The organism is Dictyoglomus sp. SSW (assembly GCF_055181335.1).
On the sequence record NZ_CM143705.1, the window covers coordinates 1499269 to 1556939 of the forward strand.

Here is a 57671-nt window from a genome sequence, read left to right on the forward strand (position 1 = left end):
CTTATACTTACTGTGTCTTGCTTCTGCATTTTTTCTCCAATAATCTGGGTTTTCTGTATTCACACTCATAAGAATATCTTGCTTTGCAAGTTTAGAAAATCCATCTAATCCCTTAAGGACAGAATCTTTATCCATTATAAATCCTCTCCTTTCAATTAATATTTTTTACCAAAAGGAAAGTTGTTCTCTTTCTCCCTTTTTGTTTTGCTCTTCCTTTTGCTGTATAACATCATCATATAATTTTTTAAGTTCAATAAAATCTTTTTTAATTCCATCAAGAAGCTTCCCATGATATAAAGCCGCAGCTGGATGATACGTTACAAATACCAACCTCCCATCAACTTGATAGTATTTACCATGAGATGTGTTCATATTCACTGTATGCCCTAATAATACATAGGCAGCGTGCCTTCCTAAAGCACATAATATTTGTGGACTAATTATTTCTATCTGTTTTTTTAAAAAAGGATAACAAGCATTGATCTCTTCTGGAAGAGGATCCCTATTATTAGGAGGTCTACATTTTAAAACATTGGCTATATATACATCTTCCCTTTTCAACCCCAAGGATTCAATAAGTTCTGTTAAAAGCTTTCCTGCAGCCCCAACAAAAGGCCTACCTTGTTGATCTTCATGAAAACCAGGTGCTTCACCAACAAACATAATAACAGCATTAGGATTTCCTTCACCAAAAACTAAATTAGTTCTTTCATTCCATAATAGACAATTTCTACACCTTTCTGCTTCTCGTAACAACTCATCTAAACTTCTTATTTTATTTAATCTTTCCATCCAAACTCTCCTTTCAGCTGGACAAATCTAACATACCCAAGATTCTCCTTCAACATTTTGCCATTTTTTTTAATAATCTTACATAAATTTTGAAAATCTCTCCCTCCTATGGGAATAACCATAATTCCTCCCTCTTCTAACTGCTCCCATAGAGGAAAAGGAACATCGTAAGATGCAGCTGTCACAATAATTCTGTCAAAAGGCGCTTTTTCTTCCCAACCCAAAGTACCATCTCCTACCTTGAAATATATATTAGTATAACCTAAAAATTTTAAAATTTTTTGGGCTCTCTCTGATAGTTCTCTGATCCGCTCAATCGTATATACTTCCTTTGAGAGTTCAGCCAATATTGCTGTCTGATAACCAGAACCTGTACCTATCTCTAAGACTTTTTCCTTTTTAGTAAGTCCTAAAGCTTCTGTCATTAGGGCTACCACATAAGGCTGGGATATGGTCTGCCCAAAACCTATTGGTAATGCTTCATTTACATAAGCTAAATCTATATACTCTTGGGGTACAAAAAGATGTCTTGGAACTTTACTAATAGCATTAAGAACGTCAGGAGATTTTATTCCTTCATTCCTTAATATCTCTACTAAATTTTCTCTTTTTTGTTTGAATAAATCAGTATCTTTAAAATCCAAAGTCAATTCAACTTCTTAAATACTTAGGAATATAAAATAAAGATAAATGAGTGTCTCCATCATAAAATTTTAATTCACCGTGAATTCTTTCCTTTATCCGCTTATCAATTTCATCTTTTTGTAAGAATGGTGAGACACTTTTATCCTTAAAACCAATCAAAAATCCCCAATTACTATCAAAAGAAGGAATAAAAGTCTGGTATGAATATGAATTAGAAAATACTTTCTTTAAATTATCCCTTATCCAAAAATGTCTATATTCTTGCCCTAATTGTGTTGTATCTCCCTGTGTAACCAATATTCCATTATCGTCTAATATGTTCCAAACCAGAAAATAAAACTCTGGCAAATATAATCGGTAAGCAGGAGTATCAGGGTACGGTTCAGGTAGATCTAAAACTACAATATCAAATTTATCCGTTGTATTCTTAACAAATTCCCAGCCATCTTGAAATATTAATTTAACTTTCTCACTTTTAAAAGAACCTTGATGCCATTCCCATAAATACTTTTCAGAAAACTCAACTACTTCAGGATCAATTTCAATTGCAACAATTTCCACATAGTTATATTTTAAAAGCTCTCTGAGGGTAGCTCCTTCTCCTGCACCAACAACTAATATCTTATAAGGATTAGGGTGCAATATCATAGAAGGATGAATAAGAGCTTCATGATATATGAATTCATCCTTTTCTGCGGACTGAATTTTTCCATCTATTATCAAACATTTTCCATAGGTTGGACTTTTAATAATTTGAATCTTTTGATAATAGGAAACAATGTCAACCAAAACTTCCTCTACCATATAGCAATGTAGCTGATCTTCAGCAACTGTGTCTACATACCATCTATAATTTTTCATAGTCCCTTTCATCTTATCTCAAAATCAGTAAAGTTATTTATATTTTCATCGCTCCAAACCACATCAACCTTTTCTACTATTGCTCCTAAGGGACCTTCTTTTAATTTTTCCAAAAAAAGTTTTAATGCTTCTTCTTCTCCTATAGCTTCTACTTCCACTCTTCCATCATTTAGATTTCTCACATAACCTAAAATACCAAGACGCTTTGCCCACTTATAGGCAAAATATCTAAAACCAACTCCCTGAACTACTCCTGAAATATAGACATGAAAATACTTCCTCATAAACAACTAAATTGGTCGGGGCGACTGGACTTGAACCAGCGACCTCCTACTCCCGAAGCAGGCGCGCTAGCCAACTGCGCTACGCCCCGCATAATAAGATGGTCGGGGCGACTGGACTCGAACCAGCGACCTTCCGCACCCCAAACGGACGCGCTTCCCCTGCGCTACGCCCCGACTCGCGTTATTTATTATACCATAAAATACTTACTTTTTCACATTTAGAAGATGTGAAATTTCCTCGACAAATCGAGATGGTTCTTGATACCTATTATATCTTTTTGAAGCGTAAGACATATATAATTTCTCCTTGGCTCTTGTTATACCCACGTAACACAATCTTCTCTCTTCTTCTATTTCTTCTCTTGTAGTTGCATTATAATGAGGTAGTATCCCTTCTTCAAGACCTACAAGAAATACAATATCAAACTCCAATCCTTTTACACTGTGTAGAGTAATAAGAGAAATCTTATCACTCTCAAGAGAATTTTCTATCTTACTACTACTTAACGTAAGATGAGACAGGAATTCTCCCAAATCATTTTTTTCTGAAAACCCCTTACTAAACTCAATTAATTCTAAGAGATTTTCTTTTTTTACCTCTAAAGTATCTCTATCATACTTCTCTATTTCTTTCATATAGCCAGTTTTATCAATAACAGTCTCTATAAGGCCTTCAATATTAATCTTATCTTTTATTTCTAATAAATAATTCCAAATATCTAAAAAACTTTTTACCTCTTTCTTCGTCTTTGAGACTTCCTTAACCGCTTCCAGTAAAGAATAACCCTTGTTATAATATTCCTTTATAAAATTAAAAGTAGCCTCACCAATACCCCTCTTAGGTACATTAATTATTCTCTTTAAGCTTATAATATCATTGGGATCATGTAGGATATTTAGATATGCTACTATATCTTTAACTTCTTTTCTATCAAAAAAACTTATTCCCCCTATTACTTTATATGGAAGATTAGACCTAATAAAGGCTTCTTCGAACACTCTTGATTGCCTATTTGTTCTGTATAAAACTGCAATTTCAGAAGGATTTTTACCCTTTAAAAGTTCTATTTTTATTTGTCTTACCACAAAGCTTGCCTCATCTTCTTCATTTACAGCCCTAAAAAGTATAGGATAATTTCCATTCTTTTTATCACTCCATAACTTTTTAGGATATCTTTTATCATTATTTACTATTAAGGCGTTTGCTATATCCAGAATTTGTTGTGTAGATCTATAATTTTTAGTTAAAAATATTACTTTCAAATTTTTGAAATCTTTCTCCAATCTAAAAATATTTTGATAATCAGCCCCCCTCCAGCTATATATACTTTGATCGTCATCTCCAACTACAGAAAATCTTTTTTTCTCTTCCACAAGAATTTTAAAAAGCTCGTATTGGGCCTTATTAGTATCCTGATATTCATCGACTAAAACATATTCTAATTTATCTTGAACATATCCTCTTAAAGCAGGATTTTCTTGTAATAATTTAATAGAATAAATGAGAAGGTCTGCAAAATCAACAGCATTATTTTTCCTTAAATAATTTTCATATTTCTTATAGATTCCTAATATTATATCATCAAAATTATTAGAAACCATATACTGAAAATCTTCAGGAGTAATTAGCTTATCTTTTAGGCGAGAGATTTTATCTTTAATATCTTTAGAGTTATAATCGTTTTCTCTTGCAAAATCCTTAAGTATCTCTTTTACAACTTCTTCTTGTGCATCTTCATCATATATCACAAAATTGCTTGGAAACCCAAACCTTTTTCCATAGGTTTTTAAAAGATATAACCCAAATCCATGAAAAGTTCCAGCCCAAACTTTTTCACCATCTTCTGACGATATCAGTTTTGTTATCCTACTTTTCATCTCAAAAGCTGCTTTATTCGTAAAAGTTAAAGCCACAATGTTTTCAGGCTTTGCATACTTTTCAGATATGAGATAAGCTATTTTGTAAGTTATTACCCTTGTTTTACCACTTCCAGCTCCTGCAAGTACTAGTAAAGGATTATCCACATCTAAAACTGCGGATAACTGTTCGTCACTTAAGTCTTTAAGAAAATCCATAATTCTTACCTCTTCCAAAAATCTATTCTTTTAATGGTATATCAATTCTTAAAATAGATTTGTTATCCTCCTGAGATAATTCAATTCTCATATTATCAGGTTCAAAAGTGAGATATTTAGAGACTGCCTTAATTAAATCTTCTTTTAAACTTTCTATCATTTTAGGTTCAATCTTTGCCCTATCATAAACAAGGATAACTTGAAGTCTCTCTTTTGCAATTTCTTTAGAAGATATCTTTTTACTCCATATGTTAGTTATGATCATCTTAACCTCCCCTTTTTACCCCTTAAATATTTTAAAAATCTTTTCTAAGAAGCTCTCGGATTTTTCAAGCTCATCCCATGATACATCTTCTCCTAAAAGCCTCTTCACTATTAAATTAAAAGCTAAAGCGGATTTATACTTATTTCCTGAATAAATAATAGGTTCTCCTTTATTTATACTTATTATTAAATTTTCATCTTCTGGTATAATTCCTAAAAGTTCTATAGACAGAATATCCAACAAATCATCAACACCAAGCATTTCACCATTTTTTACCATATCAAACCTTACTCTGTTAACAATAAGTCTTGGATCTCTAAGTCCATAAGCTTCTAAAAGTCCAATAACCCTATCTGCATCTCTTACCGCTGAAACTTCAGGAGTAGTAATAACTATAGCCTCATCAGCACCCGATATAGCACTCTTAAATCCATGCTCTATACCAGCTGGAGAGTCTATTAATACATAATCAAACTCTATCTTAAGATCATTTATTACCCCTTTCATCTGTTCAATAGAAACAGCTTCCTTTTCTTTTGTTTGGGCAGCAGGTAAAAGATATAGATTATTTAATCTTTTATCCTTAACTAATGCTTGTTTAAGACTACATTTTCCTTCCACCACATCCACTATGTTGTAAACTATTCTATTTTCTAAACCCAGAAGAAGATCTAAATTTCTAAGTCCTATATCTGTATCTACAAGAGCAACTTTAAGACCACTCATAGCAAGACCAGTTCCAATATTAGCCACAGCAGTAGTCTTACCAACACCACCCTTCCCTGAAGTTACCACTATAGATTTACCCATCTTTTTTACCCCCTAAATTAATATGTATCAATCTTAAATTTACCATCCTCTATATATAAAAAATAACCTGCCTTTTTATACCTTGCTTTGGGCATATCTAAAATATAAGAGGCGATTTGAATCTTTTCAGGCTCAAGTCCCAAAGCAAATATAATAGCTTTGTCATTATTTTCATATCCTGCCCATATAGAACCTCTGATCTTTCCTAAAACAAAAACACTCTTATTACAAATTATTTCTGCCCCTGAATTTACATCTCCTAAAATTAAAAGATTTTCTTTTGAACTAACAAGTTTACCACTTCTTATAGGACCGATAATAATCTTTGCAATATTGGAGTAAGGAACTCTTATCTTAGGTAAGTCCCTGTTTAGCATTATACCATAATTTTTATAAATTTGTTTCTGGAGTTCCTCCCAATCTGAATTATCTATCTCTCTTCCTTGGAAGTCTATATAAATATTTACACCTTTAAAAAATTTTTCCTTATTCTTGATCTCATCAATTATAAGATTTTTAATTTCATCCCAAGATAAAGATGGATTAACTACCATCTTTATACCTTCTTTTAAATCTCCTTTTATAGATATATTACTCAATATTTTTACCCCCCTTTATCATATATTCAATTATCTTTCTTGCTATTAGAGCTGCTCTACCTCCTCCGCTTTTTCCATGCTCAACAAAAACAGTCACCACATAAGGAACATCGTTAACTCTAAAGAAAGAGGAAAACCAAGCATGGCTTTCTCCATGCGGGTTCTCAGCTGTTCCTGTTTTTCCAAATATTTCTACTCCTGAAAATTTTACAGCTATTCCTGTTCCTTCCTCCACCACTTTTTTCATTCCCTCCTTTAATATTTCCCATATTGATTTATTTATCTTTACTTCTTTAATAATCTCAGGCCTAACCTCTTCTATACCATTTTCAGTTACTATACCCTTTAAAACGTGCGGTTTAACCAATATTCCTTCTGTAGCAAGCATACTCATCATAGCATGTATTTCTAAAGGAGTAACCAGTACAAAACCTTGACCGATGGAAAGATTTACTGTATCTCCAGGATACCAAGGCTCTTTAAAGGTTTTTACTTTCCATTCCTTAGATGGAATAAATCCTTTTACCTCTCCTGGCAAATCTATACCCACTTTAGAATCTAACATAAAATCTTTTGCATATTTAAAAATCTGATCTTCTCCTACCCTCAATCCTACATTGTAAAAAACCACATTACAAGATTGAGCTATTCCATCCACAAAATTAATTCTTCTATGTCCACCCTTTTTCCAGCATTTATAAGAATATCCTCCTAAGTAAAATTCTCCTGGACAATAAAAAGTATCATTTGGTGAGATCTTTTTATTTTCTAAGGCAGAAAGAGCAACTATCAATTTAAAAATAGAACCTGGAGGGTATAAGGCTGAAATCGCCTTATTGTTTAATGGCTTGTTGATATCATTAATAAGATTATTCCATTCTTCTTTTGTAAAACCTGTTATAAATTTATTAGGGTCAAAGGCAGGATGACTTGCCATAGATAAAACTTCTCCTGTATCTGCCCGAGATACAATGACACAGCCCCTTTCCTCTCCTAAGGCATCTTCAGCAACCTTTTGAATATTCAGATCTAAACTTAATATTAATGATTCACCAGGTACAGGATCCTTCTGGCCAACTGTGATATTTTCAGTATTTGAAGCATGCAATAATATTCCTCTAAATCCTTTCTTACCCCTTAAATATTTTTCATAAAATGCCTCTACTCCGTATTTCCCAGATTTTTCCCCCAAAGAATAATCACTTTCCTCATCTTCAAGTTCTTCTTTACTTACCTCACCCATGTATCCAATAACATGAGAAGCTAATGATCCAAAAGGATAATATCTCTCAAATTCAATATTTATAGAAAATGGTGGTAAATCCTCTCTATTCTCTTCTAAAAGTAATATTTCCTTTATATCTAAATTATTTTTTAAAAGTACCGCAGGATAGAACGGTGAAATTTTATTATAAATCTTTTCGATATCTTTATCCTTCATTTTTATAACATTGCTTAATCTCTTTACTTTTTCTCTCTCATATTTGTAAGGAGGAATTAAATATAATGAATATTTTATCTTATTTTCAGCTAAAATAACTCCATTTCTATCATATATGATACCTCGAGGGGCAGGAAGGATTACTGATTTCATATAGTTTCTTTGGGCAAGATCTTGATAAAAATCACCTTTATATATTTGAAGATAGAAAAGTCTTAATATAATCAGCAAAATAGCTACTTCTATTATTCTTTTAAAGAAAATTTCATGATTCTTCATTCTTTTTCAGTAGAATAAATCTCAGGAATAAAAAAATAAAAAGGGATAAAAAATACAAGATTAGATGATATATATCTCAAGAGGTCTATTACATAATTCAAACTAAAATTATAGCCAAAGTTCCAAAATAAAAAGGAAAAGGTACTAAGACCAATTATTAAAAAGAAGGCACTACTTTTATGAATAGAGATAAAACTCTTTTTCCACATTTTTATTATAACTTCAATAATAACCCAATAAATCAGAAATAAATAGAAAGGAATAGTAGAAAAAATTTTTAAAGAAAAAGATAGAATAATAGATATTCCTTGAAAATATAAACTTTTAAAAAGAAGAAAAACAAAAAAAACTAAAACCAAATCAGGATGAAATCCTAAAAAGAAAACTTTTGTCTGCAAAAAAGCTAAAATTAAAGAACTTAAAAAGATTAAAATTTCAGACAAACTGCAACCCCCTCCATATTTGATAAATCAACCATTGGATATACTTTTATTCTGGTAAAAGCTAAAACATTCTTCTCTTCTAAATGAGAAATATATCCTACCTTTAAACCATAAGGTATATATTCATCAATTCCAGAAGTTATTACATTATGATTAGTTTTAATACCATGATCTGAAAATATGTAAGCCATTTCTATATGATCAAAGGCTCCTTTAACTATTCCATAATCTTTTGTTTCCCATATCATTACTCCTACTACTGTACTAGGGTCATAGATTGTCTTTACAATTGAAAAATTTTTCTCTGTTTTATAAATTTTTCCAATTATCTGATCCTTATAAATTACTGCCATCCCTTTTTTGACACCATCTTTTTCTCCCTTATCTATTTTAAATTCAAGATTCCACTTTACAGGATCTCTTCCAATAATGTTAGCATAAACAAACGAAAAATTTTTCTTTTCCAATTCCTTTAACCATATTGCTGTCTCTTCTTTCCGTCTTAGATTTTCTAAAATCATTTTAAGCCTTAAATTTTCCTTATATAAATCAAAGTTTTCGTTCCTTAATATCTCTATTTCCTTTTGCAAACTTTCAGTTAAAGTAAAAATAGCTTTCAATTCATTAATAAAAATCTTTAAGTCATTAATTATATTAGAAAATGCTTTTTGAATATTAGTGGTCCAAATTTCTACGTATCCACTACCCCAAAGAAGAATAGAGAGTAGCAGTACTAAAAATACCAACCGCCATTTAATTCCTTGTTTATCCATTTATAAATACTTCTTAATAGCTCTCTTTAACTGAAGCAAGTACCTGTTTATATTTATCAAATTCTTCAATAATCTTTCCTGTTCCTTTTACTACACAAAGTAAAGGCTCTTCTGCAACTATAGTTACAACCCCTATTTGTTCTGATATATATGAATCAAGACCTCTCAGGAGAGCACCTCCACCAGCTAAAACTATACCTTTATCCATAATATCTGCTGCAAGTTCTGGAGGTGTTTTTTCTAAGGTATCTCTAATTGCTTCTACAATCATATCAATGGTATCCTTTAAAGCTTCTCTAACTTCTGCCGAACTAATCTCTATATTACGAGGCACCCCAGTAAGTAAATCTCTTCCTTTAACTTCCATATAAGTTTTATTCTCTTCTCCAAAAGCAGCATTTCCAAGGTTAACCTTTATCTCTTCTGCAGTTCTCTCTCCTATAAATAGGTTGTATTTTTTCCTTATATAATGAACAATAGCTTCATCCATCTCATCCCCAGCCACCTTTATTGAGGTGCTAACCACTATTCCTCCTAATGAAATAACAGCTATTTCAGTAGTCCCTCCACCAATATCTACAATAATATTACCAGAAGGTTCCCATATTGGGAGATCAGCACCTAATGCACTAGCAATAGGCTCTGTGACAAGCAAAACATCTCTTGCACCAGCAGAATATGCAGTATCTAAAACAGCTCTACGCTCTACAGGTGTTGTTCCCGACGGTATACCTATAACCATTCGAGGACTTACTAAAAAATCTCTCTTATTGTGAACCTTCTCTATAAAGTATCTAATCATCTTTTCCGCAGCATCAAAATCTGCTATGACTCCATCCTTTAATGGCCTTATAGTGACAATCTCTTCAGGAGTTCTTCCAAGCATTTTCTTTGCTTCTTCACCAACAGCAACAACCTTCTTATCACTTCTTCTTATTGCCACCATAGATGGTTCAAAGATAACTACTCCCTTACCTCTAACATATACAACCGTATTTGCAGTTCCCAAATCAATACCTAAATCCTTAGAAAAAATTCCTGCCAAAAAATTCAAAGCCATAAGTCCTCCTTCTTTCTTTTATAATATTTTATAAAAGATTATATCCAAATTTATCAAGAAGATAATTCAATCTTACTAATGGTAATCCCACTATATTATAGTAATCACCTTCTATTTTTTCAATTAATAATGCTCCTTTACCTTGAATTCCATAAGCACCAGCTTTATCCATAGGTTCACCTGTTGCAACGTATCTTTCTATTTCCTCATCCGAATAATCCCTCATTTTTACCTTACTTCTAACAGAAGAAATATAATGTATGTTTTCAGGAGTCGCCCATACAACTATACCCGTAAAAACATAATGATATTTACCTCTTAGCCTCTTAAGAATTCTTATAGCATCCTTTTCATTTTTTGGTTTACCAACAATTTCTCCATCTAATACTACAATAGTATCAGCTGAAATAATTAAAGAATATTCACTTTGGCATAGTTCTGCTGCTTTTTGAGCTTTCTTTAAAGCATTTTTCTTCACCAAATCTACTGGCGAGATATTTCTTTTCCCTTCTATTTCTTCCACATCTACTGGTAAAACTTTAAAATCAATACCTAAACTCTTAAGAAGTTCCTTTCTTCTAGGAGAATTAGATGCAAGAATTATTTCTCTTTTCATTGTTTGAAAGATTTAAATCCCTCCCCTAATACTTCATGAGCCGGTGTTATTACAACAAAAGCTTTTGGATCATTTTTATGAATTATTTCTTTTAATCTACCAACCTCTGATTGACTTACTACACAGTATAAAATTTCCCTCTCTCTCCCAGTGTATAATCCCATACCATAAAAAACTGTAACTCCTCTGCCTAATTCTTTGAGAATTTTTTCTCCAATATCCCTTGGCCTATCTGAGAAAATAAGAGCAGCTTTAGTATACGATAATCCTTGTTGTACTAAATCTATGGAATATCCTTGAATAAAAATAACAAGAAGAGCATATAAAGCCAAAACAAAATCAAAAATAAAACCTGCGGAAATAACTATAATTCCATCTATTATTAACAATGATTGTCCTATATTTAACCCGGTAAAATGAGAAAATACTTGAGCTAAAATATCTGTTCCACCAGTAGATCCTCCGTATTTAAATACTATACCAAGCCCTAATCCCCCCAATATACCACCATAAACCGTCGCAATTATTGGGTCTTTTATAACAGGTAATTTGAAAAGATTAAGCAGATCTACAAATAAAGATAGTATAAAAGTTCCGTACAGAGTTTTAAAGCCAAAAGAAGAACCAAGCATCTTAATACCCAATACAAATATGGGTATATTTAAAAGAAGCATAGTAATACCAACAGGAGATCTAAAAATATAGTATAGAATGATAGCTATTCCACTAACTCCACCACCCACAAGCTTGTTAGGAGCTAAAAATACATCTATACTTACAGCTATAAAAAAAGCCCCCAAAGTTATTCCCAATAAATCAATAATTTTTTTCATATATTCTACCCCTTTGTATATATACGCAAAAACCTCAGAAGTCTTGGAAACCTTACAAAAATTCTTTTAGGCTCTTGTAAAATTCTGTAAAACCATTCTAACCCAAGTTTTCTAAAAATCCAAGGAACTCTTCTTTTTACACCAGAAAGAACATCAAAACTACCTCCAACCCCCATAGCAACTCTTACCTTCAAATCCCTTTTATATTTGCTAATAAAAAATTCTTGTTTAGGAGCACCTAAAGCCACGAATAAAATCTTTGCTCCAGATTCATTAATCATCTTAATTATTTTTTCCTCTTCTTCATCAGAAAAATAACCATTTCTAAATCCTGCTACTAATAAATCTGGATATTTTAACTTTAGATTTTCAACTAATTTCCTAACAACTTCCTCTTTTGCTCCAAGGAAAAATATTGGAAATCCATATATTTCCGCCCAAGAAAGAATTTTTTCCATAGCCTCAATACCCGGGAACTTTCTAATAAAATATCCCTTTCTTTTAGCGAGAAGAGTTATACCAATACCATCTGGAATATTTAAATCAGACTCATATAACACCTTTTTAAACTCAGGATTTTCATTAGCTATTACCAACATTTCTGCATTTGGAGTGAATATAGTATTACATTTATTACTCTCCATAAAGGAGAGTATTAATTTTTTAAATTCATCATCTTCTAAAGATGTAAATTTAATCCCTAAAATATCCACATTTAACATATTTCTTTCTTAAAATTGTCTAAGTCCTCCTTTATTTTCTCTTTTTGCATAATTTTTACTTTCTTTAAGTATTCCTTATATTGATCATAATTTTTCAAAATTTCGGCAACATAATCTTTTATTTTATCAGATGAAAGTTCATCAACTACGAATTTCCAGCCAATATCTTCACAAAAACCTTTAACCTTCTCATCATAAGAAATTGCAATGAAAGGAATTTCAAAAAGTACAGATAGGATATGACTATGAAGTCTCATGCCAATAAAAATTATATTCATAGGAAAAAACTCTTCAATATTATCATCCGTTAGCTCTACAAATTTAATTTTTGATTTTATATGGTTGCCTAATTCGTCAAAAAGATGTTTGTCTTCAGTATGTAAAGCATAAAATACCATCTCTTTTTCCATTAATCCTTCTAAATTAGTAAGTAGGGAGTATATATCATTTAAACTATAATCTTTCCATCTTCTCAAATTAACTCCTATATATTTTCTCTCTAACTTTTTATAATTAAAGTCTAATAAAAAGACTAAATCTGTTGATAATTTAATCTTTTCTTCCAGGACATTTATCTTTTTCAAATAATTATAAGAAAAAGAATCTCTTACATATACTTTGTTACACTGAGTTAATATATAACCTAATAGCTTTTCTTCAATTCTATTTCTTAAAGGAGAAAAGCTTTGACCCAAAAGATATATCTTTTTATTAAAAAGTAAAGCAAAGAAAATTATAGATAAATAATAAAAAAAAGATTTTAAGCTTGTTTTGTCTTGAAAAAGACCTCCCCCTCCTGCAACAACAACTTCTGCCCATTTTAAAGCTTTGTATACTTGAAAAGGTAAAAATTTATTAAAAACCTTATAATTTGAATTTTTGTCTTTTTTCTTTGATAAAACACCTACTTCAAAATTCGTACTCAAAGAGAATAATAAGCTCTTTAAAAGAAGCTCATCACCAAGATTCCCCTCCCCATAGTATCCAAAAAGAAGCACTCTTTTCATTTATCTTTTTTCCTTTGCCATTCACTAAATAAATATGCTTCTATGAAAGGATCTAAATCACCATCAATAACCGCTTGTACATTACCCACTTCTAAACCTGTTCTATGATCCTTTACTAATGTATATGGATGAAATACATAAGATCTGATTTGATTCCCCCAACTTATCTCTTGTACTTCTCCTTTTAAAGATGCTATTTGTTCTCTTCTTTTCCTTTCTTCCAATTCCTCAAGACGAGCTCTCAAAACCCTTAAAGCCATCTCTTTATTAGCATGCTGTGACCTCTCGTTTTGACATTGAACTACTATACCAGTTGGAATATGGGTTATTCTAACAGCTGATTCAACTTTATTTACATGTTGTCCCCCTGCTCCTCCTGCCCTAAAAGTTTCTATTCTTAAATCTTCAGGTCTTATAACAATATTACTTTCAGGAATTTCAGGAATAACCTCTACTAAAGCAAATGATGTATGTCTTCTATGATTAGCATCAAAAGGGGAAATCCTTACAAGTCTATGAACCCCTTTCTCCCCCTTAAGATATCCATAAGCTCTCTCACCTTCTATTAACAAAGTAGCACTTTTTATTCCAGCTTCTTCTCCTGGAGATATATCTAATATTTTTACGTTAAAGCCTTTTCTTTCTGCCCATCTTATATACATTCTTAAAAGAATTTCAGTCCAATCTTGAGCATCAGTACCTCCTGTCCCTGCATGTAAAGAAAGAATAGCATTAGCATTATCATGTGGTTCTTTTAGGATTAAATTAATCTCAAAGTTTTTAAGTTTTTCTCCAATTTCCTTTAATTTCCTTTCAAACTCCTCTCTAAATTCATCTCCCTCTTCAATAAGATCTTTCCATTCTTTCAATTCAATAATTTCTTTCTCTATTGAAAGCCAATCATTTAACTCCTTTTGCAAGTTGTTATATTCACTTAAAAGGGCTTTATTTTTCTCCGGATCATCCCAGCTACTCTTGGCAATTTTATTTTCTAAATCCTTTAATCTTGACTTTATCCTATCTAAGTCAAAGATAACCACCCAATTTATTGAAAGTCTCTAATATTTCTTCATATGATATTAACAAATCCGCTACAGAAACTCCCAAATCAACTCCTCCTTCCACGATTTGCTGTTTTTGTTTCTTCAGTAACACGGATATTAAATAAGTATCTTATACTTTCCCAATCAAAAGTATTTACCATATCTTGGAACATTTGATAAGCCTCTTTTTTATATTCTACTAAAGGATCATGATGAGCAATAGCTCTCAAACCAATACCTTCCCTCAAAACTTCCATATCATTAAGATGCTCTATCCAGAGTTTATCAATTACATATAAAAGTACTATTCTCTCAATTTCTTTCCAGGTATCTTCTCCAAATTTCATCTTTCTCTCTTCATATTTTTCTTTAATTACCTTCTCTAATTTCTCTTTAATAGTCTCAAAATTATCTTCAGCTATAATCTCTTCCCAATTTGATGGTAAAAATCCGAATACCTCAAGAAACATATTTTTCCAGCTTTCCTTTTCCTGAGAAGACATCTGATTAAAGAATCTTTCTAATACTCTATCTAAAATCTTCTGTACTATTTCTTCCAAATTATCCATCGTTAATATTTTTCTTCTTTCAGAGTAAACTACTTCTCTTTGTTTATTAAGCACATCATCATACTCTAAAAGTTGTTTTCTTATTTCAAAATTTAACTTTTCCACCTTAGCTTGGCTATTTTCTATTAATCTCGTAAGTAAAGGAGACTCAATAGGTTGCCCTTTTTCCATTCCCAATCTATCCATTAAAGCTTTTATCTGATCTCCTCCAAAAAGTCTTAAAAGATCATCTTCCAATGAAACGTAAAACCTCGAAGAACCGGGATCTCCTTGTCTACCTGCACGTCCTCTTAACTGATTATCAATTCTTCTACTTTCATGTCTTTCTGTTCCTATAACATGAAGACCTCCAAGCTCAGCCACTCCTTCCCCTAAAACAATATCTGTCCCTCTTCCTGCCATATTTGTAGCAATAGTTACAGCATATTTCTGGCCTGCTTTAGCAATAATTTCAGCTTCCTTTTCGTGGTATTTTGCGTTTAATACATTGTGGGGAATCCCCTTCTTTTTAAGCATTTTACTTAATCTTTCTGACTTCTCTATAGATGTCGTACCTACAAGCACAGGCCTTCCAATTTTGTATAACTCTTCAATTTCCTTTACCACAGCCTCAAATTTTTCTTCTTCTGTTTTAAAAACAAGATCAGGATAATTGGTTCTCCTTAAAGGTTTATTCGGAGGTATAACAACTACCTCTAATCCGTAAATCTTAACAAATTCTTCTTCCTCAGTAGCTGCAGTTCCCGTCATACCAGCTATCTTCTTATACATTCTAAAATAATTTTGTATAGAGATAGTTGCTAAAGTAACATTTTCTTCCCTTATTCTTACACCTTCTTTTGCCTCAATAGCTTGATGCAATCCATCACTATATCTTCTTCCAAACATTAATCTTCCTGTAAATTCGTCAACAATTATCACTTCTCCGTCTTTAACTATATAATCCCTATCTCTATGATAAAAATTAAGAGCCTTTAAACACTGAAGAAGAGCATGAGCTAAATCCATATTTTGAAAATCATATAGGTCCTTTACACCTAAAAATTTTTCTGCCTTTCTCAAACCTTCTTCTGTTAAAGATACTGTTCTTGTTTTCTCATCAGTAGTATAATCTTCATCCTTCTTCAAATATCTTGCAGTTCTAATCGCAAGCTTATATATCCGACTATCTCCCTTAGCTGGACCTGAAATAATAAGAGGAGTTCTTGCCTCATCTATTAGAATACTATCTACTTCATCAATAATCGCATAGTTTAATTCTCTTTGAACTAAATGATCAGCTGATAATGCTATATTATCCCTTAAATAATCAAATCCAAACTCATTATTAGTACCATATGTAATATCTGCCAAATAAGCTTTTTTCCTTTCTAAAATTGGAGTATCATTTTGTAAAAGACCAACTTCCAAACCTAAAAACTCATAAATTGGTCCCATCCAATATCTATCCCTTTTAGCCAAATAATCATTAACTGTTACTATATGTACTCCTTTTCCCTCTAAGGCATTCAAATAGGCAGGAAGAGTTGCTACCAGAGTTTTACCCTCTCCCGTTTGCATTTCAGCTATTTTTCCTTGATGTAGAACAATACCACCCATTAGTTGTACATCAAAGTGTCTCATCCCAAGAGTTCTTTTTGCTACCTCTCTTACTACTGCAAAGGATTCTACTAATAAATCATCAAGGGTAGCACCCCTTTCTAATCTCTGTTTAAACTCTGATGTTTTTCTTTTTAGTTCATCGTCAGATAATTTACTTATCTCAGGTTCTAAAGCGTTAATTTTCTTTACGTATTCTTCTAATCTTTTTAAAGTTCTTGAATTGGAATCAAATAATTTAGATAGTAATCCCATATTATTTACTTATTCTCCTTCGTCCGTAATAATTAATCCATAATTTCCATCTTTTCTTCTATATAAAATAGAAGTTTTATAAGTATCTGCATCTATGAAAACAAAGAAATCATGCCCTAAAAGTTCCATTTGCAATATGGCTTCTTCTATATCCATAGGTTTCAATGAAAATCTTTTAACTTTAACAACCTTTTTCTCTCCTTCATCTTCCTCTTTTGTAAACATTTCAGTCAAAGAAGGAGCCCTCTTTTCTCTGTCTATCATTTTTTCTTTATATTTTTTAAGTTGTTTTTCCAATTTATCAATTACCAAATCTATACTACTTCTAAAATCTTGATTGGCCTCTGATGCTCTTATTATCTTTCCATTTGCCCTAATAGTAACTTCTACTCTATGAGCTCGACTACCATCTTTCCAATCTTCTTCCGAAAAGATAACCTCTATATTTTCAATATTATCAAAAAAGCGAGATAGTTTTGAAAGTTTTTTCTCAGCATATTCTTGCAAATTAGGAGAAATAGACACATTTTTACTTGAAAAGTTAATCTGCATAATCCAACCTCCTTGAAAATTTTATAAAAGAGCTCTTACAGCTACAAATACATAAATCTTATCCAAAATTTTTATATTGTTTTTTAAGGTATAAGCACACTCCTTTATTGTAGATCCAGTAGTATAGACGTCATCTATAATCAAAATATTTCTATAATGCAAATATTTTACCTCTTCTACTAAACCAAATGCTCCTTTAACATTTTCCTTCCTTTCCTTTAAACTAAGTGTTTTTTGTGGTTTTACCTCCTTATTTAATGACAAAAGAGAACCATATGGTTTTTTAAGACTTTTACTTAAAAAATACGCTAAATATTCTGATTGGTTATAACCCCTCTCCACAAGTCTTTTATTACTCAATGGTACATAGGTGAGAAAATCAATGTCCCATTTCTTACTTAATATTTTATCCTTAGCAAGATCTGCTATAAATTTAGCCACATTAGGTTTATTTCTAAATTTGAGGTTCTTAATTACTGTTTCCCACATATCATCATAATATCCTAAAAATTCAAATCCGCTCCATATAGGGCTCTCTTTAGTACAATTATAACAGATTTCTGAAATACCTGTAAGAGGTCTTCCGCAAAATCTACAATATTTATTAGGAATTTTGAATTTACTAAAACATTCTGGACAAACATAACCTAATCCATATCTACCACAAAAAATACATCTTGAGGGAAATATTATATCTAAAATAAAGTCTAAATAATGTCTCATGAATGGTATGGATTAAATTCTTCTGGAAGAGAGGAGCTAAATCCGAAATAATAAAGAAGAATATCTCTTATTCTTTCACTTGCCTTTCCGTCACCATAAGGATTTAGAGCTCTTGCCATTTTATTATACTCGTCTTCATCAATTAATAATTTACTTACCTCTTCCACTATTCTTTTTCTCTCAGTTCCTATTATCTTCACTGTACCTGCCTCAACTGCCTCAGGTCTCTCAGTAACCTCCCTTAAAACTAATACAGGTTTTCCTAAGGATGGAGCCTCCTCTTGAAGACCCCCCGAATCTGTAAGAACTAAGTTGCAATTTGCTATTAGATATACCATTGTTACATAATCAACAGGAGATATAAGAATAGCTCTCCTCTCATTACCTAATATGGAATTTACAGTTTCTCTTATAATAGGATTTGGGTGTACAGGATAAACTATGTAAAGATCTTCAAATTCACTCAAGATTTCTTTTAATGCTAAGGCAACGTTTTCCAAAGGTTTTCCCCAGTTTTCTCTTCTATGAGAAGTAACTAAAATATATTTCCCTTTGGGAACTTCTTCAGGAAGTTTAACCTCAAATTTTTCAAGGTTGTTATATACAAATAAAAGAGCATCAATCACTGTATTACCAGTTACAAAAATATTGTTAGATGGTACATTTTCTTTTAATAAATTTTCTTTTGCTTTCTTTGTTGGAGCAAAATGTAGATCAGAAAGTACACCTGTAAGATGTCTATTCATCTCCTCAGGATACGGTTGATATTTATCATAAGTTCTTAAACCAGCTTCTACATGTCCAATGGATATCTTCTTATAAAAAGCAGCTAAACTGGCTGCAAAGGTTGTAGTCGTATCTCCATGTACCAATACCATATCAGGAGAATCTTTTTGCCATATTACATCTAATCCCTCAAGTACCTTTACGGTTATTTGAGTAAGGGTTTGTTTTTCCTGCATTATATTTAAATCGTAATCAGAATTTAATTTAAAGATTTCCATAACTTGATCTAATAGCTCTCTGTGTTGTGCAGTAAGGATAATCTGAAGTTCAAAAAACTCAACATTCCTTAAGGCATATGCTACAGGAGCCATTTTTATAGCTTCTGGTCTTGTACCAAATACTAATGCAATACGCTTTTTATCCATTAGTTTTCTCCATGTTGTATTTTTTATAATATCCTATTATTTTATAAATAAGTCTCGCTGCTATATAATCTGCATAGTTAAGCCCAGGAATAGGAGAAAATTCTACGAAATCTACTCCTATTACTTTTTTATTTTTAAATATTTCCCTTAAAATACTCAGCACTTCATACCAAGATAATCCACCAGGCTCAGGTGTACCTGTAGCTGGCATTTCAGAAGGATTAAACACATCAAAATCAAAGGTAATATAAACATTTTCATTTTCAATGCTCGTTAATATATCTTCAATCACCATATTAAAATCCTTTGTATGAATTTCAAAATCCCAAAAAACCTTAATATTTGCTTTCTTTTTAATATATTCTCTTTCTCCTTCACTTAAACTTCTTATACCTACCTGAACAATATTAAGCCTCTCTGAAGCTTCTCTCAGTGCACACGCATGACTATCTTCAGTACCTTCATACTCTTCCCTAAGATCTGAATGTGCGTCGAAATGAAGAACAGAAAAATTATAACCCATACTTAGATAAGCTCTTAAAATTCCTTTTGTTATCGTATGTTCACCACCTAAAAATATGGGAAATTTATTCTTTTCAAGAATATCTTTTACTATTATCTCAATATTTAACAAACTCTTCTTTAAGTCTCCTAAAGGAAGAAAAAAATCAGGAAAAGTAAAGATACCTATTTTAGCAGGTATATCGTCAATCTCTTCATCATATAATTCAATATTGTAGGAAGCTAACAAAATGGACAGGGGACCCTCACGGGTCCCCTTTTTATATGTGGTTGTAACTTCCAAAGGAAAAGGAACAATAACAACTCTTGAATTTTCGATAGTAAAAGACGAAAGTCCACCAAAGGAAGGAAGGGGTCTATACTGATCCATTTTTTCCTCTTTTTAAGAGATTGACCGGAAAATCTCTGCCTCTTACCAATATTTCCCAATCAGATCTTTCAGGTAAAAGTTTTTCTTCAAGTATTTCTTTAGCCTTATCAATATTGAAGGTTTTGCACGAAAAGATATCAACACTCGCATAGTTTAAATCTGGCCATGTATGTATTGCAATGTGGCTTTCTGCAATAAGCACCACTCCTGAGATACCCCAATCTAAAGGATCATCCTCGGGTACATATCTCATTACATATGGTGGCATAATCTTTTGCATGCCTATCATATCAGGCAGTTCATCTAAAAGATCATAGATATATTGTACATCTTCCAACTTTTCCTTAGGACACCCATATAAGTCTAAAACTAAATGCGGTCCTAACATCTCTTCTTCCTTTTACCCCTTTCCTCAAAATTTTGTTCAACGCTAAATATAATACAATCAACCCCCTATGTCAATAATTTTTGAAAATTTTTTTGTGAAAATCACATATCTTCTACTTCTAAGGCAATATCTTTCCTATAATACATATTCTCAAAAAAGATATTTTGGATATTTTTATAAACCTTCTCCCTCGCCTCCTTAAAGGATTTACCTAAACCTACCACATTTAATACTCTTCCACCAGAAGTAACCAATTTACCATTCCTAAAGGAAGTTCCTGCATGAAAAATTATTGTCTCTTTTGTCTCCTTTACACTAATTTCTTTACCGACTTCATACTTTTCTGGATATCCTTTAGATGCAAGTACAACACATACAGCTTTTTTTTCGGAATATTCATACTCATTATATGTTTTGATATTTTTACCATCTTTAAGATCCAATAAAGAAAAACCAATAATAGGAAGAATAACTTGAGCCTCTGGGTCTCCAAGTCTAACATTAAATTCTAAAACATATGGTTCGTTATTAACCAAAATCAATCCTCCATAAAGAAAACCCTCATATTTTAAATTATTCTTTTCAAGTTCAGATAATAATGGCTTAAATATCAATTTTAAAGATTTCTCTATTAAACTACTATCAATCCATGGTACAGGAGCAAAAGAGCCCATACCTCCAGTATTAGGACCAGTGTTTCCTTCTCCCACTCTTTTATAGTCTTGAGCTGGTGGAAGTACATAGATTTCCCCGTCTTTAATAGCTACAATGAGAGAAAATTCTTTACCTTCAAGGAATTTTTCAATCACTACTCTCCTTCCAGCTTCTCCTAAAATACCTTCCTTTAATAACTTACCCAAGACTTCTACAGCCTCATTTTGAGAGTTAACAATAAAAACACCTTTACCAGCAGCCAAACCATCAGCCTTAATTACTAAAGGATAATGCTCCTTTTCCACGAAACTTTTAGCAGATTCAAAATCATCAAATATCTTAAAATCTGCAGTAGGTATTTTGGCTTTCTCCATAATTTTCTTAGCAAAAGCCTTGCTTGCCTCTAGTATTGCTAGATTTTTAATTGGTCCCCATATACTTAAACCCTCCTCTAAAAATCTATCTACAATACCCATAGAAAGAGGCATTTCAGGTCCTACAATAGTCCAATCAATTCTATTTTCTTTAGCAAAACTTACAATTTCATTTATATTTTCAGATTTTATAGGTACGCATTCCGCAAAACTACTGATACCAGCATTCCCAGGAAGAGCATAAATTTTTTCAACCCTTTTATCTTGGGATAATTTCCAACATATAGCATGCTCTCTCCCACCACTTCCAATAACCATCACTTTCATATATTCTCAGCCCCCTTCTTCTTAAATACTACTCTTCTTCCTATTATCTTGTATTCTTCGGTTAGAATTTTTTTGACAGATTCTACTATTAACTTATGTTCTTCCTGCAATATTCTTTCAGCCAAAGTCTCTGGAGTATCATCATCATAGACAGGTACTGCTCTCTGACCTATTATTGGACCTGAATCTATACCCTCATCCACAAAATGAACAGTACATCCGCTTATTTTCACTCCATATTCCCATGCCTTTTTTTGAGCTTCCAATCCTGGAAAGGAGGGAAGAAGAGATGGATGGATATTAATAATTTTCCATGGAAAAGCATCAAGAAGGGTTTTACCTATAATCTTCATATATCCCGCCAATACTACTAAATCTACTTTATATTCAAGAAGAATTTCTCTTATTTTTTCCTCATATTCCCTTTTGGATCTGTAATCTTCTCTTTTTACAACATAAACGGGAATATTCTCCTTTTTTGCCCTCTCAATAGCATAAGCTTCTCTTTTATTACTAATAACAACTACTACCTTCGCTGGATAATCATCTTTTTTTGAAGCATCAATAAGAGCTTGTAAGTTTGAACCCCTACCTGAGACTAGAACTCCAAGTCTTTTCTTTTCCATTCAATTTTTACGCCACCTTTCCCAGATTTTAATGATCCTATAATATAGCTCTTTTCTCCCATAGAATCTAAATCTTCCAATATCTTTTCTTCATTATCAGAAACCACAAGAATTAAGCCAATCCCCATATTGAAAACTCTAAAAGCCTCCTTTATACTTAAATTCCCTTTCTTTATAAAAAATTTAAATATCCATGGAATTTCCCAAGAAGATTCAACAATAGCGGTTAAATTATCTGGAATAATTCTTGGTAGATTACCCACAATTCCCCCACCCGTTATATGAGCAATGCCAAGAATATTTTCTCGATATCTCTCTAAGAGAGGCAAAATTTTAGGGGAATATATTTTCGTCGGTCTTAATAACTCCTCTAACAGATTATGTCCGTCTATATCTTTCTTCAAAGATATTTTCTTCTTTCTCAAAATATACCTTATTAAAGAATAACCATTACTATGAAATCCGGAAGATGTGACCCCAATTAAAATATTACCATCCTTCATTTTATCTTTTTTAGGAAGCAAATTATCTTTTTCTACAATTCCAAGTACAAAACCCACCAAATCAATCTCCTTACCCCTATATATACCCGGCATTTCAGCAGTTTCTCCACCAACCAAACTACAATTTGCTTCCTTGCAAGCTAAAGAAATACTCTTCAAAATTTCTTTATAGACATCTGGATCAATTTTTGATCCACCAAAATAATCTAAAAAGGCTAAAGGCTTACCGCCAGAGGTTAGAATATCATTAACATTCATAGCTACTAAATCAAAACCTATACCTGAAAACTTACGATATTTAACTGCAAGACTCAACTTAGTTCCCACTCCGTCAGTACTAAGTAAGAATAAAGGATTCTTAAATAGCTTAAAATCCAATTCTAAAATACTGGAAAAACCGTTCCAATAAGGTAATACATATGCCTGATGGGTAGATTCAATATCCTTTCTAACCTCTTGTAATGCTCTTTCTACCTTAGAAATATTAACACCACTCAGACTATAAGTAATTTTTTTTCTTTTTTTACTATTTTTCTTCCAAAACATTCTCCACAATAACCCCTTTCTGGAAGTATACTAACTAAACCCTCCATACTTAAAAAAGCAACAGAATCAAAACCTAAAAGTCTGGCAATCTCCTCAGGAGAGTAATGATAACTTATTAATTCTTTTGTATTAGGTATATCTACTCCATAATGGCAAGGAGAAATAAGGGGAGGTGAAGAAAGTCTAAGGTGTACTTCTTTAGCACCTTCTTCCCTAAATTTCTCAGCAAGGATTTTAGCAGTAGTACCTCTCACCAAAGAATCATCTACCAATACTATTTTTTTTCCTTTAATTAAATCGCTAACAAATAAAAATTTCATTCTTACTGACAATTCTCTTTCCTTTTGCCTTGGCTGTATAAATGTTCTGCCTACATAATGACTTCTCATGAGAAGCATCTGTAGAGGTATACCTGACTCCTCACTATACCCAATAGCAGCAGGAATACCTGAATCAGGAACAGGAACAACCCAATCTGCAGATACAGGAACTTCTTTTGCTAATATTCTTCCCATTTGTTTTCTATAATAATAAACCGTCCTATCATCATAAAGACTATCTGGCCTCGAAAAATATATAAATTCAAACAAGCAAAATCTGGAGGGTCTATCTTGAAATGATCTATAATTAAAAACATTTCCATCTTTACTGAAAAAAACCCATTCACCAGGATTCAATTCTTTAATTTCTATTATAGGTAAATCTTTTAAAGCTGATGTCTCAGATGCAAAAATAACTCCTCCATCTTGGAGCCTTCCCATAAAAAGTGGTCTAAATCCTGATGGATCTCTGATTGCATAAACACCTTCGTGGGTTCCAACTATTAGAGAGTAACTTCCTTCAACTTGATTAAGAGCCTCTTCAAGCCTTTCTTGTAAACTTTGCTTTTTTGATTTAGCTGTTAAATGTAATATAACTTCAGTATCTGAATCACTTTGAAATATTATCCCTTCTTTTTCCAAGTTTCTTCTTAAAGAATTAGCATTAGATATATGACCATTATGGGCAAGAGCCATATAACCATACCTAGGAAGATTCACTACAAAGGGCTGAATACTTTGAGGTGATTTCTTACCAGAAGTAGAATATCTAACATGTCCAACAGCAATTTTTCCCTTTAAGTTTTTAAGAGATAATTCATCAAAAACTTGAGAAACAAGACCAAAATTCTTATGAACATGATATCCTTCACTGGAAAAAGTTACAATTCCCGCGCTTTCTTGGCCTCTATGTTGTAATTTTAACAATCCTCTATAAGCCAAAAAACTTGCATATCTTTCACTAAAAACTATAACTCCTATAACCCCACATTCTTCTTTTAAGGTCATTTGACCTTTCACCTTCTTTCAGAAAAGGGTCTTTATGTCTAATTCAAGAAAAGGTCTAACTATAAATTTATCTGGAATTACTTTACCTATTTTTTGTACATTTAAGTTATATTTCTCTGCATATTTTAAAAACATAGTTTCTTTTTCTCTTGATACCTCCGCAATTAAAATAGAACCTTCACCAAAAAGCATTTCAGCTTTATCTTCTCTTGGGAGATTTACATACAATCCTTTATTTCCCCATATCGATAGTTCTAACAAAGAAGCCAACATTCCCCCCTCACTAACATCATGTAAAGAAAGAATAATTTTTTCCAACCTTATTTCCTCTAAAAAATATTTTAATTTTCTATCCCAAATTAAATCTACATATGGGGGCTCACCTTCTATAACCCCATAAAGATCTTTCATAAATCTTGATCCATCTAAAGTTAATCTTGAAAAATCACCTATCACATATATAGGATTTTCATATTCTTTTAATCCCGGTGTTATTAAATATGAAAGATCCTCAATAATTCCAACCATACCAATAATAGGAGTAGGGAAAATTTTGTTATCACCTTGACCATTATAAAAACTAACATTTCCACTTACTATAGGTATTTCCAATATTCTTGATGCCAAATTAATACCCTTTACTACTTCTTTAAATTGATAGAAAACATCCGGTTCATCGGGATCCCCAAAATTCAATCCATCAGTTATAGCTAATGGTTTGCCACCAACACAAAGAATGTTTCTACAGGCCTCTGCTACAGCATACATAGCCCCTTGTTTAGGATTCAAATAACAATATCTACCATTCCCATCTGTAACAATAGCAATACCCTTATTTGTATTTTTAATTCTCAAAACAGCAGCATCACCAAATCCAGGTGGTAAAACTGTATTTGTTTGCACGGAATAATCATACTGGGTATAGATTTTTTCCTTAGTTTTTATATCTTGAATTAAAATCTCTATATATTTTTCCACATCTTCATTGGTGACTGTTACTACGTTTTCTTTCCTTTCCTTCTTGGGCCCCATTGATGGTGGATCAAATATAAGAGAACCATCCACTAAAAGCTCAGTAGGTAGATCAACAACCTTTACTCCATTAAAATAAGCTATAAATCTTTCTTCTTTAATTACCTCTCCTATAACTTCTGCTTCAAGATCCCATTTTTTAAACACTTCAATAATATCCTTTACTTTATCTGGTCTAACTACAAAAAGCATTCTCTCTTGAGATTCCGATAACAATATTTCTTCTGGTGTCATATTTTCCTCTCTTTGAGGAACTTTATCAAGATAAACTTTTACTCCACTTCTTCCTCTACGTGCAGACTCTGATAAGGCACTCACAAGACCTGCAGCACCTAAATCTTGAATACCTATAACACCATCCTTAGCTGCAGCCTCTAAAGTTGCCTCAATAAGAAGCTTACCCAAGAAGGGATCCCCTACTTGAACTGATGGTTTCTTTTTGTGAGTTTCATCATCAAGCTTCTCTGAAGCAAAACTTGCTCCTTGAAGACCATCCCTACCTGTTCTTGCGCCAACAAGTACTAGAAGATTACCTTCACCTTCAGCTTTTCCTCGATAAGATTTTTGATTTGGAGATAATAATCCTACACACATAACATTTACTAAGGGATTTGATGAATAACATTCATCAAATACTATCTCTCCTCCCACAACAGGTACTCCAATACAATTACCATAAAAACTTATACCACTTACTACTCCCTCAAAAAGATACTTATTTTTTGGTTTATCAATTGAACCAAATCTTAATGAATCAAGTAGAGCAATAGGCTTTGCTCCAAGAGCCAATATATCCCTTACAATTCCTCCAACTCCTGTAGCAGCTCCTTGAAATGGTTCAACTGCTGAAGGATGATTATGGCTTTCTATCTTGAACACTATTTTATATCCATCTCCTAGATCTACAATTCCTGCATTCTCGCCTGGACCTTGTTCTACCCACTCTGCTTTTGAATAAAAATCCTTTAGATATTTCCTTGAGTGTTTATAACTACAATGTTCAGACCATATTACAGATATAACAGACCATTCTATATCATTTGGCTCTTTACCAAGCAATTCTCTTGCATGTTTTATTTCTTCTTCCTTAAGCCCAAAAATTCCCATGATTACACCCCTTTATTTTAGAAATGATAAGAACAGATTAATCCCATCAGAGCTTCCCAAAATATCTTCTACTGCTCTTTCAGGATGAGGCATCATACCCATTACATTACCCTTTTTATTAATAATTCCAGCAATATTATCAATTGAACCATTTGGATTTTCATATTCATATTTAAGTACTATTTGATTGTTCTCCTTCAGATCTTCTAATCCCTTTTCTGATATATAATATCTACCTTCTTTATGGGCTATAGGTATCTTAATAACCTGATTAACTAAATACCTATTCAAGAAGATATTTTGATTATTCAATACTCTTATAAAAACAGGTTTACATATAAAAGTATTGGTAACATTTGGTAACATAGCTCCAGGTAAAAGACCTGCCTCTAAAAGTATCTGGAACCCATTACATATACCTAGCACATATCCACCTTTATTTGCAAAATCTATTACCTCATTCATGATAGGAGAAAATCTTGCAATAGAACCAGCTCTCAAATAGTCTCCATAAGAAAATCCTCCAGGGAGTATTACCATATCTACCTCTTGAAGATCATGATCTTTGTGCCAGAGAAAAACTGGGTCATGTCCTGTAATCTTTAAAGCATAAAAGGTATCCATATCACAATTTGTGCCTGGAAATACCACTACTCCTACCCTCATTCTCTTTCCACCCTTATTGAAAAATCTTCTGTAACTGGATTAACAAGTACAATTTCACTCATTTTTCTAACTTTTTCCATCACTTCCTCTTCAGAATTCCCCATCAGTTTAATTTTAAGGACCTTTCCAACCCTCACATCTTTTACTTCTTCAAAGTCTAAGGAATGAAGAGCATTTCTAATAGTTTTACCTTGAGGATCAAAGATCCCCTCTTTTAAAAAGATCTCTAATATCACTGTCCATTCTTTCACTTTAATTCCTCCTTAACTCCAGATCTCTGGAATATAAAATCTATATTTTTAAGGAATACTTGCGGAGAAAAACAACTTTCTATCTCTTCCTTAGAAAGTTTTTCTGTAACTCTCTTATCTTCTAAAACTACCTCTAAAAAATCTCTTTTTTCATTGATAGCCTTAAATGCATCCTCTTGAATCCATGAATAAGCAATATCCCTTAAAACCCCTTTTTGGGTAAGAGCTAATAATAAGTTTTGAGAATAAAATATTCTATAATTAGTATTCATGTTCTCTAGAATATTCTCTTCATTAACTTTTAAATCTTTAACTATCTCATAAGTTAGATTAAGTATATAATCAGTGAGGGTAGTAGCATCTGGAAATATTACTCTTTCTACAGAAGAATGACTAATATCTCTCTCATGCCATAAAGGAATGTTTTCAAAAGCAGAATTCATATATGACCTTATTACTCTTGACAGTCCACAAATTCTTTCAGAAAGAATAGGATTTCTTTTATGAGGCATAGCTGACGATCCCTTTTGCCTCTCCCTAAAAGGTTCTTCCAATTCTCCTACTTCCGTTCTTTGGAGATGTCTAATTTCAAGAGCAATTCGTTCACAAGACGAAGCTATCATTCCTAAAACATAAATTACTTCTGCATGTCTATCTCTTGGAATAATTTGTGTAGCAACTGGTTCAGGTTCTAATCCTAAAATCTTACATGCCAATTCTTCTACTTCAGGTGACAAATGACTTAATGTACCAACAACACCTGAAAATTTTCCATATCTTATGTTTTCTCTTGCCTTTCTCAACCTCTCTAAATTTCTTTTAAGTTCTGACCACCATCCCAAAAACTTAAAACCTAAGGTGATTGGTTCTGCATGCATTCCATGAGTTCTTCCCATCATAGGCAAATCTTTGTATTGAATTGCTTTTTTTGCTATTTCATCTAACAATTTTAAGAGATCTGATTCTATATAATTAAGAGCTTCTAAAATTTGTAAAGAAAAAGCAGTATCCATAACATCTGATGATGTAAGTCCTTGATGGATGTATTCAGATCCTTCTCCTACATATTGAGCCACATTAGTTAAAAATGCTATCATCTCATGATTATTAATCTTTTCTATCTCCTTAATTTCTTCGACTTTAAATCTTGCTTTCTTTTTTATTTTTTCAAATGCTTCACTTGGGATCTCTCCTAATTTAGCTCTTGCTTCTAATACTGCCTCTTCTACCTTCCACCAAAGAGAATATCTTTTCTCATCAGACCAAACTTCTCTTAATTCCTTTCTACTATATCTTTCTAACACTTTTTTTACCTCCTTTAAAAGCAAAAAGCCCAAGCTCATAGGTTCTCCTTACGAGGGAACCTACCCGCCTGGGCTTTTATCCCTTCGGTGTAGCAAGATCAACAATCTTGCCAGCTCCGCTTGGATCTTTAGACCCTAAGGAGCTCTTCCGCTCGTAGTCAGGCAATTTACGGTTGCCTGGTAGAAACTCCCGAGCCATATTCTCGGGATTATACGAAGCTTAAGTAGATTATATAAAACTATCTCTTGAAGTTCAATATACCCCTATAAATTGCAGAATCCCCTAAATCTTCTTCTATTCTAAGTAGTTGATTATACTTAGCTATTCTATCAGTTCTACTCAAAGAACCTGTTTTTATCTGCCCACTATTCACTGCTACTGCTAAATCAGCAATAAATGTATCTTCAGTTTCTCCAGACCTATGAGATATGACAGTTCTATAGCCGGCTTGATGGGCAATTCTTATGGTATCAAGAGTCTCTGTTAAGGTACCAATTTGATTAACTTTTATCAATATTGCATTTGCAATTCCTCTTCTGATCCCTTCTGCTAAGATTTTTGGATTGGTAACAAATATATCGTCACCCACAAGCTGTATTTTCTTACCTAACTTTTCTGTTAGCTTCTCCCAACCATCCCAATCTTTTTCAGAAAGTCCATCTTCTATAGAAACAATAGGATATTTATCACATAGATATTCATAGAAAGAAATCATCTCTAAAGACGATAAAGCCTTATTTTCAGCCTTCAAAATATATTTACCATCTTCATAAAATTCACTAGCAGCTGGATCTAACGCTAAAGCTACATCCTTACCAGGTTCAAATCCTGCAGATTTAATTGCTTCCACCAATATAGCCAGAGGTTCCTCATTTTTCTCTAAATATGGTGCAAATCCCCCCTCATCACCTACATTTGTATTTAAACCTTTACTCTTAAGGATATTCTTTAAGGTATGAAAAACTTCAACAGCCCATCTTAGAGACTCTTTAAAAGTAGTAGCTAAGGGAACAATCATATATTCCTGAAAATCTAATGGGTTATCAGCATGCTTTCCACCATTAATTACATTCATCAAAGGGGTTGGCAATTCTCTTGCCTGTACTCCACCTAAATACATATAAAGAGGTACACCTAAGGATTCTGCAGCTGCTCTTGCAGTAGCAAGAGATACCGCCAGTATAGCATTTGCTCCGAGTTTTGACTTGTTATCAGTACCATCAAGATCTAGCATTGTTTTGTCAACTGTATATTGATCTAATGCCTCTATACCAATTATTTCTTGTGCAATTACCTCATTTATATTTCTTACCGCCTGTAAAACCCCTTTTCCTTTATATCTCTTAGGGTCGTTATCTCTTAACTCTAAAGCCTCCCTACTTCCTGTAGATGCTCCTGAAGGAACAATAGCCCTTCCTATAGAACCATCTTCTAAATAGACCTCTGCTTCTACAGTAGGATTTCCTCTTGAGTCTAAAACTTCTCTACCACGAACATCAAGAATTGCAGGCATAATTAGAAACACCTCCTAATTTAGATTTGTTTTTATTTTATTAAGGTTATTATAACACTTATTCTTAATAAAAACTTTAAATTTTCTTTTAAAAGAAGCCACTTTAATATAGAATATAATCAGAAAATAAAAATATTAAGCAAGGAGGCGAAAAATGGAGTACTTGGCACCCAGCTGGGAAGAAATTTATAATCTATGTCTTGATCTTGCAGATGAGATTAATAAGAATAAGTTTAATCCTGAAGTTATAGTTGGGATTGCACGAGGAGGATGGATTCCTGCAAGAATACTATCTGATCTTCTTGGAAACTCTTATACAGCTAATCTTAAAATTGATTTTTATAGAGGGGTTGGAGAAACTAAAGAAAGACCAATTATAACTCAAACTATCTCAACAATTGTTGAAGGGAAAAAAGTATTAATAGCTGACGATGTGGCAGATAGTGGAAAAAGCTTAAAGGTTGCTAAAGAACACTTAGAACAATGTGGGGCAACTCAAGTAAAAATTGCTACCATATATTACAAACCCTGGTCTATCATTAAACCCGATTTTTACATAAAAGAAACAGAAGCATGGATAATCTTCCCTTGGGAAAGAAAAGAATTTGTATCTAAAATGATAGAAAGCTTAAGAGCGAAAGGACTTAGACATGATGAAATAATGAAAGAAATAGAAAAAAGTGGAATTCCTAAGGATCTAATATTAAGATTTGTAAATGATTTAATAGGAGAAGACTCATGAAAAATGCCATTTCAGCAGGTGGAGTAATTATTAATCCTATCAACAAAAAAGTTTTTATCCTAAAAAGAAAAAATTCTAATTGGGTTCTCCCTAAGGGACATATTGAAAAAGGAGAATCTCCAGAAGAAGCAGCTATAAGAGAGGTAAAAGAAGAAACAAATTTGAATGTGAAAATTATAGATTTTATAGGAAAGACCCACTATATTGCTCCCGCTACAGAAAGACATCCTGAAGAGGACAAAACAGTATTATGGTTTCTTATGGAATCCTATGACTCTAATAATGTTAAAATCGAGGAAGATGTATTCTCAGATGGAAGATTCTTGTATTTTAATGATGCATATAATCTTCTTACCTTCGAGCAAGAAAAAGAAATATTGAGAAGAGGATATGAATTATATATGCTTCAAAAAGGCGAAAAAAAACTTCATGTTTTAATGTTAAGCTGGGAATATCCACCAAGAATTGTAGGCGGACTCAGTAGACATGTGAAAGATCTCAGTGATGCTTTAGCAGAGAAATATACTAAAGTTTCCATCGTAACATGTGGTACAAAAGATGTCCCTTGGGAAGAGCATAAAGAAAATCTCTCTGTTTATAGAGTACCAGAAAAAATAATAGACACCCCCAATTTTATCTCATGGATCTACTTTCTCAATATCTCCATGATGATTAAAGCCTTAGAAATAAACAGAACAAATCCCATAGATATCATACATGCTCATGACTGGCTATCTGCTTTTACTGGATATGTACTAAAACACTCTCTTAAAAAACCTCTTATATCAACAATTCATGCAACCGAACATGGTAGAAATCAAGGGATATATACTGAAGAACAAAAATTTATCCACAATGTGGAATGGTGGCTAACATATGAATCTTGGAAAGTAATTGTATGCAGTAACAATATGAAAGATGAAGTAAAATCTCTTTTTAACTTACCGGATGACAAAATAAAAATTATCCCTAACGGTATAAACCCCGAAAACTTAAAAACCACATTAAATTATAATGAAATAAAAAGCAGATATCTTAGTCAAGATGAAAAAATGATACTCTTCATTGGTAGAATGCATTATCAAAAGGGAGCGGAGTATCTTTTAAGATCTATACCCTATATTAATAATAATTATCCAAAAGTTAAATTCATCTTTGTAGGGACAGGGCCACAACTTGATTATTTAATTGAAGAAAGCAAGAATTTAGGTGTCAAAGAAAAAGTTATATTCACAGGCTTTGTAGATGATAACCTGAGAAATGCTCTACTCCATGCATCTGATATATGTGTTTTTCCCAGTATCTACGAACCCTTTGGGATAGTTGCATTAGAAGCTATGGCTTTAGGAAAGCCTGTAGTAGCAAGTAGGCTTGGTGGCTTTGCTGAGATAATTGAAGATGGAATAGACGGTATACTTTTTGAACCTAAAAATATATTAGATTTAGCAAATAAAATAAAAATGCTTTTATACAATGATGAGTTAAAAGAAAATATTGGAAAAATGGCAATGAAAAAAGCTTTGGAAAAATATTCTTGGAAAAGTATTGCTGAAGAAACTAAAAAGGTTTACTTTGAGATTTATAGAGAATATCTAAAAACTGATTGGTAAGGGAGGTTTTTTCATGAAAGTTGTTGTAATGGCAGGGGGAGAGGGAACAAGATTAAGACCTCTAACCATCACACGTCCCAAACCTATGACCCACATTGTTGGTAAACCTATAATGGAACATATTATTAACCTTCTTTCAGAACAGGGTTTTAAAGAATTTATTGCCACTTTATATTATTTACCTGAAATCATCCAAGAATATTTTAATGATGGGTCCAATTGGAACATAAAACTCGATTATTCTATTGAAGAATCTCCTCTCGGTACAGCTGGAAGTGTAAAATATGCCCTTAAGGATAAGGAAAAGGGAAGAATTTTAATAGTAAGTGGAGATGCCTTAACAGATTTTAACTTTCAAGAAATTATAAGATTCCATGAAGAAAAAAAAGCCTTAATTACAATTGTATTAACAAGTGTAGAAAATCCTCTAGAGTATGGCGTGGTAATTACAGATGATGAGGGAAGAATAGTTAAATTTTTAGAAAAACCCAGTTGGGGAGAGGTATTTAGTGATACGGTTAATACAGGTATATACATTTTGGAACCTGAGGTTTTAGATTATATACCAGAAAATGAGCCCTTTGATTTTAGTAAAGACCTATTCCCAATGCTTCTTGAAAAAGGTGCACCTTTATATGGTTATATAGCAAATGGATATTGGTGTGATATAGGAAATTTAGAACAATTCCTCAAAGCCAATATTGATATACTAACTGGTAAAGTAAAAATAAAGATTCCAGGTAGAGAAATTCTTCCTGGTATCTTTGTAAACGAAGATGTGGACATTTCTCACTCAGCCTTTATTAAGCCGCCCGTCTACATTGGCCAATTTTCAAAAATAAAAGAAAATGCAACTATTCTTGGACCAACAGTTTTAGGAGATTCTGTATTTGTAGATAGCGAAGCCAAGATTCAAAGAAGTGTGATATTTAATAATACCTATATAGGTAAAAAAACAAATATTTATTCATCCATAATAGGTAGTAAATGTAATATAAAAAACTCCGTAAAAATAGAAGAAGGAGCAAGCATAGGTGACAACAATACAATAGGAGATAGAGTATTTATTAATACAGGAGTTAAAATATGGCCCAATAAATATATAGAGACTGGATCCATTGTTAATACAAGTATTGTCTGGGGAAGCCATTGGAGAAAAACCCTCTTTGGTCAAAGGGGAATTACAGGAAAAATAAATATAGAAATAACCCCTGAATTTGCAACTAAAATAGGCGCGTCTTTTGGTACCATACTTCCCAAATCATCTTATGTGGTAATGAGTAGAGATGCAAGGCCAGCTTGTAGAATGATAAAAAGAGCTATTTTAACAGGTATTCTCTCTACAGGTGTAAATGTGTTTGATATAAGGACCCTTCCAATACCCGTATCCAGATATGCTACCCCAAATTTGGATACTGTTGCAGGCGTTCATATAAGAATATCACCTTATGATCCTGAAAAAATATTAATAGAATTTTTTGATAGATCAGGTATTAACATTGATAAAAATACTGAAAGAAAAATAGAAAATACTTTCTTCAGAGAAGATTTTAGAAGAACTTATACAGAAGAAGTAGGAGAAATAAAATTTCCTCCGCATGTAATAGAATACTATACATGGGGATTACTTAAATCAATAGATAAATCAAGTATTGAGAAAAAAAGATATAAAGTTGTAATTGATTATCAAGGAAATAGCGCTTCTTTATTCTTACCCAATATACTCTCCCAATTAAAGATAGAAAACATATCTCTTAACATATATGGAGAAGATACACATAAAATAAAGGTTCCCAATGAAGAAGTTATTAAAATTACAAAGGCTGTTGGGGCTGATTTTGGCTTAATTATCAATAATGACGGTGAAAGTTTCTCAATCATAACACCAGGGGGAAAATATCTTGCAAAAGATGAGTTAATCGCAGTTCTCACCTATCTTACATTAAAACTTTATCCAAACTCGCAAATAGTCATACCGGTGAATATTTCCCAATCAATAGAAAAGATAGCTAATAATTTAGGAGGAAGAATAATAAGAAGCAAAATTTCACCTTCTGAATTAACAAAAACTTTATTAAGAACAGAATCCAAATTTGGAGCTAGTGAAGATGGCCTTATATTTCCTGATTTTCAACCTGTTTTTGATGGAATATATGGTCTATTAAAGTTTCTTGAAATCTATTCAAAGAATAATCTCACACTAAAAGAATTAGTAGAAGAATTACCAGAATATTTCAAAGTAAAAGCTACGGTAGATTGTTATGCAGAAAATAAAGGAAAAATCATGAGAAAGCTTATAGAAGAGAATGCTGAAAAAAACATAGAATATATAGATGGAATAAAAGTATATATAGATGATTCTTGGGTACTTATTATTCCACACCCAGAAGAGCCCGCTCTTATAATATATGCTGAATCTACAACTCTAAAGAAGGCTCAAGAACTATTGGAGGAATTCAGCCAAAAGATTAAAGATTTAAATATAGCTTTAACCTAATTTTAACTTGACATTAATATATCTTCAAATTATCTTAAAATGAGGTAAAATTTTTTAAAAGGAGGCTTAAGAAATGCAGAACCTACTGTGGATTACACCCATTTCAGGCACAATCGGTCTCTTAGTAGCTTTTCTTATTGCAAGAAATATTCTTAAAGAAGAGGTGGGACCTACAGAGATCCAAAAAATCATGAAAGCCATACAACAAGGAGCAGATGCATTTCTAAATCGTGAAATAAAAACTGTATCAATATTTGCAATAATATTCGGTATTTTTATGGCAATAGTATTACAACCTCTATTAGGATTAGCCTTCATCATTGGTGCAGCCTTTTCTATGCTTTCTGGATATATAGGAATGAAGATAGCAACAAGGGCAAATGGAAGAACAACTTATGCTGCCTCTAAATATGGAGTAGGTAAATCTTTGGATATTGCATTTTCTGGTGGAGCAGTTATGGGACTTATGGAAGCAAGTCTAGGAATCTTTGGTTCAAGTTTAATTTACCTCATTCTTAGCAATTTTATGCCAGATCCAAGATTAAAGCTTGAAATTATCAGTGGATATGCATTAGGAGCAAGTTTTATTGCCCTTTTTGCTCGTGTGGGTGGTGGTATTTATACAAAGGCTGCAGATGTAGGAGCAGATCTTGTTGGTAAAGTGGAAGCAGGAATTCCTGAAGATGATCCAAGAAACCCTGCTGTAATAGCTGATAATGTAGGAGACAATGTAGGAGATGTGGCAGGAATGGGAGCAGATTTATATGAATCCTATGTAGGAGCCATACACGCTGGTGCGGTATTAGGATTTGCATACGCTGAGATGAAAGGTCTCCTTTATCCATTCCTTTTTGCAGTAATAGGTCTTTATGCATCTATTATAGGAATCATCTTTACAAAAGTATATGCTGCAAGGAAAAATGCTGATCCTGCTAATGCCTTAAGAAATGGAACCTTTATTGCAGCTATCATCACTATTATTGGATCTTTCTTTTTATCCCAATCACTATTAGGAAATTTAGGTCCTTTCTGGGCAGGTACTATCGGAATTATTGTGGGTATAGCAATAGGTTTAATAAGCGAATACTATACATCTAATAAACCAATAGAAAGAATTGCATATGCCAGTACTACAGGTCCAGCTACTAACATTATAACTGGTCTTTCTGTAGGAATGGAAAGTACATTTCTTACTATAGTTGTTTTAGCAATTGGTATATATTTAGCTTATTTAGCTAATGGCATGTGGGGAATAGGAATCGCAGGAGTTGGAATGCTTGCAACCTTAGGTATTACCCTTTCTGTTGATGCTTATGGACCAATAGCTGATAATGCTAGTGGAATAGCAGAAATGGCCCACCAAGGAGAAAAAGTCAGAGAAATAACAAGCTCTCTTGACGCTTATGGAAACACTACTGCAGCTATGGGTAAAGGCTTTGCTATAGGTTCAGCCATATTAACTGCTCTATCTTTGTTTGCTGCTTTTAAAGAATGGGCTCAGATCCAATATATAGATGTATCAAAGGCATCAGTGCTTGCAGGTACTCTTATTGGTGGAATGCTACCATTTTTATTCTCCGCCCTATCTTTAAAGGCAGTAGGTGAGGCAGCCACTCATATGGTAGAAGAGGTAAGAAGACAATTTAGAGAAATAAAAGGACTTCTTGAAGGAAAATCAGACCCAGATTATGCAAAATGTGTAGATATAAGTACTCGCGGTGCATTAAAAGCTATGATACTTCCAAGTTTAATTATGATATTATCTCCCTTTATTATTGCATTCTTATTAGGAAAAGAAGCCTTAGGTGGTATGCTTACCGGAGCAACTGTATCTGGAGGACTTTTAGCCATATTTATGGCAAATGCTGGTGGAGCCTGGGATAATGCTAAAAAACTAATTGAACATGGTAAATTTGGGGGTAAGGGTTCTGATGCTCATAAGGCAGCTGTAGTAGGAGATACAGTAGGAGATCCTTTTAAAGATACTGCTGGACCTTCAATCAACATATTAATAAAACTTATGGCTGTAATTTCCCTTGTATTCTTACCAATATTCTTTCATTAAAAATTAAAAGACAAGAAAGGGGTGGAAGATATTCTTCCACCCCTTTTTTTATTCTTGACATAAATCTCATATATAATATACTAACCTAAGTCTTTACATATATTTTTGGAAGGAGGGATAACTTGTTCAAGAAACTACCATCACTAATAAACTTCCCACAGATGGAAGAAGAGATAATGAAATTTTGGAAAGATAGAGATACATTTAAAAAATCCTTAGAAATAAGAAAGGGATCACCCAGATTCAATTTCTATGAGGGACCACCCACTGCCAACGGTAAACCCCATGCAGGTCATGTTCTACCCAGAATATACAAGGACCTTTTCCCAAGATACAAAACCATGCAAGGATATTACGTGCCAAGAAAAGCAGGATGGGATACCCATGGGCTTCCTGTAGAGCTTGAGGTAGAAAAAGAGTTGGGTATTAACAGCAAACAAGAAATAGAAAAATACGGGATAGAAGAGTTTAATAAAAAATGTAGAGAAAGTGTATTTAGATACGAAAGAGAATGGCGACTATTTACAGAGAGAATTGGTTTCTGGATTGATATGGATAATCCCTATATTACATTAAGCAATGACTATATAGAATCAGTCTGGTGGCTTTTAAAAAAAATTTGGGAAAGAGGCTTACTTTATAAAGGATATAAAATTGTCCCTTGGTGTCCAAGATGCGAAACAGCCCTATCAGATCACGAGGTAGCTCAAGGTTATAAAGAAACAGAAGATCCATCTATTTTTGTAAAATTTAAGATAAAAAATCAAAATGATACATATTTTCTTGCATGGACTACAACTCCATGGACCCTTATATCTAATATAGCATTAGCTGTACATCCTGATGAAGATTATGTGAAAGTGAAATATAATAACGAATACTACATATTAGCAGAAAAAAGATTAACTTATGTATTTCCAGAAGGAAACTACGAAATAATAGAAAAGTATAAAGGCAAAGATTTAGAAAAAACTTATTATGAACCCCTATTCAATTTCTTACCCATCGATAAAGATTCTCATTATGTTGTACTTGGAGATTTTGTAACCTTAGAAGATGGTACAGGAATTGTCCATATTGCACCAGCCTTTGGAGATGAGGACTTCCAAATAGGGAAAAAATATGATCTTCCCTTCTTACAACCTGTAGATCAAAATGGCAAATTTATAAAAGAGGTTGAACCATGGGCAGGAATGTTCATAAAAAAAGCTGATCCCTTAATCATTGAAAATCTAAAAAATAGGGGCTTATTATTTAAAGAAGAAAAATATCTACACTCATATCCATTCTGTTGGAGATGTGATACTCCTCTAATTTATTATGCCAGAGCCTCATGGTATATAAAAACTACCGCAGTAAAAGAAGATTTACTGAGAAATAATCAAAAAATAAATTGGTATCCAGAACATATTAAAGAAGGAAGATTTGGTAATTGGCTAGCTAATAATATTGATTGGTCGCTAAGTAGAGAAAGATATTGGGGTACTCCACTACCCATATGGATATGTGAGTCTTGTGGACACCAAGAATGTATAGGAAGCTATAAAGAATTAGGTATCACTGATACAAAAAACTTTGATCCTCATAAACCTTATATAGACAAAATTACATTAAAATGTCCAAAATGCGGGGGTACAATGTATAGAGTACCTGAAGTTATTGACTGTTGGTTTGATTCAGGAGCTATGCCAGTAGCCCAATGGCATTATCCTTTTGAAAATGAGGAAGAATTTAAAGCTTCTTTCCCCGCAGATTTCATATGTGAAGCTATTGATCAAACAAGAGGATGGTTCTATAGTCTTCTTGCCATATCTACCTTAGTATTTAACAAGCCTGCTTATAATAATGTTCTCGTGACGGAATTAGTGTTAGATGAAAAAGGCGAAAAAATGAGTAAACATAAAGGTAATGTAGTTGATCCCTGGCTAATATTGAATAAATACGGGGCAGATGCTTTAAGATGGTATATCTTTACTGTAAGTCCTCCATGGGTACCACTAAGATTTTCTCCTGATGCTGTAAATGAAGCCCTTAAAAAATTCCTTTTAACCTTATGGAATACTGTTTCTTTCTTCTCCATTTACGCAGAAATAGATGGTTTTGATCCAACACAAAATAGTATCTCCTTAGAAACACTTGAAGATGTCTCTGATAGATGGATTATATCAAGACTAAATAGCTTAATATTAAAAGTAAAAGATGATATGGACAAATTTAATGCTACTTCTGCAGCAAGATCAATACAAAGTTTTGTCATAGATGACCTAAGTAACTGGTATATTAGATTAAATAGAGAAAGATTCTGGAAATCTGAAAAAGACAATGATAAATGGTCAGCTTATACAACCACTTATACTGTAATAAAAGAGCTTACTAAGCTTTTAGCTCCTTTTATCCCATTTACAACAGAAAAAATATATCAAGAAATAGTTAGGGTAGCAGAAAAGGAAGCTCCCGAAAGTGTGCATCTTTGTGATTATCCTCAAGGAGAAATTAAATATATAGATCCTGCATTAGAAGCAGATATGGAAATAGTTAGAAATATTGTTACTATAGGAAGAATGCTTAGAAATCAAGCAAACATAAAAATAAGACAACCGTTATCAAAGATATGGATAAACACGAAAGGAAATAAAGAAAATCTTGAAAAACTTTATAAATACATAAAGCAAGAACTTAATGTCAATGACGTAATTTTCGATAATCCAGAGGCAAAAGACAATATATTAATTCATCAAGATGATAATCTCCAAGTAGGATTGGACATAACAATAACAGAAGATTTATTAAAGAAAGGAATATTGAGAGAGTTAGAGCATAAAATTCAAATGCTAAGAAAAGAAGCAAAATTAGATTATGCAGATAGAATAAAATTCTACTATCAAGGATCTCCTAAAATAAAGGAAATCATAGAAGAAAACAAAGAAGAACTCTCAGAAGAAATTTTGGCTATTGAAATACATGAAGGAGAAATACCAGATACTGCTTATAAAAAGAATATAAAAGTGTATGATGAAGAGATATTAGTAGGTTTTGAAAAATTATAAAAGGGGGTTTAGGAAAGTGATGAAATTTAAAAAACTATCAATTATATTTATCATAGTAATTTTAGTAACTACTATCTTTTCCTTTTCTTCAACCTTACCAATATCTATAAAAGATGATATAGGAAGAGAAATAACCATTAAAGAGTATCCTAAGAGAATTATATCTCTTGCTCCTTCATCAACTGAAATACTTTTTGAAATAGGCGCTGGAGATAGAGTGGTTGGAGTCACTGATTTTTGTAACTACCCAAAGGAAGCTCAAACAAAAGAGAAAGTAGGAGGTTTTAGCAATCCTAACATAGAAAAAATTATCTCCTTAAAACCAGATTTAATCGTTCTATACAAAAGTTTTCCAAAGGAAGTTTTTAACCAATTGGAAAAATCTCTACCAAATACTTCATTTATTGTTCTTGATCCAAAAACTTATGAAGATGTAATGAAAAATATCATATTAGTAGGTAAGGCCGTAGGAAAAGAAAATGAAGCAAGAAAAGTTTACAACAATATGCTTAATGGATGGTTAGAGATACAAAAAAGAGTTGCTTCTATAAAGAAATCTCCAAAGGTTCTTTTCTTAATTTGGAATGATCCATTTATATCTGTATCACCTTCCACCTTTCTGGGTGATCTTTTGAAAAAACTAAAAGCCAAAAATATTGTAGAAAATAATGAGCCAGAATACCCTGTTCTTAGTTTAGAGTCTATTATCTCAAAAAATCCTGATGTTATAATTATTGGAGAAATGTCAGGTATATCAAAGGAATCCATAATGAATCACCCAATCTTAAAAGATACAAATGCAGTAAAAAATAAAAAAGTTTTTACAGTAAATGATGATTTAGTTTTCAGACCAGGCCCAAGACTTGTGGATGGACTTAAAGTACTCTACAAAACTTTATATGAAAATTAAGCTTTCTTTTTTATTAATACTTTTACTTTTTTTAAGTATTATCTCTGTAAAAATAGGAGATATAAAAGGAAATAATGAGGTCCGGGGAGTCATTATATATAACATAAGGTTGCCCCGGACTCTTTTATCTATTTTTGTCGGTGGAAATCTTGGTATTGCAGGAGCTATTCTTCAGAGTCTTTTCCACAATCCATTAGCAGAACCTCATATTATAGGCTTATCTTCCGGAGCACTATTAGGTACTACCATATATTTTCTTATGGCTGGAAGTACTTGGGATATTGATCCCCTTTTGACACCTTGGTTTGCTATTTTAGGTTCGATTTTCGTGCTATTTTTACTTTTAATCTTTAATCAAAGATTTCAAAGTTCAAATACCTTAATACTTTTAGGTGTATCATTAAACTCTTTATTATCTTCCTTTACTTCTTTATTACTTTTTTTAAAACAAAAAACTTTTCAAGGTGTTTATTTTTGGATTCTTGGAGGCTTTAATGGCAAATCATGGAATCACTTTTATATTCTACTTTATTACTCATTAATAAGCATACCATGGGCTTTCTTGTGGAGAAAAAAATTTAATATTCTATTCCTAAGTGAAGAAGAGATATATAGTCTTGGAATTTCTTTAAAAAAGATCCAACCATTAATAATAATACTTTTAACTATTTTAATAGCCCCATCAGTTGCAGTATCTGGAATGATAGGATTTGTTGGCCTTATTTCTCCCCATCTAATGAGAGTATGGGAAACAGCAGACTACAAGTGGCTAATACCATCAAGTTACCTTGCAGGATCCATCCTTTTATTATCATCGGACATTTTATCAAGAATTCTTTTTTATCCAACAGAAATACCAGTAGGTATAATAACGTCTTTCTTAGGCGTACCATTCTTTATCTATCTTCTTATCAAAAGACAATGATAAAATTTTTAAATGTAAGTGCTGGCTACGAAACCAAGAAAATAGTATTAAAGAATTTTACCTGGGAAACACCCGAAAAGGGTTTTATAGGAATAATTGGCCCTAATGGGGCTGGAAAAAGTACTATTTTTAGATTAATTATAAGGTATATTGTACCTACTTTAGGTGAGATATATTTAAATAATATCAATATTAAAAAATATTCACAGGAAAATTTAGCAAAAATTATAGCTCTTCTTCCTCAAAAGCCTATATGGGAACCCTCTTTATCAGTAGAAGAATATATATCCTTAGGTAGGTATCCTCATCATCCCTCATGGAGACCATTAAGTAAAAAAGATATTATAAGAGTAAATGAAATCATGATATCAACAGATACCATAATGCTTAAAAAGAAAAAATTACATCAACTTTCGGGAGGAGAATTACAAAGGGTTATTATCGCAAGAATATTAGCCCAAGACCCTCAAATTATCCTTCTAGATGAACCTACAAATAACTTAGATCCATATTATCAAATAAGCATCTTAGATAAGATTAGAGAATTAAGCAAAGAAATACTTATTATAGCTAACCTACATGACATAAACTTAGCCTCTTTTTATACAGATTATATCTTAGCTTTAAGAAATGGTATGGCTCTATCCTTCGGGAAGACAAAAGAAGTATTAAATTGTAATCTTTTAAATCAACTCTTTAACATAAGATATACAGAAATAAATTATAAAAATAAAAAAATATTTTTACCTTTTCACATTACCAATCAGGAAGAGAAATCTTAGAAAGCCTTCTATCTATAAGCCAGATTCGTATTATAAGGGCAAGTATACCCCCAAATATCACTTGGGAGAACGTTAGAAGATAAAAGAAAGAAAGAACAACTAAAAAAATCTTCGTTTCATTTTTTTTTGAAGCAAAAATGAAATGTTTACTTAGAGTAATCTCTCCCTTTACACTACCTGGATATTCTCTGTATATCCAAATATTACTTAAAAATCCAGGAATATCTAAATAAAAGAAATATAAAGATAGAGTAAATCCTACAATAACCTCATAGATCTCTTTACTGAAACCTTTTTGAGTTGTAAGATACCATACAAAAAGTACATATATTATAAGAAACAAATTAAGAAACCAAAATATTAGTCCTCTCTTTTTGGGTGTTTCTTTTTCTTTCTTCTCATCCTTTCTCCAAGGGGGGACAATCTCTCCTACTCCTTCTACTTTTATATATTTCTTAGCATCCTCTTCATAAGACATACTTTCCCTTTTTTCCAGTATATCATGAAATATAATCATAAATAAGACTGCCAAAGGAATAAACCATGGTTCATAAATAAGTCCCATTTATTATACCTCCTTATAAGTGAGAGTCTTCATTCTTAAAATAACATTTTTAGGATCTTCCGAACCAAAAATTCCTTGCCCACTAATCAATATGTTTGCCCCAGCGCTAACCACCAAAGGAGCAGTTTTTAAATCAATACCCCCATCTACCATTATATCTAAATTTATCCCCTCCTTAATAGCTCTTTCTCTTAGATCCCTTATTTTTTTAAGACAAAAAGGTAAAAATTCCTGCCCCCCATAACCAGGATTTACAGTCATAAGTAGAACTAAATCCACCTCTCCAAGAAGATAATCCAAAGTAGACAGAGGAGTTGCTGGATTTAAGGTTATAAAAGGACGAACTTTATGCTCTCTTATATATTTTAATAATCTTTGAGGATGATAGGTATTTTCAATATGAAATCCTAAATGATCAGCTCCAGATTCTATAAACATATCTACAAAAAGTTCTGGCTTTTCAACCATAAGATGTACATTAAGAAGTAAATTAAATCTCTTTTTTATCGCCTTCACTAAAGATGGACCATAACTTAGATTAGGGACAAAATGTCCATCCATAATATCAACGTGTAATGCATCAGAATATTCCTCGACAAGTCTTATAGATTTTTCCATATTTAAAAGATCAGCTGAAAGAATTGAAGGAAAAACTTGGACTTTCATTTTACTCTTCCTCAGAAGTATATGTAGATTCAGGAGTATTTCCATAAGAAGACGTGGTAAAGGTATATAAAAGAACCGTTCCACCCTTTTCCATATATATATTAGCTTGAGGGACTTGTTTTACCACATATCCCTCCTTATTTCCAGCAAAATCAACCACAAAACCTGCCCTCTCAAGAATATTCAAAGCCTCTCCCATATCTTTATACCTAACATCTGGAACTTTAGCAAAAGAGGCAGGCATATTTATCCATAAAATTATACTACTTCCTATTGGAACCTTAGTAGTCAATGGATTCTGATCTAAAACCAATAAAAAATCTTTTTTTCTATCCATTAATATACCACCAATCACAATTTTAAAGTTTTTTTCCGATAATATCTTAGAAGCTTCCATAATATTTTTTCCTCTTACATCAGGAGGAACAACAGATTCTACATTTGAAGATACAGTATTCTTAAAAAGGATTATAAAAAGGATAAAGATTAATAGATTTATTCCTATAAGGATATAAAGTATAAGTTCCTTAATTGAAATTTTTTTCATAATTCATCCCCCTCATAATTAAATAAGTTGCTCTTAATTGGCCACATCCAGCCCTAATTTTACTTCCATAAGAAATTCTCAATGTATTATTTATACCATTCTTATCTAAAATCTCTTTAAACTTCCTAATAGAATAAATATCAGAAGGTTCCCATGGATATTCCTTTACTTTATTCCAAGGAATTAAATTCACATGAGCAGGTTTACCCTTAAGAAGTATAGATAGTTTATCTGCATGTTCAATTCTATCATTAAAATCTTTTATAAGCACATATTCAAAAGTTATTCTTCTTTTTGTAACATTTGCATAAAACCAAGCACTTTCTAATAACTCTTCTATGGGATATTTCTTATTAATGGGAATTATTTGATTTCTCAATTCATTGTCAGGAGCATGTAAAGAAATAGCAAGCCTTACTTTAACTTTTTCATTTGCAAGATTATATATCTTTGGAACTATTCCAACAGTAGAAATAGTTATATGTTTACTACCTATTCCAAACCCCCAATCACTGTTGAATATCTCTATAGATCTTATTACTGCATCATAATTAGCTAAAGGTTCACCCATTCCCATAAAAACAATATTGGAAATTCTTTCTCCTTCTTTCCATAACTCTTTTTGAATTGTCAATGCCTGCCCAATAATCTCTTCAATCTTTAAATTTCTTTTCAAACCTATTAGTCCTGTAGCACAAAATTTACAAGAAAAAGAACAACCTACCTGCACTGATATACATATGGTATTTCTATTATGATGTCTTATAAGAACGGTTTCTATATTTTCACCATCTGATAATTGTAAAAGATATTTGAAGGTATTACCTGCATCTTTCTTATCAACAACATGAGGAAGGTCAAAAGAGAAAAACTCTTTTAATTTATTTCTTAGATTCATAGGCAAATTACTCATCTTCTCAGGATCCCATTCTCCTTTTTTATATATCCAATTCAAAATCTGATCTACCCTATAGGATAGCTCATTCCATCCTTTCAATATCTCTAAAAGATTTTCTTTATTTAGTGAAAATATATTTTTAGTACTCACGGCTCAACAAGCTAATAAAAAAACCATCAGTTTTATATTTATAGGGTAAAACTCTAAATATCCCATTAAACTCCTCATATCTATAGGAGAATTTTTCTAAAATAAAATTGGGATTATTTTGGAGAAAAGATAAAACCACACCTTCATTCTCACTCCAAGTAAGCGTACATGTACTATAAAGAATTTTTCCTCCTCTTTTAACTAATTTTCCTGCTCTCTCTAAAATCTTTAATTGTAATTTAGAATTTTCATAAATTTGATCCTTTGATAACCTCCACTTTATTTCGGGTTTATGACTTAAAACCCCTAAACCTGTACATGGAGCATCTAAAAGAACTTTATCAAAAATACCATTAAAAGATTCTGGAATAGATGTAGCATCTATATTTAAAGTCTCTATTATTTTAACTCCTAGCCTTTTTGCATTCTCTTCTACCAAACCTATCCTATTTTTATTAATATCCACAGATACAATTTTTCCCTCATTTTTCATTAATTCAGCCATATGTGTACTTTTAAGCCCTGGAGCAGAACAAAGATCAATAACTTTTTCTCCTGGTTTTGGATTTAATATTAAAGCAGGTAACATAGAAGCTTCACTCTGTACAATGAAATAACCTTCTCTAAATAGGTCCAAATTTTCTAAAAAAACTCCATTTTTCACTATTAAGGCTTGATCAACCAAATAACCATCTTCTACATCAATACTTCTTTTTGTTAATTCTCTTTTCAATTCTTCTTTATTTGTTTTCAATGTATTCACCCTTAAAGAAAATCTCTGAGGTCTATTACTCCAAGACGCTATCTTAATCTTTTCAGTTGTGCCTAAATAATCGTCCCATTCATCTAATATAAAATCTGGAATAGCATATTTTAAATTTTCAGGAAAAGATCTTAAATCAACATTATTTCTATTTTCAATGATTCTTCTTGCAACGGCGTTTATTAATTTAACTTCTCTAGGAGCTTTTTCTTTTGCTACTTCAACGATTTCATTTATTGCAATAGGAAGAATAGTATTTCTAATAAAATATACATGATATACTACTAATCTTAAAAGAATTTTTGCATATAAAGAAAGATTATTTTTTTTAACATATTTTCTCCATATAAAATCTAATGTATCTCTCCACCTCGTAACTCCATAAACTAACTCGGTAATAAGATGTTTTTCATTGATAGAAAGATTATAAATAGGAAGCCTATTCCTCAGAAGAATATTTAAATAGGCTTCCTTCTTTTCTAATTCATATAAAATCTCAGCTGACCTTTTTCTTACCTCCATTAGTCGCGATTTCTCATATTTGCAAGTAAAATAAGACGGAAGAGGTTCAATAATGCAGTTAAAGCAGCAGCAAGATAAGTAAGAGCTGCAGCATTTAAAACTTGCTTTACTCCCTCTGCTTCTTTAGGTGTAACAATTCCCAAAGATAATAAAATCTCACGAGCTCTTTTACTTGCATTAATTTCCACAGGAAGAGTAACAATATAGAAAAGTACAGCCAAAGAGAAGGCCAATATACCGATATTCATGAGACTGGGGCTACCAAATAAAAATCCTAAGAAGAAAAGTGGAAAAGCAAGATTAGTCCCTAAATTAGCTATAGGTACAAGAGAAGATCTAAGAGCAAGAGCATAATAACCTGTAGCATGTTGAACAGCATGTCCAATTTCATGAGCAGCTACACCTACTGCTGCCACAGAATAAGAAGAGTAAACAGGTTCGGAAAGCCTCAAAACCTTTGATGATGGATCATAATGATCTGTGAGACTTCCTGGAGCCATTTCTATTCTCACATCATTTAAACCAAGAGCTCTCAATATTATTTCAGCCGCTTCTCTTCCCGTTAATCTCTTAGAGTTAGGTATCTCTGAATAATATGTAAAGGTCGATCTAACTTTTAAGCTCGCATATATAGACAATAACAATGCAGGTAGCAATATAATATATGTAGGATCCCAAAAGAAAAACATTTATATATCACCTCCCAATTAATATATTATTAATCAAATTTTTCACCTATACTTAGACGATAACCATTTAAAAATTCTTTATAAGTCATCTTTTTTTTATTTTCAGGTTGAAGCTCCAATATATATAATATTCCATTTGTAGCTTTAATACCAATGCCTTTATTTCTATCTATAACAGAAATAGTACCATTTTCATATTCTAAATAGTTATTAGTAATCTCGTAATTTGCCTTGTAAACTTTAAGAATTTTACCTCTAAAAAAGGTAAAAGCACCAGGTTCTGGAGACAAAGCTCTAATCTGACACCATATTTTTTTAACATGATTATTCCAGTCTATTCTCTCCTCTTCTTTAGAAATCTTAGGAGCATAAGTTGCCTCACTATCATTTTGAGGTGTAGGTTTTAAAGTACCATCTTTTATTTTAGGAAGCACCTCTAAAAGTAAATCTGCCCCTAAATTAGCTAATTTTATAGTTAAGGATTCCCTGTTGTCTTCAGGAAGAATAGGAATCTTCCTTATTGCATAAACTGGTCCTGTATCTAAGCCTTTTTCCATTTGCATAATAGAAATTCCTGTCTCATCTTCACAATTCATTAGAGCTCTTTCGATAGGAGATGCACCTCTATACTTAGGTAAACAAGATGCATGGATATTAATACCACCAAAAGATGGTATAAGCAAAAGGTTTTCTGGTAGTATCTTTCCATAAGCTGCAACTATAAAGGCATCAGGATTAAGATTTTTTATAATTTCATCTATTTCAAAATTATTCCTTAATCTCTCTGGCTGATATAGAGGAATATTTTTCTCCTTAGCAAAAAGTTTAACAGGAGATGGAATTATTTTTTTACCTCTTCCTTGCGGTTTATCAGGTTGAGTTACTACTGCCAATATATTTAATTTCTCGTATATTTTTTCTAATATAATTCTTGCAAAAATTGGAGTACCGAAAAATATTACCCTCATCATATATTGTTTCCTACCTCTTCTGCTATACCTCTATCCACAATTAAAAATCCATCTAAATGATCTATCTCATGTTGAATAATCCTTGCTAAAAGACCCTTTGCTCTATATTTTTTCACTTTTCCACTTAAATCTTGAGCCTTAAAAACAATTCTTTCATATCTTTTTATTTTTAACTCTATACCTGGAATACTCAAACAACCCTCTAAATCAATAACCTCTCCTTCAGCCTCCAATATTTCAGGGTTAATAAAAGCAATAGGTTTATTTTCATAATCGACCACTATAATTCTAAGAGATTCTCCTACTTGAGGAGCAGCAAGTCCTACACCATTTGCAAATTTCATCGTCTCAATCATATCCTCTACAAGTCTCTTAATCTTTGTATCTATACTCTCAACTTTATGAGCTTTTTGCTTTAACACTGGATCTCCAATCTTTCTTATTTCAAGTATCATTTTTATATCACCTCATAAATTAGTTTCCTTCATATCTACATTTATTATAAATTTTACATTAGAAAAAGGAGTTTTACTATCCTCACAAATATTCTTTAGCATCCTACTCTCTATAATTCCTTTTCTGTCTTTTATCAATATCTGATATCTAAACTTATCCTTTATAAGATAAGGATAAAAAGGAGCTGGTCCTAAAACCTCCAAATCAGCATATTTTTCCTCCAATATAGCTACCATCTTTTTACCCTCATCCACAACCTCGTCTTCATCCGAACCTTCTACTATAATCTGATGTAAAATAGAAAAGGGAGGATAAAAAAGTGATTTTCTTAATTTCAACTCATAATTTAAAAAGGTACCATAAGAATTGCTTTTTATAGCTTTTACCACATAATGGGAAGGAGAATAAGTTCTTAATATGATTTCTTCACCTTTAAAGAAAGATTTAATTCTATTTAACATATTGAAAGCCTTTTCAGGCATAGAAAAATCAGGGATATGAATGAAATTATCCAAATTATATATTATAAGAACTCCTGCATCTTCAAGATCTAACCAAGGTTCTATCATTTTTGTACCTACAATAATATCAGCCTCTTTTATTAAGGATTCACCCTGAAGCTCTATCTCACTATCTATTCTTAGAACCTTATAATTCTTGAAAGTTTTAACCAAATATCTCTCAAGTTTTTCAGTACCGATACCACCAAAAATAAAATTATATCCTTGACATACAGGGCACATGGTAGGTGGAAGAGAAGTAAAACCACAGTAATGACATTTTAAAACTTTGTCTTCATCTTGATGAAAAACTAACGGTGATCTACAATGAGGACACATAAAAATATATCCACAATCTACACATTGAATATATGTAGAAAAACCTAAGCGATTTAACAATATCAGAACTTTCCTCTTTATCCTCATATTATCATTTATTCTCTTTGTGGAATAGCTATCTAAAAAATCTTCGTTTCTAATTCTTCTTAAATCAATTATCGTAATTTTTTTCTTTATTAAATCGGGAATTCTGACAAAATTAAACATTTTTTTAGAAATAGCCTGATAAAAATCCCTTATAGAGGGAGAACTAGATCCCAATATGATGGGAATTCCCTCAAACTCTGCCCTTTTTAAAGCTACTTTAACACCATCATATTTGGGTTCTTTCTCTCTTATATCATAAAACTCATTCTCTTCTTGATCAACAATAATTACCCCAAGATTATTAAAGGGTAAAAAAAGTCCTTTAGTTGTACTAAGAATAATAGCCCTTTCAGTTCCTGCAATTTTATATACTCTATATGCCTGAGCCTCTGTTAAAAGTCCATGGTAAAAGTAAAAGGGGACTGGAACTAAATCTGATAAAAATTCACCAAATTTAATTAAAGTCTTTATAGTTGGAAATACCAAGAGGACACTTTTTCCTTTCTGATAAAAATATTTTAATAACTCAAAATACATTTTCCATCTTTTTTTCTGAGATTCAACAAAAAGCAAAAGAGGTTTATTAACAATTTTAAGTATATTATCCATATCTATTTCAAGGTTTCCCCAACTATCGCTGATCTTTTCACTTTGAAAAACAGTTTTTCTTGGTGCCTTCTCCTTTATTACAATTTCAAATCTCTCCTCTATGGCCCCTTTTTTAATAAGCTCATTTATAACAGATTCAGAAATCTTTCCTACTTCTTTTTTTAGTTCTTCCACTGTTTTTTCCTCAAAAAGGCTTATAAAAACTTTTTCTTGCTTTTTTGTCATATCTACAGCCACATCCTTAGCTACTAAATATCTTTTAACATCTAAATCAATTCCTGTAGGAAATATATAATTTGCGGTCCTATATAAAGAATTCCCATAGTAATCACTTACCCAATTAACTAAATTAATAAGAGGTGTTCCAAGAGATGGAACCTCTGTAAGCCGAGCATGTATCGGCTGAAGATTATATTCTATGCTATTATCTTCTAAGATATCCCAAATATAACCAATTTTTTTAGATTTTTTTAGAGGAACAATAACAGGACTACCTATTTCAATATATGAAAATTCCTCTGGAATTGAATAGTATAAAAAATCTCTTTCTGGAATATAGGTTTCAAAAAGAATTACTTTTGCTACCTTCACCAAAAGCTCTTATAGTTCGCTCTCTTCTCCCTCTTTAAAGGTAACCTTTCCTTTAGCTATTTCTTCCATAGCAAGAATTAATGGATCCTTAGCCACAGTCTTTAAGAACTTTAGTTCCTCAAAAATTTGTCTTGCCCTTTTTGAAACTGTTACTGTCAATACATATTTATTTGAGATTTTTTCTAAAAGTTCATCAATATTAAGTTCTTTCATTAAACTCACCTCCAAATAATTTTAAAAAATATTCAATTTTCTCCCTACAAAGTTTATGCCTCTCTGCTATTATAATACTTCTTACTCTATCAACTGCATTTTCTAGATCATCATTTATAACAGCATAATCATAATAAGAAATTTTAGAAATTTCAAGAGGAGCATTCTTAAGACGGATTTCTAAATCTCTTAGATTCTCTGTTTCTCTGCCTATAAGTCTTCTTTTTAATTCTTCAAAATCAGGTGGTAAAACAAATATTAATATGGCTTTATCATAAATCTTTTTCACATTTATTCCACCTTGCACATCAATTTTTAATATAACATCAACCCCTTTATTCACAAACTCCTCTATTATTCTCTTGGGAGTACCATATAGATATCCATGCACCGCTGCCCATTCTAAGAACTCTCCCTTTTCAACCATTTCCTTAAAAGTTTTTTCATCTGTAAAATAGTAACTTTTACCTTCTACCTCTCCTAATCTTTTGGGTCTTGTGGTAAAAGATACAGATTTTACTAAGTTTGGTACCAATCCAAGAAGTCTTTCTAAAATAGCATCCTTACCAACTCCAGAAGGGCCAGAAAGAACAAAAAGATTCCCTTTAAAAATCATTTTTCATTCTCCTCTAATTTTTCTCCACCCTCTATTCTTGCTGCAATAGTTTCTGGATGTAAAGCAGACAAAACTATATGACCACTATCTAATACAAGTACAGCTCTTGTCTTTCTCCCATAAGTTGCATCTATAAGTTCATTACGATTTTTAGCATCAGATAAAAACCTTTTTATGGGTGCAGAATCAGGACTTATAATAGCCACAACTCTCGAGCTCACCACCATATTACCAAACCCAATATTAATAAGTTTCATAATTAGTTCCACTCCCCTCTATTCAATATTTAATGTTAATTCTCTAATTTTTTCCAATTCTTTTTTTAGATCAATAGCATAAAACATAATAGACGTTTTTGCAGTTTTACTTGATAAAGTATTTATTTCTCTATTCATTTCTTGAAGTATAAATTCCAATGTTTTCCCTATAGACCCATCCTTTTTTATCTCTTCATAAAATCTTCTTATAAATTCATCAATCCTAGTTATCTCTTCATTGATATCAGTTTTCATAAGAAGAAGAGCAATTTCTTGATAAAGTATATCCTCATTTATAATGTTGAATTCAAATTCCTTTAACTTCTTTTCTAAAAAAACTTTTGCCTCTTTTTGCCAATTCTCTTCTTCCCTTTTAACATTAGAAAGGAGTGTTTCTATTTTATTTAAACTTTCTAATATAGCCCTTTTAATGCTTTCTCCTTCTTCCCTTTTATATCTATCAAACTCTTCTATTAACAATTTTGTCTCGGAAATTATTTTTTTACAATCCTCTTCATTAAAAATTCTATTTTCTGTAAAGAATACTTGAGGGTTAGCAAGAATCTCTTTCCAATTATATATAGCCTCTGAATTTCCAGTAATTTTACCAAGATCTTTTAAGATATTACTAAGAAGATCTATATTTAACCTTGAATAATTTTCAGGTGATTTATGAATCTTTAAGGAAAAAACCACATATCCCCTTTTTACATAGCGTTTTATCTCAGCAATTATTTCCCTTTCTAAAAAAGAAAGAGCATCAGGTAGGTTTACCTTAATTTCTAAAAACCGATGATTATAGCCTTTTATTTCTAAAAAAAAAGTAAGGCTATCAATAACAAATTCTCTAAATGCTGAAGAAGTCATACTTTTCATTTTACTATAATTTTACTTCACCACTTTACATTTGCCAAGTGGAAAAATATATTTATAATTTAAGGTAAGTATGGGAAAATTATATGTAGTAGCAACACCAATAGGAAATTTAAAAGATATTACTTTTAGAGCTATAGAGGTTCTAAAAAGCTGTCCAATAATTGCTGCTGAGGATACTAATCATACTAAGATTTTATTAAAAAAATACGAGATTGAAAATAAAACTATCATCTCTTATCACAAATATAACGAGGAAAAAAGGGTAAAATTATTTTTAGATTTACTTATTAAAAAAAATTTAGATATTGCTTTGGTTTCAGATGCTGGAACACCATGTATATCTGATCCTGGTTATCAAATAGTAAAAACTGCTAGAGAAAATAATATAGATGTAATTCCAATTCCTGGCCCCTCATCACTAATAGCAGCTCTTTCCATATCAGGACTCCCTCTTAATACCTTCTACTTTGCAGGTTTTTTGCCTAAATCATCAAAAAGAACAGAGTATTTAAAAAAGATAGAAGAAAAAGAGATAGAAACTTTTGTTATATATGAATCTCCCAAGAGAATTGATGAACTTTTACAAGATATATTAAAAATATTTCCCAATTCTATATTATGCGTATGTAGAGAACTTACAAAAACCTTCGAAAAGGTATATTATGGTAATATAGAAAAGGTAATAGAGGAAGTTAATAAAGATCCATATAAAGAAAAAGGAGAATATACTATCATAGTACAACGGGAAAGAAAGGCTAAAAAAGACTTCAAAAAAGATATTTCTATTGAAGCTATACTTTTTGATGAACTTATTAAACAAGACCTTTCTTTAAAAGATGCAATTGAGAAAGTATCTAAAAAATTAAATATACCTAAAAAGGAAGTTTATAAGGCGTCAATAAACCTAAAAGAGAAAATTAAGAGAATATTATAACATTTAGAAAGGAGGAACTTTATTTTATGAAAATAGCTCTTGACGCAATGGGGGGAGATTATGCTCCTATAGAGATTGTAAAAGGAGCCATTGAATCACTACCTGAAATAAAATCAACAATTGTACTTGTAGGGAATAAAACGTTAATTGAATACGAGTTAAACAAATACAAATTTGAGAAACATAGAATTGAAATAGTTCACGCAGAAGAAGTAATAGAAATGCACGAACATCCAGCTTTTGCAGTAAAAGAAAAAGAAGATTCCTCAATTGTAAAATCTATTAAATTAATAAAGGAAAAAAGCGTAGATGGAATGGTATCTGCAGGTAATACTGGAGCAGTAATGAGTAGCGCATTACTCTATTTGGGAAGGCTAAAGGGAATTAAAAGACCAGCTATAACTACAGTTCTTCCTTCTATAAACAACATACCCACTATTATGTTAGATATAGGGGCAAATGTAGATTGTAAAAAGGAATATTTAGTACAATTTGCCTTAATGGGTAAAATATATATGGAATCAATTTTTAATGTAGAAAATCCTAAAATAGCATTACTAAATATAGGTGAAGAAGAGGGAAAAGGTAATCAGTTAGTTCAAGAAACTTATTCTTTATTAAAGAATACACCTTATTTCAATTTTTATGGAAATGTGGAAGGAAAAGATTTATTTAAAGGAATAGTTAATATAATTATATGCGACGGCTTTGTAGGGAATATTGCTATAAAAACAGCAGAGGGGGTTGCAGAAACCTTACTTGAATTAATATCAAAAGAATTAAAGAGTTCATGGTGGAGTATTATTCTTGCATTACTTCTAAAATCAAAATTCAGAAATATAAAAAAAAGTATGGATTATAGTGAATTTGGTGGAGCTCCTCTTCTTGGGATAAATGGTAATGTTATCATATCCCATGGAAGATCAAAGTCCAAAGCTATTAAAAATGCACTAAAATTAGCAGAAAAGGTGATTAACTTAAGAATTAATGATAAAATTATGGAAGGATTAGAAAAACTTTCCATAGAGGGGTGAGAAAAATTAGGCCTGATAAATTTGAAAAAATTATCAATCTTGCAATAAATCTTGATGCTTCAGATATCCATCTTAAAGTGGGAACACCTCCTGCAGTAAGAATCATGAAAGATATAGTCTTATTAAAAGAGGATCCTTTAACTTCAGAGGAGGTAGAAAACTTAGCCTTCAGTATAATGCCTCCAACAGCAAGAGAAATATTTCAAAAGAACAAAGAAGTAGATTTTCCTTTTGAAAAAAAAGGATTAGCAAGATTTAGAGTAAACGTCTATACCCAAAGACAAACCATAGCCATTTCCATGAGATTAATAAAAATTAATATACCATCAATAGAGGAATTAGGCCTCCCTCAAATAATAAAAAGTCTTGTAATGAAGAGAGCGGGTCTCATATTGGTTACTGGCCCATCTGGTTCTGGGAAGTCTACCACATTGGCAGCAATGATCGAATATTTAAATCAAAATGAGAACCTAAATATCATCACTATTGAAGACCCTATTGAATATGTCTTTACAGACAAATTATCTCTCATCTCTCAAAGAGAAATAGGTATTGACACTGCTTCTTTTTCTTCAGCTCTTAAAATGGCTTTAAGGGAAGACCCAAACGTAATTATGGTAGGAGAGTTAAGAGATCTTGAAAGCGTTTCTGTAACCCTGCAGGCGGCTGAAACTGGACATTTGGTACTAAGCACCTTGCATACTATAGATGCTGTTTCTACAATAAGTAGAATCGTAGATATGTTTCCTCCCCACCAGCAAAATCAAGTTAGATTTCAGCTTGCAAGTACCTTAGTAGGAATTATTTCCCAAAGGCTTCTTAAACGAAAAGATAAAATGGGCTTAGTTCCTGCATGCGAAGTTCTAATAGGGAATTCTACTGTAAGAAAATGGATAAGAGAGAATAAACTAACAGAGATTCCAAAGATTATTCAAGAAGGTCAATTAGAAGGAATGCAATCCTTCAATCAACACTTATTAGAGCTCTATAGAAAAAACATAATAGAAGCAAGTGAGGCTTTGATGGCAAGTCCTAATCCTTCAGACTTAGAACTTGCCATCAAAGGCATCACAGCAGGCTAAACTACAGTTAATTCTTTTCTAACACTTAGCAAATCCATCATTGTAAAATATGCTAATAGATAGGAAAGCAAGCTTTCAGACCCTTGATTCAGGTTAACTCCATCAGGAGTTATAGCATCGTAGCATCCATATGTCTCATTATCTATAAGAGACACTTTCCTTGAGTTTTTTCCATGAAACCACATAAAGACATCTTTAGCTTTACCAATATAACTTACATCTTTTAGAACTTCATAAGCCTCTTTGTAAAGCAATATCATTTCTCCTGCTTCTACTGGTTGTTCATCATATTCCGCTATAGTTCCACCTCTTATATACCAACCATTACAACCTATGGGTTTAAAATATCCATATCTAAATACAATTTTCTCTAAAAACTCCATACTATCTAATGCTACATCCCAGATATCTTTTTCTCTTAACACCTTATAAGCCACAAAAAGAGAGAGAGGAAGAATCGCATTACTATACGCCATTATATCTTCAAACCATTTCCATGATTCATCCATATTTTCTCTAAATTGCCTTACCAAGGATTTGGAAAGGTGAGAAACATATTCCTTAATTTGAGCTCTATCTAAGGTGCTTTCTTTTAAAGAATAGTATAACCCTAATATAACATATGCTTTAGCTCTTGGAGATTTTATATATTCAATATATTTCAAAGCATTATGCAAAAGTTCTTTATAAAGCATTCTTACATTTAAAGGTAGTATATTCTCAGAAACACAGTAACCAAGAGCCCATATTGTTCTTCCAAAACTATCTTCAGAACCTTCATCTTCCAAAAATCTTCTATCATAACTCATAAAATTTCT

General features: G+C 32.0%; 58 protein-coding genes, 2 tRNA genes and 1 riboswitch (2 of these 61 only partly in view). Of the genes, 11 read left to right on the plus strand and 49 right to left on the minus strand.

Annotation, left to right across the window (positions count from 1 at the left end; genetic code table 11):
- The 35 genes from ACY3JM_RS07420 to eno form a co-directional block, all read right to left on the minus strand.
- Positions 1–135, minus strand: partial view of a hypothetical protein gene (locus tag ACY3JM_RS07420; protein ID WP_463081845.1) — the start only. Its footprint begins 168 nt before the window's first position; 135 of the gene's 303 nt are visible here — the first part of the coding sequence; it begins with the start codon at positions 133–135; the stop codon falls past the left edge of the window.
- 30 nt (positions 136–165) lie between these two features.
- On the minus strand, positions 166–792 hold the full coding sequence (locus ACY3JM_RS07425; RefSeq protein WP_463081844.1) for a uracil-DNA glycosylase: 627 nt from the start codon (positions 790–792) through the stop codon (positions 166–168).
- Complete coding sequence (locus tag ACY3JM_RS07430) at positions 780–1436, minus strand: protein-L-isoaspartate(D-aspartate) O-methyltransferase (RefSeq protein ID WP_463081843.1); 657 nt, start codon at positions 1434–1436, stop codon at positions 780–782. Before ACY3JM_RS07430 ends, ACY3JM_RS07425 begins: the two co-directional genes overlap by 13 nt.
- A 7-nt stretch (positions 1437–1443) precedes the next feature.
- Positions 1444–2298, minus strand: coding sequence for a spermine/spermidine synthase domain-containing protein (locus ACY3JM_RS07435; protein ID WP_463111213.1), 855 nt, complete (start codon positions 2296–2298; stop codon positions 1444–1446).
- Between the two features lie 8 nt (positions 2299–2306).
- Positions 2307–2582, minus strand: coding sequence for an acylphosphatase (locus ACY3JM_RS07440; RefSeq protein ID WP_463111214.1), 276 nt, complete (start codon positions 2580–2582; stop codon positions 2307–2309).
- Positions 2583–2594: 12 nt separating this feature from the next.
- A tRNA-Pro gene (locus ACY3JM_RS07445) sits at positions 2595–2671 on the minus strand.
- Positions 2672–2681: 10 nt separating this feature from the next.
- Positions 2682–2756, minus strand: a tRNA-Pro gene (locus tag ACY3JM_RS07450).
- A 30-nt stretch (positions 2757–2786) separates the two neighbouring features.
- Positions 2787–4658: an ATP-dependent helicase gene (locus tag ACY3JM_RS07455; protein ID WP_463111215.1), complete on the minus strand. Its 1872-nt coding sequence runs from the start codon at positions 4656–4658 to the stop codon at positions 2787–2789.
- A 22-nt stretch (positions 4659–4680) separates the two neighbouring features.
- Positions 4681–4923 (minus strand): cell division topological specificity factor MinE, encoded by a 243-nt coding sequence (gene minE / locus ACY3JM_RS07460; RefSeq protein ID WP_463081839.1) that lies wholly within the window; start codon positions 4921–4923, stop codon positions 4681–4683.
- A 15-nt stretch (positions 4924–4938) separates the two neighbouring features.
- The gene (gene minD / locus ACY3JM_RS07465; RefSeq protein WP_463081838.1) at positions 4939–5733 is read right to left on the minus strand and encodes a septum site-determining protein MinD; all 795 of its coding nucleotides are present in this window, start codon (positions 5731–5733) and stop codon (positions 4939–4941) included.
- A gap of 17 nt (positions 5734–5750) precedes the next feature.
- Complete coding sequence (locus ACY3JM_RS07470) at positions 5751–6332, minus strand: septum site-determining protein MinC (RefSeq protein WP_463091423.1); 582 nt, start codon at positions 6330–6332, stop codon at positions 5751–5753.
- The gene (mrdA, locus tag ACY3JM_RS07475) at positions 6325–8052 is read right to left on the minus strand and encodes a penicillin-binding protein 2 (RefSeq protein WP_463111216.1); all 1728 of its coding nucleotides are present in this window, start codon (positions 8050–8052) and stop codon (positions 6325–6327) included. The genes ACY3JM_RS07470 and mrdA overlap by 8 nt, the downstream gene beginning before the upstream one ends.
- On the minus strand, positions 8049–8495 hold the full coding sequence (locus ACY3JM_RS07480; RefSeq protein ID WP_463081835.1) for a hypothetical protein: 447 nt from the start codon (positions 8493–8495) through the stop codon (positions 8049–8051). Before ACY3JM_RS07480 ends, mrdA begins: the two co-directional genes overlap by 4 nt.
- The gene (mreC, locus tag ACY3JM_RS07485) at positions 8480–9268 is read right to left on the minus strand and encodes a rod shape-determining protein MreC (protein WP_463081834.1); all 789 of its coding nucleotides are present in this window, start codon (positions 9266–9268) and stop codon (positions 8480–8482) included. The genes ACY3JM_RS07480 and mreC overlap by 16 nt, the downstream gene beginning before the upstream one ends.
- A gap of 13 nt (positions 9269–9281) precedes the next feature.
- Positions 9282–10328, minus strand: a complete 1047-nt coding sequence (locus tag ACY3JM_RS07490) for a rod shape-determining protein (protein WP_463081833.1) — start codon at positions 10326–10328, stop codon at positions 9282–9284.
- A 28-nt stretch (positions 10329–10356) separates the two neighbouring features.
- Entirely contained in the window at positions 10357–10944 is a 588-nt protein-coding gene (locus ACY3JM_RS07495; RefSeq protein ID WP_463081832.1) for a Maf family protein, read from the minus strand.
- Positions 10941–11777 (minus strand): YitT family protein, encoded by an 837-nt coding sequence (locus ACY3JM_RS07500; protein WP_463081831.1) that lies wholly within the window; start codon positions 11775–11777, stop codon positions 10941–10943. Before ACY3JM_RS07500 ends, ACY3JM_RS07495 begins: the two co-directional genes overlap by 4 nt.
- Before the next feature lie 5 nt (positions 11778–11782).
- The gene (locus ACY3JM_RS07505) at positions 11783–12499 is read right to left on the minus strand and encodes a WecB/TagA/CpsF family glycosyltransferase (RefSeq protein ID WP_463111217.1); all 717 of its coding nucleotides are present in this window, start codon (positions 12497–12499) and stop codon (positions 11783–11785) included.
- The gene (gene csaB / locus ACY3JM_RS07510; protein ID WP_463111218.1) at positions 12493–13506 is read right to left on the minus strand and encodes a polysaccharide pyruvyl transferase CsaB; all 1014 of its coding nucleotides are present in this window, start codon (positions 13504–13506) and stop codon (positions 12493–12495) included. Before csaB ends, ACY3JM_RS07505 begins: the two co-directional genes overlap by 7 nt.
- A protein-coding gene (gene prfB, locus ACY3JM_RS07515; protein WP_463081828.1) for a peptide chain release factor 2 occupies positions 13503–14613 on the minus strand; the annotation gives its coding sequence in 2 pieces (ribosomal slippage) (positions 13503–14534 and positions 14536–14613; 1110 coding nt in all). Before prfB ends, csaB begins: the two co-directional genes overlap by 4 nt.
- A 1-nt stretch (position 14614) precedes the next feature.
- Positions 14615–16972, minus strand: a complete 2358-nt coding sequence (secA, locus tag ACY3JM_RS07520; RefSeq protein ID WP_463111219.1) for a preprotein translocase subunit SecA — start codon at positions 16970–16972, stop codon at positions 14615–14617.
- Positions 16973–16981: 9 nt separating this feature from the next.
- Positions 16982–17524, minus strand: a complete 543-nt coding sequence (gene hpf, locus ACY3JM_RS07525) for a ribosome hibernation-promoting factor, HPF/YfiA family (RefSeq protein ID WP_463081826.1) — start codon at positions 17522–17524, stop codon at positions 16982–16984.
- A 21-nt stretch (positions 17525–17545) separates the two neighbouring features.
- The gene (locus ACY3JM_RS07530; protein ID WP_463111220.1) at positions 17546–18247 is read right to left on the minus strand and encodes a ComF family protein; all 702 of its coding nucleotides are present in this window, start codon (positions 18245–18247) and stop codon (positions 17546–17548) included.
- Complete coding sequence (gene wecB, locus ACY3JM_RS07535) at positions 18244–19398, minus strand: non-hydrolyzing UDP-N-acetylglucosamine 2-epimerase (RefSeq protein ID WP_463111221.1); 1155 nt, start codon at positions 19396–19398, stop codon at positions 18244–18246. The genes ACY3JM_RS07530 and wecB overlap by 4 nt, the downstream gene beginning before the upstream one ends.
- Complete coding sequence (gene speB, locus ACY3JM_RS07540; RefSeq protein WP_463111222.1) at positions 19391–20290, minus strand: agmatinase; 900 nt, start codon at positions 20288–20290, stop codon at positions 19391–19393. Before speB ends, wecB begins: the two co-directional genes overlap by 8 nt.
- A complete protein-coding gene (gene speD, locus ACY3JM_RS07545) occupies positions 20277–20678 on the minus strand; it encodes an adenosylmethionine decarboxylase (protein ID WP_463081822.1) in 402 nt (133 codons plus the stop codon). Before speD ends, speB begins: the two co-directional genes overlap by 14 nt.
- 101 nt (positions 20679–20779) lie before the next feature.
- Entirely contained in the window at positions 20780–22033 is a 1254-nt protein-coding gene (gene purD / locus ACY3JM_RS07550) for a phosphoribosylamine--glycine ligase (RefSeq protein WP_463111223.1), read from the minus strand.
- Complete coding sequence (purN, locus tag ACY3JM_RS07555; protein WP_463111224.1) at positions 22030–22659, minus strand: phosphoribosylglycinamide formyltransferase; 630 nt, start codon at positions 22657–22659, stop codon at positions 22030–22032. The genes purD and purN overlap by 4 nt, the downstream gene beginning before the upstream one ends.
- Entirely contained in the window at positions 22632–23708 is a 1077-nt protein-coding gene (gene purM, locus ACY3JM_RS07560; RefSeq protein WP_463111225.1) for a phosphoribosylformylglycinamidine cyclo-ligase, read from the minus strand. Before purM ends, purN begins: the two co-directional genes overlap by 28 nt.
- Positions 23657–25036 carry an amidophosphoribosyltransferase gene (purF, locus tag ACY3JM_RS07565; protein ID WP_463081818.1) on the minus strand — a complete coding sequence of 460 codons (1380 nt, stop codon included), beginning with the start codon at positions 25034–25036 and terminating at the stop codon, positions 23657–23659. Before purF ends, purM begins: the two co-directional genes overlap by 52 nt.
- An 18-nt stretch (positions 25037–25054) precedes the next feature.
- The gene (gene purL / locus ACY3JM_RS07570; RefSeq protein ID WP_463111226.1) at positions 25055–27175 is read right to left on the minus strand and encodes a phosphoribosylformylglycinamidine synthase subunit PurL; all 2121 of its coding nucleotides are present in this window, start codon (positions 27173–27175) and stop codon (positions 25055–25057) included.
- A gap of 12 nt (positions 27176–27187) precedes the next feature.
- Complete coding sequence (gene purQ / locus ACY3JM_RS07575; RefSeq protein ID WP_463081816.1) at positions 27188–27841, minus strand: phosphoribosylformylglycinamidine synthase subunit PurQ; 654 nt, start codon at positions 27839–27841, stop codon at positions 27188–27190.
- Entirely contained in the window at positions 27838–28092 is a 255-nt protein-coding gene (gene purS / locus ACY3JM_RS07580; protein WP_463081815.1) for a phosphoribosylformylglycinamidine synthase subunit PurS, read from the minus strand. Before purS ends, purQ begins: the two co-directional genes overlap by 4 nt.
- Positions 28089–29396 carry an adenylosuccinate lyase gene (purB, locus tag ACY3JM_RS07585; protein ID WP_463081814.1) on the minus strand — a complete coding sequence of 436 codons (1308 nt, stop codon included), beginning with the start codon at positions 29394–29396 and terminating at the stop codon, positions 28089–28091. The genes purS and purB overlap by 4 nt, the downstream gene beginning before the upstream one ends.
- A gap of 135 nt (positions 29397–29531) precedes the next feature.
- A riboswitch (purine riboswitch) is annotated at positions 29532–29633 on the minus strand.
- A gap of 2 nt (positions 29634–29635) precedes the next feature.
- Complete coding sequence (gene eno / locus ACY3JM_RS07590) at positions 29636–30910, minus strand: phosphopyruvate hydratase (RefSeq protein ID WP_463081813.1); 1275 nt, start codon at positions 30908–30910, stop codon at positions 29636–29638.
- Between the two features lie 154 nt (positions 30911–31064).
- On the opposite strand from eno, the gene ACY3JM_RS07595 reads away from it, so the two are divergent.
- The 8 genes from ACY3JM_RS07595 (at position 31065) to ACY3JM_RS07630 (ending at position 43488) form a co-directional block, all read left to right on the plus strand.
- Positions 31065–31652, plus strand: a complete 588-nt coding sequence (locus ACY3JM_RS07595; protein ID WP_463083605.1) for a phosphoribosyltransferase — start codon at positions 31065–31067, stop codon at positions 31650–31652.
- Positions 31649–33262 (plus strand): glycosyltransferase, encoded by a 1614-nt coding sequence (locus tag ACY3JM_RS07600; RefSeq protein ID WP_463111227.1) that lies wholly within the window; start codon positions 31649–31651, stop codon positions 33260–33262. The genes ACY3JM_RS07595 and ACY3JM_RS07600 overlap by 4 nt, the downstream gene beginning before the upstream one ends.
- A gap of 13 nt (positions 33263–33275) precedes the next feature.
- Positions 33276–35759 (plus strand): sugar phosphate nucleotidyltransferase, encoded by a 2484-nt coding sequence (locus ACY3JM_RS07605; protein ID WP_463111228.1) that lies wholly within the window; start codon positions 33276–33278, stop codon positions 35757–35759.
- Positions 35760–35832: 73 nt separating this feature from the next.
- Positions 35833–37824: a sodium-translocating pyrophosphatase gene (locus ACY3JM_RS07610; protein ID WP_463083602.1), complete on the plus strand. Its 1992-nt coding sequence runs from the start codon at positions 35833–35835 to the stop codon at positions 37822–37824.
- A gap of 122 nt (positions 37825–37946) precedes the next feature.
- A complete protein-coding gene (ileS, locus tag ACY3JM_RS07615) occupies positions 37947–40871 on the plus strand; it encodes an isoleucine--tRNA ligase (protein ID WP_463083601.1) in 2925 nt (974 codons plus the stop codon).
- 19 nt (positions 40872–40890) lie between these two features.
- Entirely contained in the window at positions 40891–41781 is an 891-nt protein-coding gene (locus ACY3JM_RS07620) for an ABC transporter substrate-binding protein (protein ID WP_463083625.1), read from the plus strand.
- Positions 41771–42706: a FecCD family ABC transporter permease gene (locus ACY3JM_RS07625; protein ID WP_463083600.1), complete on the plus strand. Its 936-nt coding sequence runs from the start codon at positions 41771–41773 to the stop codon at positions 42704–42706. The genes ACY3JM_RS07620 and ACY3JM_RS07625 overlap by 11 nt, the downstream gene beginning before the upstream one ends.
- The gene (locus ACY3JM_RS07630) at positions 42703–43488 is read left to right on the plus strand and encodes an ABC transporter ATP-binding protein (RefSeq protein ID WP_463083599.1); all 786 of its coding nucleotides are present in this window, start codon (positions 42703–42705) and stop codon (positions 43486–43488) included. The genes ACY3JM_RS07625 and ACY3JM_RS07630 overlap by 4 nt, the downstream gene beginning before the upstream one ends.
- Here the strand turns inward: ACY3JM_RS07630 and ACY3JM_RS07635 are convergent.
- The 13 genes from ACY3JM_RS07635 to ACY3JM_RS07695 are packed head-to-tail and all read right to left on the minus strand — an operon-like array spanning position 43463 to position 53803.
- Positions 43463–44053: a hypothetical protein gene (locus ACY3JM_RS07635; protein ID WP_463111229.1), complete on the minus strand. Its 591-nt coding sequence runs from the start codon at positions 44051–44053 to the stop codon at positions 43463–43465. The genes ACY3JM_RS07630 and ACY3JM_RS07635 overlap by 26 nt on opposite strands.
- A gap of 3 nt (positions 44054–44056) precedes the next feature.
- Positions 44057–44719: a ribulose-phosphate 3-epimerase gene (gene rpe, locus ACY3JM_RS07640; protein WP_463083597.1), complete on the minus strand. Its 663-nt coding sequence runs from the start codon at positions 44717–44719 to the stop codon at positions 44057–44059.
- 1 nt (position 44720) lies between these two features.
- Entirely contained in the window at positions 44721–45266 is a 546-nt protein-coding gene (locus tag ACY3JM_RS07645; RefSeq protein WP_463083596.1) for a PASTA domain-containing protein, read from the minus strand.
- Positions 45247–46314, minus strand: a complete 1068-nt coding sequence (gene rlmN, locus ACY3JM_RS07650) for a dual-specificity RNA methyltransferase RlmN (RefSeq protein ID WP_463083595.1) — start codon at positions 46312–46314, stop codon at positions 45247–45249. The genes ACY3JM_RS07645 and rlmN overlap by 20 nt, the downstream gene beginning before the upstream one ends.
- Positions 46304–47599 carry a 16S rRNA (cytosine(967)-C(5))-methyltransferase RsmB gene (rsmB, locus tag ACY3JM_RS07655; RefSeq protein ID WP_463083594.1) on the minus strand — a complete coding sequence of 432 codons (1296 nt, stop codon included), beginning with the start codon at positions 47597–47599 and terminating at the stop codon, positions 46304–46306. The genes rlmN and rsmB overlap by 11 nt, the downstream gene beginning before the upstream one ends.
- Complete coding sequence (locus tag ACY3JM_RS07660; RefSeq protein WP_463083593.1) at positions 47599–48288, minus strand: zinc metallopeptidase; 690 nt, start codon at positions 48286–48288, stop codon at positions 47599–47601. The genes rsmB and ACY3JM_RS07660 overlap by 1 nt, the downstream gene beginning before the upstream one ends.
- 29 nt (positions 48289–48317) lie before the next feature.
- Positions 48318–49259 (minus strand): methionyl-tRNA formyltransferase, encoded by a 942-nt coding sequence (gene fmt / locus ACY3JM_RS07665; RefSeq protein WP_463083592.1) that lies wholly within the window; start codon positions 49257–49259, stop codon positions 48318–48320.
- Positions 49256–49714, minus strand: coding sequence for a peptide deformylase (gene def / locus ACY3JM_RS07670; protein WP_463083591.1), 459 nt, complete (start codon positions 49712–49714; stop codon positions 49256–49258). The genes fmt and def overlap by 4 nt, the downstream gene beginning before the upstream one ends.
- A gap of 12 nt (positions 49715–49726) precedes the next feature.
- Positions 49727–51841 carry a replication restart helicase PriA gene (gene priA, locus ACY3JM_RS07675; RefSeq protein WP_463111230.1) on the minus strand — a complete coding sequence of 705 codons (2115 nt, stop codon included), beginning with the start codon at positions 51839–51841 and terminating at the stop codon, positions 49727–49729.
- Between the two features lie 9 nt (positions 51842–51850).
- A complete protein-coding gene (gene rpoZ / locus ACY3JM_RS07680; RefSeq protein ID WP_463084437.1) occupies positions 51851–52054 on the minus strand; it encodes a DNA-directed RNA polymerase subunit omega in 204 nt (67 codons plus the stop codon).
- On the minus strand, positions 52041–52670 hold the full coding sequence (gene gmk / locus ACY3JM_RS07685) for a guanylate kinase (RefSeq protein ID WP_463111231.1): 630 nt from the start codon (positions 52668–52670) through the stop codon (positions 52041–52043). Before gmk ends, rpoZ begins: the two co-directional genes overlap by 14 nt.
- Positions 52667–52927 carry a DUF370 domain-containing protein gene (locus ACY3JM_RS07690; RefSeq protein WP_463083587.1) on the minus strand — a complete coding sequence of 87 codons (261 nt, stop codon included), beginning with the start codon at positions 52925–52927 and terminating at the stop codon, positions 52667–52669. The genes gmk and ACY3JM_RS07690 overlap by 4 nt, the downstream gene beginning before the upstream one ends.
- Before the next feature lie 18 nt (positions 52928–52945).
- Complete coding sequence (locus ACY3JM_RS07695) at positions 52946–53803, minus strand: YicC family protein (protein ID WP_463111232.1); 858 nt, start codon at positions 53801–53803, stop codon at positions 52946–52948.
- Positions 53804–53873: 70 nt separating this feature from the next.
- On the opposite strand from ACY3JM_RS07695, the gene rsmI reads away from it, so the two are divergent.
- Genes rsmI through ACY3JM_RS07710 form a run of 3 tightly spaced genes read left to right on the plus strand, consistent with a single transcriptional unit; the run spans position 53874 to position 56853 of the window.
- Positions 53874–54737 (plus strand): 16S rRNA (cytidine(1402)-2'-O)-methyltransferase, encoded by an 864-nt coding sequence (rsmI, locus tag ACY3JM_RS07700; RefSeq protein WP_463111233.1) that lies wholly within the window; start codon positions 53874–53876, stop codon positions 54735–54737.
- A gap of 26 nt (positions 54738–54763) precedes the next feature.
- Positions 54764–55771 carry a phosphate acyltransferase PlsX gene (gene plsX, locus ACY3JM_RS07705; RefSeq protein WP_463111234.1) on the plus strand — a complete coding sequence of 336 codons (1008 nt, stop codon included), beginning with the start codon at positions 54764–54766 and terminating at the stop codon, positions 55769–55771.
- The gene (locus ACY3JM_RS07710; protein WP_463084442.1) at positions 55768–56853 is read left to right on the plus strand and encodes a type IV pilus twitching motility protein PilT; all 1086 of its coding nucleotides are present in this window, start codon (positions 55768–55770) and stop codon (positions 56851–56853) included. Before plsX ends, ACY3JM_RS07710 begins: the two co-directional genes overlap by 4 nt.
- On the opposite strand, the gene ACY3JM_RS07715 is transcribed toward ACY3JM_RS07710, so the two are convergent.
- Positions 56850–57671, minus strand: partial view of a glycosyltransferase gene (locus ACY3JM_RS07715; RefSeq protein WP_463111235.1) — the 3' portion only. It continues 240 nt past the right edge of the window; 822 of the gene's 1062 nt are visible here — the last part of the coding sequence; its start codon lies beyond the right edge, outside the window — the gene reads right to left on this strand; the stop codon is at positions 56850–56852. The two genes, ACY3JM_RS07710 and ACY3JM_RS07715, sit on opposite strands and share 4 nt — an antisense overlap.

Coding starts and splice junctions, on each gene's coding strand:
- ACY3JM_RS07425 (WP_463081844.1), bottom strand. CDS start 792: ATGGAAAGATTAAATAAAATAAGAAGTTTAGATGAGTTGTTACGAGAA.
- ACY3JM_RS07435 (WP_463111213.1), bottom strand. CDS start 2,298: ATGAAAAATTATAGATGGTATGTAGACACAGTTGCTGAAGATCAGCTA.
- ACY3JM_RS07440 (WP_463111214.1), bottom strand. CDS start 2,582: ATGAGGAAGTATTTTCATGTCTATATTTCAGGAGTAGTTCAGGGAGTT.
- ACY3JM_RS07455 (WP_463111215.1), bottom strand. CDS start 4,658: ATGGATTTTCTTAAAGACTTAAGTGACGAACAGTTATCCGCAGTTTTA.
- minE (WP_463081839.1), bottom strand. CDS start 4,923: ATGATCATAACTAACATATGGAGTAAAAAGATATCTTCTAAAGAAATT.
- minD (WP_463081838.1), bottom strand. CDS start 5,733: ATGGGTAAATCTATAGTGGTAACTTCAGGGAAGGGTGGTGTTGGTAAG.
- mrdA (WP_463111216.1), bottom strand. CDS start 8,052: ATGAAGAATCATGAAATTTTCTTTAAAAGAATAATAGAAGTAGCTATT.
- mreC (WP_463081834.1), bottom strand. CDS start 9,268: ATGGATAAACAAGGAATTAAATGGCGGTTGGTATTTTTAGTACTGCTA.
- ACY3JM_RS07490 (WP_463081833.1), bottom strand. CDS start 10,328: ATGGCTTTGAATTTTTTGGCAGGAATTTTTTCTAAGGATTTAGGTATT.
- ACY3JM_RS07495 (WP_463081832.1), bottom strand. CDS start 10,944: ATGAAAAGAGAAATAATTCTTGCATCTAATTCTCCTAGAAGAAAGGAA.
- ACY3JM_RS07500 (WP_463081831.1), bottom strand. CDS start 11,777: ATGAAAAAAATTATTGATTTATTGGGAATAACTTTGGGGGCTTTTTTT.
- ACY3JM_RS07505 (WP_463111217.1), bottom strand. CDS start 12,499: ATGTTAAATGTGGATATTTTAGGGATTAAATTTACATCTTTAGAAGAT.
- csaB (WP_463111218.1), bottom strand. CDS start 13,506: ATGAAAAGAGTGCTTCTTTTTGGATACTATGGGGAGGGGAATCTTGGT.
- secA (WP_463111219.1), bottom strand. CDS start 16,972: ATGGGATTACTATCTAAATTATTTGATTCCAATTCAAGAACTTTAAAA.
- hpf (WP_463081826.1), bottom strand. CDS start 17,524: ATGCAGATTAACTTTTCAAGTAAAAATGTGTCTATTTCTCCTAATTTG.
- ACY3JM_RS07530 (WP_463111220.1), bottom strand. CDS start 18,247: ATGAGACATTATTTAGACTTTATTTTAGATATAATATTTCCCTCAAGA.
- wecB (WP_463111221.1), bottom strand. CDS start 19,398: ATGGATAAAAAGCGTATTGCATTAGTATTTGGTACAAGACCAGAAGCT.
- speB (WP_463111222.1), bottom strand. CDS start 20,290: ATGGATCAGTATAGACCCCTTCCTTCCTTTGGTGGACTTTCGTCTTTT.
- speD (WP_463081822.1), bottom strand. CDS start 20,678: ATGTTAGGACCGCATTTAGTTTTAGACTTATATGGGTGTCCTAAGGAA.
- purD (WP_463111223.1), bottom strand. CDS start 22,033: ATGAAAGTGATGGTTATTGGAAGTGGTGGGAGAGAGCATGCTATATGT.
- purN (WP_463111224.1), bottom strand. CDS start 22,659: ATGGAAAAGAAAAGACTTGGAGTTCTAGTCTCAGGTAGGGGTTCAAAC.
- purM (WP_463111225.1), bottom strand. CDS start 23,708: ATGTTTTGGAAGAAAAATAGTAAAAAAAGAAAAAAAATTACTTATAGT.
- purF (WP_463081818.1), bottom strand. CDS start 25,036: ATGACCTTAAAAGAAGAATGTGGGGTTATAGGAGTTATAGTTTTTAGT.
- purL (WP_463111226.1), bottom strand. CDS start 27,175: ATGGGAATTTTTGGGCTTAAGGAAGAAGAAATAAAACATGCAAGAGAA.
- purQ (WP_463081816.1), bottom strand. CDS start 27,841: ATGAGGGTAGGAGTAGTGGTATTTCCAGGCACAAATTGTGATATGGAT.
- eno (WP_463081813.1), bottom strand. CDS start 30,910: ATGCCTGCAATTCTTGATGTTCGTGGTAGAGAAGTTTTAGACTCAAGA.
- ACY3JM_RS07595 (WP_463083605.1), top strand. CDS start 31,065: ATGGAGTACTTGGCACCCAGCTGGGAAGAAATTTATAATCTATGTCTT.
- ACY3JM_RS07600 (WP_463111227.1), top strand. CDS start 31,649: ATGAAAAATGCCATTTCAGCAGGTGGAGTAATTATTAATCCTATCAAC.
- ACY3JM_RS07605 (WP_463111228.1), top strand. CDS start 33,276: ATGAAAGTTGTTGTAATGGCAGGGGGAGAGGGAACAAGATTAAGACCT.
- ACY3JM_RS07610 (WP_463083602.1), top strand. CDS start 35,833: ATGCAGAACCTACTGTGGATTACACCCATTTCAGGCACAATCGGTCTC.
- ACY3JM_RS07620 (WP_463083625.1), top strand. CDS start 40,891: ATGAAATTTAAAAAACTATCAATTATATTTATCATAGTAATTTTAGTA.
- ACY3JM_RS07625 (WP_463083600.1), top strand. CDS start 41,771: ATGAAAATTAAGCTTTCTTTTTTATTAATACTTTTACTTTTTTTAAGT.
- ACY3JM_RS07630 (WP_463083599.1), top strand. CDS start 42,703: ATGATAAAATTTTTAAATGTAAGTGCTGGCTACGAAACCAAGAAAATA.
- ACY3JM_RS07635 (WP_463111229.1), bottom strand. CDS start 44,053: ATGGGACTTATTTATGAACCATGGTTTATTCCTTTGGCAGTCTTATTT.
- rpe (WP_463083597.1), bottom strand. CDS start 44,719: ATGAAAGTCCAAGTTTTTCCTTCAATTCTTTCAGCTGATCTTTTAAAT.
- ACY3JM_RS07645 (WP_463083596.1), bottom strand. CDS start 45,266: ATGAAAAAAATTTCAATTAAGGAACTTATACTTTATATCCTTATAGGA.
- rsmB (WP_463083594.1), bottom strand. CDS start 47,599: ATGGAGGTAAGAAAAAGGTCAGCTGAGATTTTATATGAATTAGAAAAG.
- ACY3JM_RS07660 (WP_463083593.1), bottom strand. CDS start 48,288: ATGTTTTTCTTTTGGGATCCTACATATATTATATTGCTACCTGCATTG.
- fmt (WP_463083592.1), bottom strand. CDS start 49,259: ATGATGAGGGTAATATTTTTCGGTACTCCAATTTTTGCAAGAATTATA.
- def (WP_463083591.1), bottom strand. CDS start 49,714: ATGATACTTGAAATAAGAAAGATTGGAGATCCAGTGTTAAAGCAAAAA.
- rpoZ (WP_463084437.1), bottom strand. CDS start 52,054: ATGAAAGAACTTAATATTGATGAACTTTTAGAAAAAATCTCAAATAAA.
- gmk (WP_463111231.1), bottom strand. CDS start 52,670: ATGATTTTTAAAGGGAATCTTTTTGTTCTTTCTGGCCCTTCTGGAGTT.
- ACY3JM_RS07690 (WP_463083587.1), bottom strand. CDS start 52,927: ATGAAACTTATTAATATTGGGTTTGGTAATATGGTGGTGAGCTCGAGA.
- ACY3JM_RS07695 (WP_463111232.1), bottom strand. CDS start 53,803: ATGAAAAGTATGACTTCTTCAGCATTTAGAGAATTTGTTATTGATAGC.
- rsmI (WP_463111233.1), top strand. CDS start 53,874: ATGGGAAAATTATATGTAGTAGCAACACCAATAGGAAATTTAAAAGAT.
- plsX (WP_463111234.1), top strand. CDS start 54,764: ATGAAAATAGCTCTTGACGCAATGGGGGGAGATTATGCTCCTATAGAG.